The 44,043-nt window shown below is 53.2% G+C and carries 31 protein-coding genes and 3 pseudogenes; 17 read left to right on the top strand and 17 right to left on the bottom strand.

Translation table 11 applies throughout. From position 1 onward, the window contains the following. Positions 1 to 194 precede the first annotated feature (194 nt). From AFK24_RS30010 to AFK24_RS15780, 3 genes and pseudogenes are all read left to right on the top strand, one after another. Positions 195 to 416: pseudogene (locus tag AFK24_RS30010) on the top strand (transposase domain-containing protein); the annotation flags it as partial. A gap of 119 nt (positions 417 to 535) precedes the next feature. Then, on the top strand, positions 536 to 1,105 hold the full coding sequence (locus AFK24_RS15785; RefSeq protein ID WP_065834092.1) for a nucleotidyltransferase family protein: 570 nt from the start codon (positions 536 to 538) through the stop codon (positions 1,103 to 1,105). A gap of 20 nt (positions 1,106 to 1,125) precedes the next feature. Then, complete coding sequence (locus AFK24_RS15780; protein ID WP_065834082.1) at positions 1,126 to 1,596, top strand: bifunctional diaminohydroxyphosphoribosylaminopyrimidine deaminase/5-amino-6-(5-phosphoribosylamino)uracil reductase RibD; 471 nt, start codon at positions 1,126 to 1,128, stop codon at positions 1,594 to 1,596. A gap of 232 nt (positions 1,597 to 1,828) precedes the next feature. Here the strand turns inward: AFK24_RS15780 and AFK24_RS15775 are convergent, their stop codons facing one another. After that, positions 1,829 to 2,458: a hypothetical protein gene (locus AFK24_RS15775; protein WP_065834081.1), complete on the bottom strand. Its 630-nt coding sequence runs from the start codon at positions 2,456 to 2,458 to the stop codon at positions 1,829 to 1,831. Positions 2,459 to 2,837: 379 nt separating this feature from the next. On the opposite strand from AFK24_RS15775, the gene AFK24_RS15770 reads away from it, so the two are divergent. Next, on the top strand, positions 2,838 to 4,598 hold the full coding sequence (locus tag AFK24_RS15770) for a hypothetical protein (RefSeq protein WP_065834080.1): 1,761 nt from the start codon (positions 2,838 to 2,840) through the stop codon (positions 4,596 to 4,598). Next, on the top strand, positions 4,591 to 7,692 hold the full coding sequence (locus AFK24_RS15765; protein ID WP_065834079.1) for an AAA family ATPase: 3,102 nt from the start codon (positions 4,591 to 4,593) through the stop codon (positions 7,690 to 7,692). Before AFK24_RS15770 ends, AFK24_RS15765 begins: the two co-directional genes overlap by 8 nt. A gap of 62 nt (positions 7,693 to 7,754) precedes the next feature. On the opposite strand, the gene AFK24_RS15760 is transcribed toward AFK24_RS15765, so the two are convergent. From AFK24_RS15760 to AFK24_RS15745, 4 genes are all read right to left on the bottom strand, one after another. Beyond that, complete coding sequence (locus tag AFK24_RS15760) at positions 7,755 to 7,973, bottom strand: hypothetical protein (protein WP_065834078.1); 219 nt, start codon at positions 7,971 to 7,973, stop codon at positions 7,755 to 7,757. Between the two features lie 293 nt (positions 7,974 to 8,266). Then, the gene (mcrC, locus tag AFK24_RS15755) at positions 8,267 to 9,424 is read right to left on the bottom strand and encodes a 5-methylcytosine-specific restriction endonuclease system specificity protein McrC (RefSeq protein WP_065834077.1); all 1,158 of its coding nucleotides are present in this window, start codon (positions 9,422 to 9,424) and stop codon (positions 8,267 to 8,269) included. A 1-nt stretch (position 9,425) separates the two neighbouring features. Further along, positions 9,426 to 11,648, bottom strand: coding sequence for an McrB family protein (locus AFK24_RS15750; RefSeq protein WP_065834076.1), 2,223 nt, complete (start codon positions 11,646 to 11,648; stop codon positions 9,426 to 9,428). A 97-nt stretch (positions 11,649 to 11,745) separates the two neighbouring features. Continuing rightward, positions 11,746 to 12,450: a hypothetical protein gene (locus AFK24_RS15745; protein ID WP_065834075.1), complete on the bottom strand. Its 705-nt coding sequence runs from the start codon at positions 12,448 to 12,450 to the stop codon at positions 11,746 to 11,748. 1,089 nt (positions 12,451 to 13,539) lie between these two features. Here AFK24_RS15745 and AFK24_RS31200 point away from each other — a divergent pair. The 3 genes from AFK24_RS31200 (at position 13,540) to AFK24_RS15730 (ending at position 20,974) form a co-directional block, all read left to right on the top strand. Then, positions 13,540 to 13,704: a hypothetical protein gene (locus tag AFK24_RS31200; protein WP_170826342.1), complete on the top strand. Its 165-nt coding sequence runs from the start codon at positions 13,540 to 13,542 to the stop codon at positions 13,702 to 13,704. Between the two features lie 339 nt (positions 13,705 to 14,043). Further along, positions 14,044 to 20,292, top strand: coding sequence for an NACHT domain-containing protein (locus tag AFK24_RS15735; RefSeq protein WP_065834073.1), 6,249 nt, complete (start codon positions 14,044 to 14,046; stop codon positions 20,290 to 20,292). Further along, positions 20,270 to 20,974, top strand: coding sequence for a hypothetical protein (locus tag AFK24_RS15730; protein ID WP_065834072.1), 705 nt, complete (start codon positions 20,270 to 20,272; stop codon positions 20,972 to 20,974). The genes AFK24_RS15735 and AFK24_RS15730 overlap by 23 nt, the downstream gene beginning before the upstream one ends. A gap of 458 nt (positions 20,975 to 21,432) precedes the next feature. On the opposite strand, the gene AFK24_RS31195 is transcribed toward AFK24_RS15730, so the two are convergent. After that, the gene (locus tag AFK24_RS31195) at positions 21,433 to 21,915 is read right to left on the bottom strand and encodes a hypothetical protein (RefSeq protein WP_170826341.1); all 483 of its coding nucleotides are present in this window, start codon (positions 21,913 to 21,915) and stop codon (positions 21,433 to 21,435) included. A 476-nt stretch (positions 21,916 to 22,391) separates the two neighbouring features. Between AFK24_RS31195 and AFK24_RS15720 the strand changes: the two genes are divergently transcribed. Further along, positions 22,392 to 23,261, top strand: a complete 870-nt coding sequence (locus tag AFK24_RS15720; protein ID WP_065834071.1) for an HET-C-related protein — start codon at positions 22,392 to 22,394, stop codon at positions 23,259 to 23,261. A 2-nt stretch (positions 23,262 to 23,263) separates the two neighbouring features. Further along, positions 23,264 to 24,394, top strand: a complete 1,131-nt coding sequence (locus AFK24_RS15715; RefSeq protein WP_065834070.1) for a hypothetical protein — start codon at positions 23,264 to 23,266, stop codon at positions 24,392 to 24,394. Positions 24,395 to 25,269: 875 nt separating this feature from the next. Here AFK24_RS15715 and AFK24_RS15705 read toward each other — a convergent pair. The 3 genes from AFK24_RS15705 to AFK24_RS31605 form a co-directional block, all read right to left on the bottom strand. Next, a complete protein-coding gene (locus AFK24_RS15705) occupies positions 25,270 to 25,638 on the bottom strand; it encodes a hypothetical protein (RefSeq protein ID WP_065834068.1) in 369 nt (122 codons plus the stop codon). Further along, positions 25,638 to 26,606, bottom strand: a complete 969-nt coding sequence (locus tag AFK24_RS15700; RefSeq protein ID WP_065834067.1) for a hypothetical protein — start codon at positions 26,604 to 26,606, stop codon at positions 25,638 to 25,640. Before AFK24_RS15700 ends, AFK24_RS15705 begins: the two co-directional genes overlap by 1 nt. A gap of 274 nt (positions 26,607 to 26,880) precedes the next feature. Then, positions 26,881 to 28,314, bottom strand: a complete 1,434-nt coding sequence (locus AFK24_RS31605; RefSeq protein ID WP_240500396.1) for a hypothetical protein — start codon at positions 28,312 to 28,314, stop codon at positions 26,881 to 26,883. A 399-nt stretch (positions 28,315 to 28,713) separates the two neighbouring features. Here AFK24_RS31605 and AFK24_RS15690 point away from each other — a divergent pair, with 399 nt between their 5' ends. The 4 genes and pseudogenes from AFK24_RS15690 to AFK24_RS15680 all read left to right on the top strand — a co-directional run. Beyond that, positions 28,714 to 29,007, top strand: coding sequence for a hypothetical protein (locus AFK24_RS15690; RefSeq protein WP_139110514.1), 294 nt, complete (start codon positions 28,714 to 28,716; stop codon positions 29,005 to 29,007). Positions 29,008 to 29,044: 37 nt separating this feature from the next. Continuing rightward, positions 29,045 to 30,589, top strand: coding sequence for a hypothetical protein (locus AFK24_RS30780; protein ID WP_139110513.1), 1,545 nt, complete (start codon positions 29,045 to 29,047; stop codon positions 30,587 to 30,589). Between the two features lie 199 nt (positions 30,590 to 30,788). Next, complete coding sequence (locus AFK24_RS15685; RefSeq protein WP_139110512.1) at positions 30,789 to 32,054, top strand: hypothetical protein; 1,266 nt, start codon at positions 30,789 to 30,791, stop codon at positions 32,052 to 32,054. A gap of 707 nt (positions 32,055 to 32,761) precedes the next feature. Continuing rightward, a pseudogene (locus AFK24_RS15680) lies at positions 32,762 to 33,193 on the top strand (tyrosine-type recombinase/integrase); the annotation flags it as partial. A 107-nt stretch (positions 33,194 to 33,300) separates the two neighbouring features. On the opposite strand, the gene AFK24_RS15675 reads toward AFK24_RS15680, so the two are convergent. Then, positions 33,301 to 33,618 carry a hypothetical protein gene (locus AFK24_RS15675; protein WP_065834064.1) on the bottom strand — a complete coding sequence of 106 codons (318 nt, stop codon included), beginning with the start codon at positions 33,616 to 33,618 and terminating at the stop codon, positions 33,301 to 33,303. A gap of 159 nt (positions 33,619 to 33,777) precedes the next feature. Then, entirely contained in the window at positions 33,778 to 33,999 is a 222-nt protein-coding gene (locus AFK24_RS15670) for a hypothetical protein (RefSeq protein ID WP_080482171.1), read from the bottom strand. Positions 34,000 to 34,268: 269 nt separating this feature from the next. Between AFK24_RS15670 and AFK24_RS30000 the strand changes: the two genes are divergently transcribed. After that, a complete protein-coding gene (locus AFK24_RS30000) occupies positions 34,269 to 35,000 on the top strand; it encodes a polyphenol oxidase family protein (protein WP_080482170.1) in 732 nt (243 codons plus the stop codon). A gap of 47 nt (positions 35,001 to 35,047) precedes the next feature. On the opposite strand, the gene AFK24_RS15665 is transcribed toward AFK24_RS30000, so the two are convergent. From AFK24_RS15665 to AFK24_RS31815, 4 genes and pseudogenes are all read right to left on the bottom strand, one after another. Beyond that, on the bottom strand, positions 35,048 to 35,341 hold the full coding sequence (locus AFK24_RS15665; RefSeq protein WP_065834063.1) for a hypothetical protein: 294 nt from the start codon (positions 35,339 to 35,341) through the stop codon (positions 35,048 to 35,050). Beyond that, positions 35,338 to 35,961, bottom strand: a complete 624-nt coding sequence (locus tag AFK24_RS15660; protein ID WP_139110511.1) for a nucleotidyltransferase — start codon at positions 35,959 to 35,961, stop codon at positions 35,338 to 35,340. Before AFK24_RS15660 ends, AFK24_RS15665 begins: the two co-directional genes overlap by 4 nt. Then, on the bottom strand, positions 35,958 to 36,866 hold the full coding sequence (locus AFK24_RS15655) for a pentapeptide repeat-containing protein (protein ID WP_205884873.1): 909 nt from the start codon (positions 36,864 to 36,866) through the stop codon (positions 35,958 to 35,960). Before AFK24_RS15655 ends, AFK24_RS15660 begins: the two co-directional genes overlap by 4 nt. A 92-nt stretch (positions 36,867 to 36,958) precedes the next feature. Then, positions 36,959 to 37,159, bottom strand: a pseudogene (locus tag AFK24_RS31815) (transposase); the annotation flags it as partial. A gap of 93 nt (positions 37,160 to 37,252) precedes the next feature. Here AFK24_RS31815 and AFK24_RS15650 point away from each other — a divergent pair. Next, positions 37,253 to 38,188, top strand: coding sequence for a hypothetical protein (locus AFK24_RS15650; protein WP_080482168.1), 936 nt, complete (start codon positions 37,253 to 37,255; stop codon positions 38,186 to 38,188). A gap of 277 nt (positions 38,189 to 38,465) precedes the next feature. Continuing rightward, positions 38,466 to 39,835, top strand: a protein-coding gene (locus AFK24_RS29990) for an IS3 family transposase (RefSeq protein WP_139110510.1) whose coding sequence is annotated in 2 segments (ribosomal slippage) — positions 38,466 to 38,934 and positions 38,934 to 39,835 — 1,371 coding nt in all. Because the reading frame shifts where the segments join, the coding sequence is not laid out codon by codon here. Positions 39,836 to 40,168: 333 nt separating this feature from the next. On the opposite strand, the gene AFK24_RS15635 is transcribed toward AFK24_RS29990, so the two are convergent. Both AFK24_RS15635 and AFK24_RS15630 read right to left on the bottom strand, forming a co-directional pair. Continuing rightward, positions 40,169 to 40,381: a hypothetical protein gene (locus AFK24_RS15635; RefSeq protein WP_240500395.1), complete on the bottom strand. Its 213-nt coding sequence runs from the start codon at positions 40,379 to 40,381 to the stop codon at positions 40,169 to 40,171. Positions 40,382 to 40,486: 105 nt separating this feature from the next. Further along, a complete protein-coding gene (locus tag AFK24_RS15630) occupies positions 40,487 to 44,038 on the bottom strand; it encodes a DUF4157 domain-containing protein (protein ID WP_065834059.1) in 3,552 nt (1,183 codons plus the stop codon). Between the last annotated feature and the right edge of the window lie 5 nt (positions 44,039 to 44,043).

Raw genomic sequence — 44,043 nt, 5'->3', positions numbered from 1 at the left:
GACGGGGGAACGGACGCCGCAGTCAATCTTGAGATCTATCACCTGCGTTGCCCCAGAGATCAGCAGTACGCCAATGTTAAAGAGGTATAACCGGGTACTTAACAGTGCCTTTGTAGAGGCTTGAGCCGTGTGCTGGGAAACTCGCATGCACGGTTCTTAGGGGGTTGGACGCGGGTAACCGCGTCTGACTACCCGACAACCAGATCAGGCCATGGGCTCTTGGGCGCAAGAACTGGCTCTTCGCAGGATCGCTACGCAGCGGAAAACGGGCTGCGGCGATCATGAGTTTGATCCAGTCTGCACGGCTGAATGGGCATGATCCGTACGCCTATCTAAAGGATGTTCTCACGCGCCTGCCGACGCAGCGGGCAAGTGAAATCGATCAGTTGCTGCCACATAGGTGGCAACCGGATTAATTACGAAAGACAGGATGCCCGGGCGGACACCTGTGTAGAAAAGCTGTCTTTCGCGAAATCTTAAAAAGCGATGATGTATTGTCAGTCGCTAGGACTAGATCGATTCCAAAGGGATGAAAATGACATTGCCTGTCGAAAGGTTGGTCAGGATAGCAATGGCCAATCCAATAAACGCTGAAATCACCTCACGCTTACCTTCACTCGGTTTGAATCAATGCATGCTCACTGCGGGATGCCTGTTCCAAGCCGTCTGGAATCATCAGTCGCACCTGCCGTCGGCTTGGGGTGTGAAGGATTACGACGTTTTTTACTTCGATAGTGATCTGTCTTGGGAGGCTGAAAATGAGGTCATCAACTCAGCTCAGTCTCTCTTCCAAGACCTTGAAGTTAACGTTGAGATCAAGAATCAGGCCCGCGTCCACCTTTGGTACAGTCAGCGGTTTGGCAGGTCTTATCCTCAGCTTCAGTCGGCAAAAGATGGTATTGATCGTTACCTGATTGCCGGTACGTGTATTGGGCTAGACCCTGAAACGGGTGAAGTCTATGCGCCATATGGCCTGACCGACGTAGAGCAAGGCGTTCTTCGTATCAATCCGAAAAATCCTCAGCCAGACTTGTTCGACCAGAAGGCCAAAAGTTACCAAGCTCGTTGGCCTTGGCTCAGGATCATAGAACCTCACATTTCATAAACCCTGCGGATCATTACGGTATGCCTAACCCTTCTTCCAACACCGATTTCATGCGTCTTGCGCTCGCTCAGGGGCGATTAGCCTTACCTGAGTGCCTTCCGAACCCGCCGGTAGGTTGCGTGCTGGTAAAGGATAATTTGGTGATCAGCCAAGGCTACACACAGCCACCTGGGCTATATCACGCGGAAGCAATGGCGTTGAGCCAATTACCTAGTGATTGCTCTGGGGTTACCGCCTTTGTCACGCTTGAGCCATGCTCCTTTCATGGTCGAACGCCGTCATGTGCGCTGGCACTATTAAACAGCGGTGTCGAGAAAGTGTTTGTTGGGCTGCTTGATCCCGATCCGAGAAACTCGGGAGCGGGCATAAAAATGCTGCGAGATGCGGGCATTACTGTTGTTGTCGGGCTCTTGGCCGAGGAAGCCATTAAGGACTTGGGTGGTTTTTTCGTAAAAAAATCAGGTGAATCAGTGGATCGCAACGATGAGTAGATCGTCTTAGCTCATCGACATCGCAGCGCAAGGTGGGATGCCCGGACGGTTACCGCCTACGCGCACGGTAAGCATCTGGTCGACTATCAGATTGCTCATGCCATCTATCTAGCACTTCAGCCGTGATCTGTTGATGATGGGAGATGCTTAAATGCCCCTTGCCTCAGCGCGATGCAAGGGGCTAAAAAGGTGAAATCTTCTTAGCCAAATATGACTGAACCTAACGTGTGAGTTAGCGCGGAGACCAGCAGACTTCACCTTCCTGAATTACTCCTGGAGTCCGACCATAGCGATCTACCAGGATAGGAGTCAGCGACGAGTGCAGGATTTCCAATTCGGGAACCATCATTGCCACGTACTCTTCGAAGCTGGGGTGCTTTTTCCAATACCTCGAGTCGATCGCTCTGTGTAGTGATCGGTCAAACCAACCACGTGTGACTTTCAGCAGACCTTCGACCCGATCAGCCACCTCTTTACCGTGGTTCACCTCTTCGTACCCGTCTTTTTTCATTAGCTCGCGCTCTACAAAAGTACCTGGTCGATACTTCAGCTTTTCTTCCGCCTCCATGACGCGCTCGTGAAAATCTCGATGCAGCTTTTGATCTGACTTCAGGTCAGCGGCGAAACGATAATCACAGTAGAGACAGTGGCTAACACTATGAGAACCCTCGGGTGTGTCCACATGCTGATTGATGACCACATCGAACCATCGGCTCAATTCGTGAAAATTTCGAGCACCAAACAGTTCAGCAGCGGCTAAATCCAAACGTTTCGTGTGAGGCAATTCAGGGTTAGTGGCTTTGAGTTGCCTGGCGAGATGCTTGACGCGTTGTACGTCAGCGAATGTAAGAGTGCGTTTCATTGCAGCCTCCGAGGCTGGGCCTGTCATCCACTACGAGAACCCAATACAGGGTTTGTTCAGTACGGTCACGGTAGTGCCTTGGCTTTGCGTTGGTGGATGGCAGGCACCTACCGGATGCCTTCTATAAAGACTACGCTAGACAATCTTCATTGTGCAAATCCCAGTAATCACAATTGACAGCACACCGCAGGTGGTGAGCGCATCCCAATCTGATCCAAGCAGAAACCTTCACCCGATCCAGTTGGGTAAAGTGATCTAACTGCGCGCCGCATGCGAGAGGTTTACGCTGGAGTCCGGCAAATAAATCATTCGCCAGACTGACTCCCAACGCCACCATTTTGCGGCTATTGTTGAGGCTCCTCACGGAAGACAAAAAAGTATGCCGACGCGCGATGTATCGTTAGCCCTCATGGAACACGGTCTTCAAGAGCCCGACCTGGAAATGTTGCGGCCGACGGAGACCAGCTACACGTGCTTACTGCTGCAACCCTGTGGGCCGATTTTTGCCTCAGAGCAGCGCATTGGTAACTACGATGTGCCCCTCGCCAGGGCAAAGAGCTTGTCGATGCTAAGGATGGCGCGTGAAAGAGGCGCGCACCTTGCCGTCACGCCTGAATACTTCATGCCGTGGGCAGCGCTGGAGGAGGCTATAGCAACTGGCATCACGCCGGCTGAAGGGGTCCTCTGGGTTTTGGGCTGCGAAAGCATCACCCAAGAGGCGCTGGTGCAATTCCAACAGAACGTTACAGACCACTGCTTAGTTATTCATGAGCCATGGCAAGGCTTGGAAATCGATCGAAATCTCTTCGATCCTGTAGTTTTGATGTTTCAGGCCATACGACCAGATGGGGCTTCTAGACTGGTCGCACTTGTTCAATTCAAAACGTTCCCTTCTAGAGACGCCCTATTTCTGGAAGAACGATGGCTACGTCGAGGAACTCAGATCTATAGGTTTCGTGGCCGTAGTGGTCGTCTTACGGCCGCCGTCATCATCTGTTCTGATGCCTTCGCGTTAAGGGATGAATGGCTAACTGACTTCAATGATCGTTCTACGCTGATTCATATTCAGCTCAATCCCAGTCCGCGTAACGCGGCATACCGAAACTATCGAACCACAACATTCAACACAGACCCGCGCTCGAGTAACTGCCACATCGTCTGCCTAAATTGGGCGCAGTCCATCGTCCAATACGGCACCCCGGGAACCGCTCCCGAAGCTTGGCGGAACGTCGCTGCATCGACGTGGTACTGCTCCGCGGACGATTGCTCATCCAATGATGAGGTTGTCATACCGAATCACAATCTGGGCCTCTACTACGCCTACATGACCGAGCGACGCCACGCTCTTGTTTTCCACTATGACGAAGCGGTGTTCGAGCTACGAGTACCGAAAGTGTTAACCATTGGCCATGCAATCATGGCCAATCGAAACGGCCCAACTGCATTGCAGCGATACGTATGGGCAACTGCAAATCAAGAATGGGTAGCAGGTGAGACACCTGATGCGGGGTTCGCCGCGCTTGCTGCTGGTAACCCGCCGGCACAATCAGCGCTGCAGCATGTAATTGCCACCCAAAACCCCTTGTCCATTGAGCGCGCATTGGCGTTAAGCGCCGGACAAATCACTGGTCGCCCAAATTGGTGCGCACTGAAGGATATCGACTCTTGCAAAATCGGCCCTGACGAAGTCGTACGCAGATTGACCGTCGCGCAGGACCGTGAAAGCCGAGATTTTCGTCATCAACGACTTAGTACAGCGGCTCAAATTCACCATGAAATACTGAACCGCGTTGAATGGCCTCCGCAGGTGGATGGAGTCGATGCAACGTCTATTTTGCGATGGGACGCAGCAGATCCTAATTTCAATGTGATGACATCAGATAACAAACCCACGCTCATCGCTTACCTAGGTGACTTGCCCCCACCTCACGAATTAGAAACGATCGCAGACAAACTTTATGAGCTGCTACGCCAGGCCGGTGGCCCCCACCAAAAGCGGTTGTGCATTGCATACCGGGAGTTTGGTGAACTCAAGTTTGCGGGAATTGATGCTCTAACCCGCTTCGATGACCCAGCAGACGACAAGACCGAATTTCTCGCTGTTACTCCGCTCGATTACACGGAACCCTCATATGGTTGATTCAGCCTCGTTACGTCGCACGATCACGGAAAAACTCTCCCGGGTTCAAGACTTGGGCGACGGCATTTTTCGTGGGGAACGCATCTACCAAGGAAAAACCTTCGCCACGGCTTACATCGACCTATCAGACAGTGTCATCCAGCGAGCAGCGAATCTTGCGAAATTTCAAGAAGGCTTGCTTGGGAGTGAATTCTTCACGGCTGATGGCGACCAGCGCTGGAACAGCTATCTGTACTTTTGGGCAGGCCCTCAATCGCAGATCAACGATCGCTATTTAGAAGCAAAAGCACGCATCGAGGGGGATCGACATTTTGCGAGAAAGTTTGTGCTTACCGAGGAGGATCTCCTCGGTCGTTTTGATGCCCTCTCGACTCAAGAACACAGCGCATTGGTATCCACAGATGCTAGCGTTCAATGGGAGGAAATTTTACGGGCGGCAGCTCTCAGCAGCTTGTTGGAGAAACGCGCGCGAACCCAACAAATCGAACTGATCGGTTCAGGGGAAGCCTTTAGTGCCGATGCAATACCGGTAACGCGGCCGCTTCCTCCGCCACTCTCTGATCCTCTGAGCACTGGGTTGATTCGTCGGTTTCAGGTAGGCGAATTTAGATCGGCCATCAGCGGAAAACAGTTTCAGTTTGGCGATGTGAACTTGATATTCGGACAGAACGGTGCGGGCAAAACATCGCTGCTTGAGTCCATCGAGGCCTTGTATTGCGGGCGTATCCGTCGCGATCCTGAAGCCACATTCAAAAATATCGAAGCGGATGTCGTCACTGCATCCGGTGAATTACTCACGGTTAAAAGCACCACTTTGCCGGCCACCCTTAAGGCGCGCAATCTCGCCTGGTATGGACGCTCAAATCCAAATACTGGCGCACTCGCCCAGTCATTCACTCGATTCAATTTTTTGGACACCGATGCTGCATTCCGCCTCTCCGGTGAATCGACCCCAGATAAACTAAAACAAGACCTGAGTTTATTGCTGGTCGGTGGTGAAACATCGGCACTTTGGACCGATCTCTACAAGCTGCATGATGACGCCGTCTCGAAGCGCACGAGTTTTAGCGAACGCATTCCTTCCCTGCTTAAGCAGACCGAACTGCTCGGTAATGAGGTCAAGCGATTACAGGACTCCCCTACTGAATCCGCAACCTTTGCAAAATCATTTCGAGCGAATTTGCGTGAGCTAGGGTGTACCTGGATTCAAGACGGTGACAATGAGCCTTTGTCTCCCTCGGATCGAAATCGCCTTGAATCGCTTTCGCGAGGGCTAAACCAAGCTATTAATCAGGCACAAACCTCGCCTGCCACAATTACTCAACTACGGCAGAGCGTGCAGTCTTTGTTTACCGCGCTCGAAAAAATTCAGGAACTGGAAGAGTCAGAATTAAACAAGCGCCGGGAGCTGCGCGAGCACGAAGCCCGGATTGAGAGTTACAGGGCGGAACTCGGTGATCTAGAAATATGGTCGATCTACTGCGAAGCCGGTGCACCAGCGCTTGCCAGATCATTTGAGCAGACCAAGCGTGTGGTTTCTGATGCAAGAATCGCCCTCGCGGGAACGTCCTTGGACGACGTCCATGAGCTACCTGTTGAATATGCTGTTCGTGGACTCTCCGAAGCTCTTCAGATCGCCACTGACAGCCTCGCTCTCGCTGAGCAGCAGGAGAAGTCAGCCTCTGAAAGCCTGTTGCAGCAGGAGCGCCTGGGCCAGTCGTTAGTTTCCCTTCGTGCCGATCTTAGGGGAATTGTCCAATCCATCATTGATCACACAGGCGATGCACTACATTGCCCTGTCTGCTCTACCCCCCATTTAGATGGGGAGCTGCTTCATAAAATCGAATTGCTAACCTCTTCTGACAACTCAAGCTTCACCGATGGTCTTCATCAGGCAGCACAGGTTGCTAGGGATCGCGTCCAACGAGAACGTGAAGTGATAGCTGCTCTCCAAGTATTGCAGCGCTTTCACGATGTAAATGGCAAACAGGATTCGACTACCGTACGCGATTTACATCAAAGCCTGCTTGTGAAACATCAGGAATTCATCGAAGCGAGTATCGAGCTGGAAAACCTGGAATCAGCCATGCGTTCGCTCGACCAGTATGGGGCCGATCAAGCAGGTTTCTCTGGCGCAGAGGCAGCCGCAATCCAATGGTTGGGGACTAAACAGGATTATTCGAGTCTGGCAGTCATAAATACACGCATCGCAGAGATTCAGGCGAGCACAGAGGAAACGAACGAATCTGCCGCTGATGTGCGCGAAGCTTTGAAGCTTACGAATGCACAAGTGAGCGCAATTGCAGTATCAACAGGACTTTCTGCGGAAAACGCCAAGGAACTGATTCTTTTGGTCCAACGGCAGTTGGAAAGACACCACGCTTCAACGCTTTTCTTCGAGGATGCCGCACAATTAATTACTATTGCGGATGATCAACCACTAGAACCGATTTTGCACGCTGTCGAGGATGCAATTAATGCGTTCGACCGTGCCCTGCATGCGGAAAATATGGAAACAGAAGCGCGCACTGAGCTAAGCGCCAAAACGGTCGAGCTTCAACAGAGCGCCAGCCTTCTCAAGGCTGCCACAAAGCGCAAGGACAATCTTACAATAGCCATTAACGCACTAGCCGACATCGTTGAAAACCACTCCCTTGAGAAAGCAACGCAGGAAGCTCTTGAGTCGATACGTGGACACGTCAGCGAAATATTCGCCAGGATTCATTCTCCAGCAGAGTACACGCTGGGCGACTTCAATGGAGAGCATCTCCTCATCACACGAGATGGCCATCGTACGCATACAGCTACGCAGGTGAGTACGGGCCAGCGTGCCGCTTTAGCACTTTCGATATTTCTAGCGTTGAACCGCAGCGCAGAAACTGCCCCTCCGGTGCTGTTGATCGATGACCCCATTGCGCACATTGATGATCTAAACGCGCTGTCATTCCTGGACTACCTGCGTGATCTTGCCGTCAGTATGCGCAAGCAGGTTTTCTTCGCGACAGCAGACGCTCGGCTCGCCGCCTTGTTTCAGCGAAAATTTGAGTTTTTGGGCAACGAGCGATTCAAAAAAATTGTTCTATCTCACTCATGAACCTGCAGCCTATTTTAATCAGACTGAACACCTTTCAGGAGGGCAGTACAGCAATGAGTAATCTATGACTGGCGTATCCTCATAATGGAATCTGTAATGGCCTGAGCATTTGCGTCCAAGGCTTCCATGGCCGACATTGCATTAATAGCGACAGTTTTCACCCCATTTTCTGAGAGCCACTTGGTTATTTCTTCTATCGCTGCACCTAGGGCGTGCTGGTTGTGCAGGAGCAATGTTATGGCGCCCGCCGTAGCGATCTTGCAGTCTGAATTATCTGGCATGGTGGTCGTCCTTGAGGCTGATGCAGGAAGCCTAGTTCATCTCACCGTAGCATCGAGACACGCTTGCGACCACGAAGAAAAAGCTTCGAGGGCTCCTGAAGTCCAGATTCAACATTGTCGAGCTTCTCTTCCTAACAGGCGCGCATCCCTATCGCTAGGTAACGTCTGTCCCTTCACTTAAGCTGACTCGGACTAGCATTACGCTATCGACTCGGCGCAAAAACTAGACGCCATGATGATTTTGCCAATGCCCACTTTTTCATAACCGGGAGGAGTTCTCTGTCGAGGAGGCCTTATTGCACCTGGTTACTGGTGTGCGAATTATGCTCCGACCCGAAACGCAAATTCGGGGTTATCACGCTGATCAACTGATCCCGAATCTCTCTGCTGCTCGCTGCCAAATCAACCGTAGCAAACCGAATGTAGTGCCCCTGTATCACCACACTTTCATCCACCCTTTCGCCAACCGCGGGATGCAACAACAAACCGCAGGCGGTCTGTGTGAGAGGGTCCGCCTCCGTCACCTGAGAGCGAAGATATGCGTATATTTGATAAAGGTAGGCACTATGCAACGTCTGCGAGCGATAAACGCTGCTCTTGTAGATTGCCGTGAACTTAGTATCAATCACCATCCGCTGCGCAAGCGCCGCATTCTCAAGCATGATATCAACCGTCATCTGTGGGAAGACCGCATCCAAGCCCGGGGTATGGTCGCTGCTATTCCATTTCAGTTTTACTCCCCCGCGCACAGTCCAATCGTCCTTAAGTGCCACGCGGTAAAACCCAGTTACGGCCTTCTCGAACAACCGGCGAACCCAAACTTCGTCGCGATCTGGTTGGTGCATGTATTGCCTGCCTGCAGACTCACTAGGGATGGCCATGTCATAGGCGAGTTTGGCAGCGGAAACCATCAGACGATCTGCCGTATCGTGCCGCCCGAGTCGTTCCAAGTCGATCTGCGAACGAACCACACCCAGATTGGAGACCCCCAGATTTGTGAGGCGTTGCGCAAGTTGTCGGCAGCGTTTGCCGACTGGGTGCCGACGCAGTAACCCCGCCACCCTTTCCAAAGCAATTCGTACAAAGCGATTACGAACCGTGTCCAGTGTCAGCTCGTCGAATCGACAAGCTATTTGCCCACGCATTAAAAGCTGTTTGCGCTCAGTGGTGAGGACATCAATCCTGCCGCGCACACGATTGACGATCTGTTCCCGATACTGATAGCCCAGCCCCAAATGGCGGCGCAACCGTGCTTCGACGGCATCGGTCAGGATTTCTCCCACCATGCGCGGCAGATCGTCGGGCATGGCTTCGCTAGCGGTCCTGGCATTCCCCAAAGCCCGATAGAGATCCGAAGCATAGAGCATCAGCAGCCAAAGATTTCTGACCGGAATACGACCCACCAATCGGTCGGGGCTATGAATGAGTACCCCTTCTGCAAGGTTTGGCATATCACCAGCCTGCTAGTAGGTTGGCGGTTGCCTCTTGCGCACTGTTGGGGGTGTCCACCCAATATTCGTCCAGCAAAGGCAGGATCTCGCTTTCTACCACGCGTATGAACCAGTCCCGGGTAGTGCCCTCTTCTAGCATCTCACTTGGCGTCACGTAGCTATGACCAACCTGGAACTGCTTACCCAGTCTCTCATCGTCAGCAAGCACGGTATTGAGTTCTGCAATCCGTCTTTCGATGTGGTGCGCCAAGTCTGCGTCTACACCACATTGCTTGATAACCCATTCGCGCCAACGGCCTCCAAACCTTGGGGCCAGGCTGATAAACGCGAATCTGCGTCGCAGCGCCAAGTCAACCAAGGCCAGCGACCGGTCGGCCAAGTTCATGGTCCCGACCACATAGAGATTCTCTGGGATATGGACAGCTGTGCGATTGCCGTCTACGTCTGGATAGCTCAATTCCAACGCTTCGCTTGGCGTGCGCTTGCCTGCTTCCAGCAAGGTCAGCATCTCGCCAAAGATCTGTGCGGGATTGCCGCGATTGATCTCTTCGATAACAACGACAAACTTTGAATCTGGATTATTGAGCGCTGCTCTTACCACCTCCATGAAAACACCTTCGGCCAGGGCGAGACCTCCTCGACCGTCTGGGCGCCAACCTCTGACAAAATCCTCATAAGACAGGTTGGGATGGAATTGAACAGATCGAACTTTTTTGACGTCTTTAGTGCCGATCAACGCGAACGCAAGGCGCTTGGCGAGCCAAGTCTTACCGGTACCCGGAGGCCCCTGGAGAATCAAATTTTTCTTCTCGCGCAAACGAACGAGCACGCTTTCCAACTCGGCACGCTCCAGAAAACAACCCTCTGCGAGGATGTCTTCTAACGTGTAGGAGGGCAAGGCAGGATGGCTAGCGATGCTTGGCTCGACTTCTGTCGCCTCCAGTCCCTCGTCCATATCGTCTGGGGACAGTTCGTCGCTATCGAGCGGAGAATCAGGCTCTAAACCCCAAGCTAACAGCGACAGCTCAGGGAATGAATGCGCGGGGTAGCTACTTTCCTGAAACCGTGGCTCAAGTACTTCCACCACTTGCAAGTAGTCTGCTGCGGCGCATCGCCTGTTTGGGCCGTTACGGTTGATCGTGATCGTTAGAGTGTCCTTGATGAAGGTTCTGGACAACTCATCAAGGCTGAGCAATGCCCAAGGCCGGGCCCAATATAGCCCCATGGTCAGGTTCCATGCGACGCCCATTCGACCATTACTATCATCGAACGCCTTGGCAAATGCTGTTTTGGTCACTTCATCCTGGCCCTCTTCGCTATCGGCATACGCGATGGCTGTCGCGAAGGTTTCCCACAACGAGTCAATGTGATCACGGTCACGGTTCTTTTCACGTGGGAAATACCAAGACTTCAAGTTGTGTAGCACGGGCACACCTTCAAACGACTCTGGCACCGGCTCATCAACGCCGAGAAAAATTGCGATCTCGGTGGCAATTGCTTTCCGGTTAACTTCTTTGGTTTGGCGGTTGAAGGTGCCCATGACAGTGAACGGGCAAATGTCCCGAACAAAGCCTGGCTTGCCGTTTGGATAAATGTCCGCTTCCAGATAACCCAGCGCCGGTACCCGAGTGGATATCTCCTTCAGACCTGCCACCAAGGTTTTCCGATCACGCCGATGCTTGAGCAGCTTGTCGGCGATCGCCATGTAAAAGCGCGTCCAGCCAAACCGCTCCGAAGCCGCAGCCTGGCTACCGAAACGTGCTTTCCAAAAAGGAGCATCGCAAAAGCGCTGAATATCCTGGGCGTTGCCTTCAAACGCAAAATCGATCAGTCCATCAGTTCTCCAATCACCCGGCATCACGCGCCAGATCGTCCCGCGGTGAGTGTAGAAATACCATTTATGTCCAGCCTTGACGGGTTGCCAGTCGACCTTGACTTGTCGGCCGTCATTACAATTATCAGTGATAATTCCGGTCGCCTTTATGGTCATGACTGAGACTCGATTCCCCCGGTTATCGAACGGCAGATCATGTAATTGGGTGTAAGCCGACTTGATCGCAATGCGCTCGCCTACTTTCATGCTACGCACGACATCAAGGTGTTTGTCGTCGTAGCCATTTTCCCAGATGCCCTCGCGAAGAAAGCGCGCAGTCTGATCATCTTTCCAAGCGGCGCCGACAAACCACACAGGCTGGGTGGATATTCCTTTCGATGCGGTAGTCATGTCATTCCCTTAAATAGCAGTGTGTGGAGGGGGGAAAATCAGTGGCAATTGATTGCGTGAAGCACTCGTCGGCAATCGAATGTAGCGCTACCGTTGCTCAAGGCTGTTCACGCCAGAATTGAGCGCTGTAGTTGTTGAGTCCTCGAGTATAGGGATCGGTTGTAGCTTGGAATGTCAGCGGGATCGTGTTCCCGTCACCACCTTCCCTGAAATACTCTTTGACCGAATGAAGCGCCAGCTCCATCAGGTGCATCCATGTGCGAGACAGCGTGTCCTGTCGATCTTGCTGCAGTTTGGCAGCGCTGGGTTTTCGTTTGGTCGCAGGTATGGTGTAGTCGGGGCGTGAGTCGACCTCGTGAAAAAAGGTAATACTGCCCTCCAACCAATCATCCTCAATTATTCGACGCCAGCGATAGCCCACTCGCACAGTCAGTCGCTCACTGAAACTGTAGGGTTGGATGAGTTGGTCATCAACGTAGAAGAGCTGCCCTTCCTTCTCTTCCGTTTCCATGCGCTGCTTCATTTGTTGGACCGCATGCGCCAGATCGCTGCCAGCGCTTCGGACGTCATCCTCCGTCTGATTTCGTTTCTGTGCTGACTTGGCGTTGCCGTGCTCCTTCAGCGCCTGTTCGAATGCTCGAAGCCTGGACGCAACATACGGCCCGCAATTAGCAAGTCGAAGGTGTTGAAGAGCGCTCGGTGTCTCTTCATACGCAGCCTGCTCAATGAGTTTGTCCAGCACATCAGCGTCGACCTCTCTCAGAGCATCCTGCTCGTGGCGCGGAATATTGATCTCCCCCATACATTCTTCCTACATTTTGGCACGCAAAAACTCATCATACCGGAGGACGAAGCAGGCCCTCGGTCATCCTCGAAAGGAATTTCTCATGTCATGTTTATTGTGAAAGCTCGCATCAATGATCGATGGCAGGTCGTCGATCAAGACAATGCTGAATGCCTCCCTTTTCCTTTGCTCCTTGCTCACGTCATCAGCCCCATCGTCAATAATGATCGAGCACCTGGGGCTGTACTGATCCCCGGCAAAAAGAGAAATACTTCGTAGTGTGTAAATCATTTTTATGCGCTGTTAACCACTGTGGATAACAGTGCAAAAAATAGGTTTACAAGGTGGGAAAATTACCGCGAGTTTGCAGAGAGAGGATCGCCCTTTCTGATGGAAAGTCATCGATGTCAGCCTTCGGCTTCGGAACCTTCACTACCTTCCGAAATCGATGAAACTTGACGCTCTGACCAATCGATACACTGCTATACCCTCCTGCCACGAATGCGTAATTGCACTCCACTTGACCACCCGTTTGCATTCGACCTGACCAGTCATTCGCATGCGTTCTGACCATCGATTGCATTGAATTTAACCAGCATGCTCTCCAACCATGATCGGCAGAGAACGGCCGATTGTGTTGAAAAAGTTGGTTCGTCCAGACTGCCCAATACTGACCGCTGAAAACGTCTTTATTGCGCGTCGCTACGCGAAATTTGAGCCCCAAATCCTCTGCTAAAAGTAAAAATTTCAATCTCAAGCGCATACTTTTCTACCGTGGAAACCAGGGGCGACTTTTTCAACAGAATCGGCCAATAGCAGACGGTGGGTAACGTACGGTTTTGGCCACAAAAACAGGCAAAGGGCTTATTTGCATGCCATAAGTCACGAAAATTCCCACAAAATAGGCCGCAAATGAGGTTTGGCCAGGCTCCCGCGCCATCACGCAAGGACGATAACCATGTCAGACAATTCAGAGACCCATATGATTAAATCGGACGTAATGACAGAGCTCCTGCACAACCGCCACGCCTTCAGCTTGCCGCTGACGAGCGGGTTTGGTATACACAAATGAGATTTTCGGTTTCAGGTAACGAAGGGGTTACTACTATGAAAACGACATTTTTTTCAGAATTCATGAGCGCGGCGAAAGAAGCCCCGCGGCTCTATTTTGCACCGTTGCTGGGGGTGGGTAGAGCAATCAAGGCTGAGTTTCGCCGGGTTGAAAAGGGGGATGCCGGTAAAGCGCGGCAGGCTCCCACCGAGAAGCACTAAAAAATCTCCCCCTACCAAGCCCCCTTTCGACATTTTTTTATTACCGCCTTCAGCACACATGATTTTTCACGGTCTGGAAGCTCTGCGAAATTTCACTTTGCCTGCCCAACCGGCTGCATCCGGCTCAACCAGTGAACTGCATTTGAGTTGATGACCGGCTGTATCGAACTTGACCAGTTCTCCTCGTAACCATGACCGGCCAACAACGACCCATGGTCGCTCGTGAACGTCAGACCAACTCATTGAGCATGTGATCATGAGTACGCTGAAATCTGTAGCACCCTAATGGATTCCCCGTTGCGGTAAGCTTCGCGCTATACAAGGGTGGTGAGAAGTAAAATGGCAGACAAGGATTTGGTTCGACCAAGCCGCGATGGAGATCAATTCCACTATCACTGGGCAGCAAGGCAGTGCCTGGCCTTGTTACCGGGCTCGAGCGATCTAAAAGCGGTCACTGTCGAAGGTCCGTCTTCTGATGAAGGCGAAGAGGAGATTGAGCAAGGCATCGACCTCATCGACGTTGGGCTCTATTACGGCTCGGAAGCGCTAATGGAAGCCCGATGTGTTCGCTACATCCAGCTCAAGCACTCAACGCGGCAAATTGTGGAACCATGGCAGGCTGGTGGTTTGAGCAAGACTCTGCGTGGATTTACCAAGCGGTATAAAAAACTTCTTGAGCAATTTTCCGATGCTGAAATGAAACAAAAATTTCGCTTCGAGTTCACCACCAACCGGCCCATCGACCCTAGACTGAAAGAAGCACTCCAAGACTTGGCCAAAGGCGCCAGGGCTCGCCATTCCTCCATTGAAAAGACGCTGTTGGGGTATTCAGAACTTTCCGGCACGCAGAACAGCGACTTCTTCAGTTTATTTTCATTTGATGGGGAAGAACCAAGCCTGTGGACGCAGCGAAATCTTTTATCCCAAGATATCGCCAGGTATCTTGCGGACGCCGATTACGATGCTCCAGTTCTGTTGAAGGAGCTCGTCACGCGCAAGGCTGGCAGTGAATTTACAAAAGACCCTGCAATCCGGCGACATGATGTGCTTCGGGCGCTAAAAGTGAGCGAGCTGGTACTCCTACCGGCACCCTGCCAAATTATTCGCCCGGAGAATGTCTTCGCGCGCGAGCAGGAAAAAAAGATTCTCGAGATCATCCTGCATTCCGCACACCCGGTGATCGTTCATGCAGATGGCGGCGTGGGAAAGTCGATCTTGGCTCAGCGGTTAGCTACTTCAATGCCTAATGGCTCGGAGTCAGTGTTGTACGACTGCTTCGGCGATGGGCTATACCGCAATGCGCTGCACTATAGACATCGTCATCGTGACGCCTTGGTGCAGATTTCAAACGAGCTTGCGTCGCGAGGACTTTGCCATCCGCTTATTCCCTCCCCCCTTGCTGACTCCAAGCAGTACATGCAGGCATTTTGTAGCCGACTGGCCCAGGCGATCGGTATATTGCGAGCTGAAAAAGCAGGCGCAAGTCTCTGCCTGATCATAGACGCTGCCGACAACGCGGATATGGCTGCCGAGGAGCTCAACGATCAGGCCTTTGTCAAAGATCTGATACGAACGTCAATGCCCGATGGAGTACGTCTGGTTTTCACCTGCAGGACTCATCGACGACATCGCCTGAACGCTCCGCTGGACAGCACAGAGGTCGAGCTCAAGCCTTTCAATGAGGCTGAGACCGCGCAGCTTTTACGAACTCGCTATCCTAAGGCGACCCATGCCGAAGTTGCCGAATTCGCATTTTTGAGCAGTTCAAATCCGCGAGTTCAATCTCTGGCACTTGAGCGACGGTTACCCATTCTGGAGATGCTCAAGCAGTTGGGACCGGAGCCTACATCCGTGGAGCGTGCAATCGGGGATTTGCTGCAATGTGCAGTCGATAAGCTGAAAGATCAGGCCGGAGTCGAATCCGATCAGATCGACTTCATTTGCCAGGGTTTGGCAATCCTGCGCCCTCTCGTGCCGGTAGGAGTACTCGCAAAGATTTCCGGCACTTCGGAAAGCGCCGTGCGATCGTTCGCGCTTGACCTTGGCAGACCACTTTTCGTGAAAGGCGAAAGCCTCCATTTTCTCGACGAGCCTGCAGAAACCTGGTTTCACGAAACGTTCAAACCAGATGCAGACGGTTTGAACCAGTTCCTCAATCGCTTGCGTCCGCTTGCCAGTGAAAGCTCCTACGTCGCATCGACTCTTCCCCAGATCCTCCTGGCCGCAGGACGGATGGATGAGCTAATCGATCTTGCGCTTTCCGGAGAAGGATTGCCCGAAGCTAAACCCCTCGAACGCCGTGATGTCGAGCTACAGCGGTTGACGTTCGCTCTCAAGGCCTGCCTTGAACAGGGACACCACCTGCCTGCAGCGAAACTCGCGCTGAAGGCTGCGGGAGAAAACGCAGGAGAGGCACGGCAGACGAAGCTGATTCAAGAAAACACAGATATCGCTGCCCGCTTAATGCCACCAGATCGAGTCAACGAGCTCGTTTCGAGACGAATCTTCGAGTCCACTTGGATGGGGTCGCATCATGCCTATGATGCGTGCCTGTTGTCTGGAATCAAGGAGTTCACCGCCGAGGCCTCGAGCCGGCTGCGGATGGCGATGGACTGGTTATATGCGTGGGCAAGAAGCGCCCCTGATGACGGTCCACGCGAACGCGTCACAAACGCCGATAGAGCCGAAATTGCATTAGCGACGCTTCGACTCCAGGGCCCCGAAGCCGCCGCGCAATTTTTGAGACGCTGGAAGTTCCGGCACCTCGCGATGATGAGCGGCAAGTCCATTGCTCAGAAACTGATAGATCTGTGCGAGTACTCGGATCTTGACGCCTTGGCGTATGCCGCAGGAAATGATGTCTGGCTTCTTCTCGGCCTCGCCAGTGAAGTCGCACATGCCGGCGTAAGCTTTCCTGCCCCGCCGTTGGCACGACTCATCCGCCTCTTGGCCGATCGACGTGTGAAATTGCCAGAGTCCTCGGGCTGGGACGAGCGATGGGAGGTGCTATATGCGGTGCAATCGGCGCTTTCACTTGCAATGCGAACCCTTCCGATTGATCGTGAAACTTGGATAGCGATTATTCAGCGCTATCTCCCTCCATCGCCTCCTACTCTATTATCCGATTCATACGGATCTGAACGTGCTCCGATGATCCGTGCTTACGCGCTCGAAGCTGAGCTGCGCGGGTGTGAGCTAACGCTGCTCGAGTTAGCTCCTACCGAGGTGCGCCAACAGCTCGCTAAAACTAAGTCCTACGGACAAAGCCGTGAAACAGAGGTATTCAAGCGTGACGTTGGCGGACTGCTTCCATGGATAACACTTTCAGTGAAAATCAGCTGTGGTCGATGCCCTTCTGATCTGGGAGCACACATTGCAGCAGCGATTCAAGCCACCAAAAATGCTGAATCACGCGACTATCAACGCCACTCGACGATTCGTCAGGCCGCGGCGATTGAATGGATTCGAATCCTGCGCGACTCACCGACCGTGAGTTCGCAACACCACTCGGCGTTACAGGACTGGATCAATAACCGAGAATTGCCGCTGTGGCCGGACACCCTGACAACCTTATGCCGTCTCGCTGCTCGAACCCAAGAGCTGACTCAACTCTCATTCGATTTTGCCTTCGCCGCCTACGAAGCTCTGGAGCAACTGCGTGATGACGCGGAAACACGAACAAATGCTTACGTGCGCCTGGCTCGTGCCATTCTGCCGTTAAGCCCATCGGAGGCGAATGCCTACTTCAGTCGAGCCGTCGAAATCGCAAGCCGAATCGGTGATGAGAATTTATCTCGCTGGACGGCAATGCTCGATCTGGCCCAGGCAGCTTCATCCACGGAGTCAAGGCCCGAGACAGCCTATCGCTTATCCAGAGTAGCCGAGTTGACTTACGAGTTTGTCGCTCGCGATAAGTACTTTGACTGGAACAGGACCGTAGAGGCGCTCGCCGACCTCTGCCCCTCATCAGCACTTGCAATTTTGAGCCGTTGGCGGGATCGGCGATTTGGCGATGAGGCTCGATTGCTACCGGTAGCCATCAATCACCTGGTGAGCCGAGGCCATCTTCCGACCATCACTCCGGTGGCGCTCGCAGGGATCGATGCTCACTGGAGTAGACTGAAAGACCTACAGACTACACTTGATGACCCGAAGTCGCCATTCGATGTCCGTACGGTTACGCAAATTGCCTATCGGTACCTTCGCACACAGTCTCATATGCCAGACGCTTGGCAGGCATTAATTCAGATTGGTCGCGACATTGATCTCGAATTACCGGATGCTCAGCGCTTGTGGGTGGACAGCCAGTCCGCACCGGCAGCTGATCATACAGAGATAGCTGCGGCTGAGAGCCCGCTACACCAGCCCATCGTCAGAAGCACACCAGATTGGCAGCACTTTTTCGACGGGACTGACATGGCAGATTCTTCAGCATTGAGGACTGCGTACGCCGATCTCAAGACATACGATACGCCGTACCAGTTCGACGAATTTTTCCGCGAGGGAATTCGTCATGTCGGGCTCGCCGGGATGCCCGGATTCATCCAGGCGGTCACGGCATGGGTCGAATTTGGCGTATTTGAATTACGCTATTTGCTCGATGCGATTCCAGATACAGCGTTACGAATGGTGTCTTCAAAAACAGCTTTGCGCGAAGCGGTGCGCTGTGTGTGTAAGCGTGAGCCTGAGCGCACGGGTCGCCACGGATGGGCAAGCTTACTGCCGTTTGAGCGGATCGTCGCGTCAGGGATAATCACCAATCGGGACATCGCACAAGCCACCGTAGAAGGCTTTGCGATGCATGCTGACAAGTTAAACGCTAGCGGGCTATTTCAGCTGATTGAGCCGGTGGCTTCATTTCTGAACGCCATTGAGGCGGATGAAGCTTTGAATTACGGGCTCGATCTGCTTGAGGACGCCTTGTGCCCAGAAGATGGCGATGGGCCTTGGTCTGAAAAGCTACGTGCGCCCGCAAACTGTATCGACGCGCTTGCAAGTTATATCTGGGCAGGGCTGGGATCGCCAGTTGCAGCTATGCGGTGGGAGTTCACCCATGTCGTGCGGGCATGTTCCGAACTGTCGTGGCTCGAGCTGTTGGATGCACTTGAGCGCTGCGCACTAGCGAGGACCGCTCCATCCTTCGTTGATCAGGGGCTGGAGTTCTACGAATGGCATGCTCAGCAGTGGATGCTGATCGGCCTGGTCCGGGGCGGGCGTGAGAATCCCCAAAGCCTCATCCCATTCCTCCCCTTCCTCCATATCTGCTTGAAAGAAGAGCATGTGCTGTTGCGTACTTTTTCTGCGCAGGCACTGCGTTTGGCACAGGATGCGGGCTTGGTCGCAAAGGTGGTCGACCCCGATCTCGACTCTGTTAATACGCCCCACCTTCCGCCAAAGATTTACAGCGGCTGGGTTGAGCTTGATGCGGATGACGACAACCTGACTGACACTGCTGTTGGAAATGACGAGCGCTACTATTTCGGTGTCGACATAGGCCCATACTGGCTCGCTCCTCTCGGCAAAGTATTTGGGGTCAGTGAGAACGCGATGGAAATCCGTGCCCGCAAGGTCATCCACGACCGGTTCGGAGCCCCTACAGGATGGTCAAGAGATGATGCGCGCTACACCCGAAAGATTTTTGTAGAGCGTGAAACCATGCACTCTCACGGCTGCATGCCTCAGACGGACGACCTTTGCGCCTATCATGCGTATCACGCAATGATGATCATCGCATCCACTCTTTTGGAACAGCGAGCCATTCGGCACGAAAGCGACAAAACAAAAAATGAATTTGACCAGTGGCTGAGTGAGCATTTGCTCACCCGCTCGGATGGTGGCTGGCTTGCTGATCGTAGAGATCCGGCGCTTGTACCGCGACCGCCACCGAAGGAGAGTTATTCCGATAGCACTTGGTGCTGGCGAGTAACCCTTGATTATCTTGACCAGCACCTGCTCACCGACGACGGGCTGCGTGTATTTTGGGGGTCTTGGAGCACTGGGGACCAGGACAATAGAGAGATGGTATCCATCCGAAGCGCGCTAGTATCTCGAACGGGCGCCCATGCATTGATTGCAGCGCTTCAAACCGCACCGCAACTCGATACCTTTTCCCTGCCCTCTACCAATCACAATGAGCTGCAAACGATCGGCGATTTTTCCCTGAAAGGTTGGATCGCACACGACGGAAACTCACTCGGCCTGGACGAATACGATCCGTGGGCTGCGGAGATTGGTTATCCTGCAATTTCGCCCAGTGCCGCAGCGGTTGAAGATCTTGGGCTTCATGTGTCAGAGGATGGGCGGTGGTGGAGTTCCGAATCCGGCGGGCAACTGCGTGGTGAGTCCTGGACTCAGGCTGTAGGATATGGGCGCGAGGCAGAGCGTGTGAAAGGCGCGCGCCTGAGTGGTAATCTTGCGTTCGTCCAGTCGTTGCTCGAAAGGTATCCATTGGATTGCTTGGTGTTCAGCGTTTCGGTTAGACGAGTCCCCCCTCGTAACCGCCAAAAAGGCGAAGAGTTTGAACCCTATCCAGCCCCCTATGTGCGTTACTACCTAATGGACCGCGATGCAATCAAGCACCCACTCTAAAGCAGTACTGGAACTAGGTAAGCGCTTGGTCGCGAAGCTTGGGCTTGCCGACGACCTCCTTGGCCAATGGATGGCGCATGACATCTCGGCCCGTATCGACGCGATCGAGAGTAATCCCGTGCAAGCTACCTCAGCGATGCGCGATGAATGTGCAAAAGCCATCCTTACTCTCTGGGGGCACCGGAATACGTTACCCGCCCACCTGAGGCCGTTCCAGGAAATTGAGCCAATCACCAGAACACTGGCGGCGCTGGATGTCGAACGCGGGGATGACTATCGCTATTTTCGGCCTAATTTGAGAGAGGCAGCGCTGGATGCCGTTGATGAGCCTACCCGTCACTGGCTGGAACTCGCTTTCAGCCTCGATTACTCCGCGCGAGTGCTCATCCAACATGCCCTGCGGACCGCAGGTGCAGCGGCAGCGTCTCAAGCGCAGTCATGGGTGGAGGCTGCACTGAAGGCGGGTGTAGAAACAGAACCTGATCGACAGACCATCGATTTTTTGCTAGAGCGCTTGTACTCCGACGATGCAGACCGCGAAGAAAAAACGGAAATAGCCAGAAAGAAAAGCCTAAGCGACAAAATCGCCAAACTCGAAAAGTTTTCCATGCTGGCCAGCACCGTAGCTACCGAACTTCGTGAGCAGCTTGGCACCGGTCTCGATCCTCAAGACGAGCTATGAACCACTATAGTCGCTGGCGCTGCATGAAAATTCGCGTTCACATTTTCCGATGTGGGTCGTTCTCTGCCTGTCATGTCCGCGAAGTGTGCTAGTCAAACCCGATGCAAATGACTGGTCAGGCCGAATGCAAATGGGTGGGCAAGTCTATTCAATTTCCCAACGAGGCTCATCTCTTGGTGAAAGCCTCCAATATTCCAAGATAGGTCGCTTAAGACGACTAGTTTTGCACTCGTGAATTTCGATGCGTCAGTGATGGTTAGTCGGTTAAAACGACTGATCAAAAATCAACGGCCTTCAGTCAGACACTGTAGAGCTCGCTGTGGAGGAATCGAGAGGGGATGTTTGCGGTAAACCTGCGGACCAATGCTCAACACAGACCATTCAAATCGCCACGCAAGAGAGTTGCCCTAGACCTTGGGCAGTTGGCAATACCTGAAAAATCAAGTGTGAAAAATGACCTATGGACTCTCATACAAAAGATGTCCGTCTGCGCCTTTTTGGCGAGCCTCCTCGAAGGCATCAAGTAACGCTTTGGCTTCCTCCGATTGTTGGATTAAGTAATTACTCCGAAGCACCCTCCACCCCAGATTGGGGTGAGTCAAATTTTGATCAAAGAAAACGGAAGGCTTTCCCGTCTCCATGGCACCAAACTCATCAAGCGTTCTATAAGCCTGCATGTTCCAGCTGAGCTTCGCCAGCTCTATGGCTACCCAGTTCGCTTCAAGCGATGTGGTTGAGGCTGGTGCCGACTGTCCCCATTGGCGAAGGAGCCCTGCTGCGAACTCGTCGGCTTTCTCTTCATTTGCTTTCGCAAGACTTGGGTCGATGTTCAGTTGCGACAAGGCGCCGTTGGTAAATTCCGCTCCTGAAGTTTGCTTGCTTAGGTGACCAAGTTCATGGAGTAGCATAAACGTCAGCAGGTATTGAGCTTCCAACGACATGCGTCCTTGCCCGGTAGAGTGAGCTCGCATCCATAACTCGAAGGCCATCCGATTGACAAAGATGCACCAACAGTTCCGCGGCACTACAGCAGGTGTCGAGAGGGCGCCAGAGGGCGACTCCACTTCATAGACAGGCACAGATCGCCCATTGTCGCCGTCCCAGCTCCAGGATGGAGAGAGAACTGGTCCACTCGGCGCAGAGATTAGATTTGCAGACTTAATGGCCGACTCGAAAGCTGGCCATTTAGAGTCCGAGTGCTTCAAACCGCGAATGACTACTGGATCCTCCGCCGCGATCCCTTGCGACCCAAGAACACAAAACACACCAAGTCCTGCGACAAACGCAAGAGCGTGAGATACGCTTCTGTAGGCATAGGAGCAGTATTCGCTGGCCATTCAGGCTCTTGAGTCAGAATGTCTCTGAGGAGCATGGTGCGGTCCTTACGGCCGCAGCACAAGAGGCAAGGAGAATAAGCATGCTGAGCCGAGCCATTGTGACTTTGGGGACCATAGCACTTTCCTGGCAATTGGCCTGTGCCGAAGATGCCTCGACAAAACCCCCGCCTCCGCCTGACATCCTGCCGTCCCTTGAACAGAGCAATCCGCCTGTCTTATGTATCGGATGCGATGAGCCATTCGACATGAGCACCCACAAAGAGGTGCTCGAAAGCTTAGCAGCGAACTCCTACCTCGCCGAACTGCGCAAGGCCCTCTACCAGCAAGACATCGCTCATCAATTCGAGTCCAAAGCGCATTTTGACAATTGCGATTTTGATTCCGCAATCACCTACGTTACGAGCCTGTTGGATGAAGCTGACGTAGAAGTGGGAACTGCGCAGAAGGCCAAGGACGTCGGAGACCTAAAAGCTATGGAAGCAGCCGCGGGTAGCGCTTTTTTTTCCATCGGACAGGCCTTGCATGCTGTGCAGGACTTTTACGCGCACAGCAACTATGTAGAGCTGCAAGCGCCCAAAGCCAAGAAGGTAACCGAGATTGAAGTTGTAGCGCCGTGGCGACCCAAAGGCCGTGATCGCATCAATGAACTTCGTCAGCAAGGCCTCTACTCTGGCTACGTCTTCTGGGGGTTTCCACAGAAGTGTCCAGCGAACACGACGTCGCATGGTGATCTTGCAAAGGATACCGCTACCACTAAGAGCGGAGCAAAAAAGCTTCCTCATATGCAGAACATCAGCCAATACAAGGTGGCGGTGTTCCTAGCCAGAGAGGCCTCGTTGCAACTGATGGAGGATGCATTCAAGCGATGGCCTCTGCTCAAAGACCTGAATGGACAGCATGTAGCTTTTGAAACACTGGTAGATCGACGCGGCATCGACGGAAAGGAATGATCATGCGGAGCGCACTGCAAGCGGTATTGGCTGGCTGTTTATGTTTCTCTCTCTCAGCAAATGCACAGGTAGTTCCAGCCTGCCGACTGGATAGCACTGCCGCTCCATTGGTTGCAGAGACTATCAAGCGGGCAGCACAGGCATACCGCGAGCTCGGAAAAACGCTGCCCTTTAACACTGTCGCCGTAAATCCGCGATCGGCCACAGGTACGCCTAGCACTCTGACCGTCTACATCGTGTCCGACGCGAATTTAAGTAAAACTGACGCTAAAGGCTGCATTAAGCAATCAATGAGCAAGGAAGAGCCACTTGATGAACTGAGCGTTCGCGGCGGCTGCCTCATCGTTGCTGCCGATAAGATGGAACTCCGGTGTTCTTCGAGGGCAGTATCGTTATTCGCATATGTTGGAGACAAACCAGATCGAGCCAATCCGGCGCTGTTATACGTGCTCGCCCACGAACTCGGTCATATCTATCAACGGCACACTGGTGAGTACGAGGGGCGGGTTGTCCGAATTGACCTGGCTCAGCCTCGTGAGATCAAGCTTCAGGCAATACAAACCTCATGTGATCCAGCCTCTACAGCCAGAGAGGAAGAAGCAGATGCCTTAGCGGTGGATGTGATGAAAAAGCTTCTTCCAAAGCCGCCATACCGAGAGCCCCTTTTTTCTGAGCGCGGCTCTCTGCTCTGGAATGTGGACCAACTCGTGTTAGCAGCTAATGGTTGGCAACGACTCTCACTAGAACAGGAGTTCATTAGCCGTCCAGCGGTCCATAAAGCTTTCATGCCGACCGAATTTCCGACGCCAAAGGCAACCGTCGAGGCGAACGCCCGAAAATTTGTTTGCGACACACTGAATGGTCGTAAAGGAAAGATCTATCACCCTCTGCAATCCACCACACACCCTTCCCTCGATCAGCGTATGGGACGTATAGCTGAGGCAATGAGGCCAATCTCGGCCGATCTACCGGATGACACAAGCAAAACCCAGTTTGAATCAGTTGCGCAGCTTCAGTCCGAGTTGAGCCCTATTTTCAGCCATATTTACCGGGAAATGGCAGTGTACATGGATGCAGTCCAGGCAGACATTTGCACGATGGTGAATGCGTCTATGCCCCCCTCGTGCAAATAAGAGGCGACGCGATCCGCTCATATACACAACGCAAGGCGCTGACAGCGGAGCAACTGGAAGAGCGCGCCCGGTATGTGGCGGAAATGCAGAACTTAAGGGAATCGAACGCAATCAAGAATGCACAAAGGGAATGGGTCGCGGCATTTGAAAATACTGGTGCGCGACCGAATCGTGAGGACCGTGAGCGATCAGCCAGCCCAATACCATCAGTACTTTCAACGAAATTCTGAGTACGCGCAATGTGCGTGAACCTGAACGTGATCGTTTAGCAAGCATTCTGCACCCTACATCCTAACCACCGAGTGCAGTCTATTCCTCAACGCTTAAGTGCAGAGCCGTGTGGGCAAGCCCACTACTTACCGGACTCCACAGCTCCTTTAATTTCTCCGACGAGTTTGTCTAACACTTTCGATACCTCTCGCTCTAAAGCAGCCTGGTTGACCTTGATAGCAGGACAAGAAACCTCGTTCTTCTCGAATCGGACATCCCCAGAGACGTCTTTGAGTTGGGTTACTGTCCCGTCCGGCTTACGCAAGGAAGCAGAAAACTCAGGCTCTCCAATTAGCTCTAATCCAGGAGAGCATGGAGGTAGCTCAAACAAGGGTTTCTTCTGAACGAACCCTGTAACCACATATGCTCCGCTGGGTTCAGCACCTGCGGCAGGTGTATCCAGTGCTTGGGCCTGGACGCCCCTCTTTGTCAGAAGCGAGACAAGTATTTTGGTGATTTTCCTATCGGGCTCGACCTTTCCACTATTACTAAGCAATCGCATCGGTTCAACATACACAACCTGGGAGTATGCTAAGGATGGTAACCCCAGTGACAGGTATAATGACAAACAGGAGCAAAGACATTTGTTCATACATCCTCCAGTCTCAGGCAAATGCAAGCGCTAAGGTGGCAGCCAATTGCAGAAGATCAGAGAACAGCAGTATAGTATCAGTGGCATCTTTAGTTTTACTGACCTGAAGTCCTAGCTTCGCGGCCTGATCAGACAATTCCTTGGCAAGGTCTTCAAATGGTTTGGAGTTGTACTGAAGAGATTTATCTAGCGCTCGAAGATGGGCTAAAACTATGGCATCTCGATGCCTCATTACCACTTTTCGCTCATCATCAGTATTGCACTTCTGGAAAGCATCTGGCAGCGAATTAGTAGCGGACTCTGCGGCAGCCCGTAATGCGTCAAGAGCCTCATCCTTTGTCAGGGTCCCATCTGAATCAATTAGCATTTTAATCTCTCCCATTAACTGTCGCCAGCCTTAGCCTTAGAGATAATTGAGACAATTTCTTTTAGCCTTGCAGTCATCTCCCTGATTCGAGCCAAATTAAGCTCCTCCCCCTTTTCAAGCTTTTCATGACCACCAATCAGCTTCCCCAGAATCGAGAGTGTGGACTCATATGACTCCGCAATAAGCGTTAACTTCTGCTCTTGGCGCTTAGCAAGAAACTCTCTAAAGGCTCTCTGCAACTGCGGGCTAGAGTTTATTGTTTTTAATGCATCTTTCTGTGCTGTCATACCAGAGACAGATCCAAAGTCATTTAACAACTGAGTAGGGTCATAAAGCCCGCTATCCCAGAGCTGCCTGACAGCAGCCCCGTAACTTGATCCAACATGACTTTTATAGCTATGCATCTGAGATGCAACGAGCGGATCGGATAGTAGACTTTTGAATGCAATCAGCCGTAACCTTATTTCTACACTTACCTCTTTAACCCTCCGCTTTTGAACTTCACCAGCAGTTAACCCTCCGACCTTAGAAATCACCCCTGCGACACTAGCCTTCACAGGCTGCTCCTTCCCTCTTGCGGTCGCATACTCATTGATTGATGCGCCCAACATATCGATCGCGGACTCCGTGTCTCCAGCAGCGTTAATAGCTGCAAGACTGCCAAATGCACTATATACTTCGCCAAGTTTATCAAGGACGGCAGCGCGTTTTGACAGCTCTCCATTTAGTTTCTCGGAGAGGGAAAGTATTTCTTTATATTGATCATCCGTAGTTGTATCAGAATACCCATGCATCAGTGCCTCGCTATCTCTCGCGAGCTGATATTCAGACTCCGAAACAAATACTGCAGCCTTAGCCTGAACAGTGAAGCTTTCACCAGCAGAGCTTAGAGACTTTGCAGACTCAAGGCTTATTGAAGAACACCCTCCAATACCAAACAACACAAGCAGAGTGAACCACCTAAAACCCCAAAAATCGGCCATGGCGTACCCTCATATTCCGTTATCCAATTTATCGGAAGATCTAATGGCGTCTCAAAAGAGGCCCTTTCGGATGGTAGCCCATAAAACCAGGGCTTTCCTCATTAAGACGAATGATGCGGTTTGGTTGAACGCAAGCTCCTGTTTTTCAGTTGCGCTACGCGGGCGATCCTTTGTTCGTGGGCGCGAGCCAAGATATCCATTGTTGGATCTCTTGGCTGCGGAACAGTTGGATGTGCTCTTATCCTGTCAAAGGCTGCCAGCCAAGCTGGTACCGCTACTCTAGGATCATCAGGCCGGTGAGATTTCGCACCGTTTTAACGGATTCCCGATAGAACGAGGCAAGGTCCTGGTCGACGACATAGAAATCACCAGCCTTGCGGCAAGTGGACTCCACCGGCCAATGTGGATGGCGATATTTTTTATGTTCCGGATTTGCCGGCGCAATGAACAGCGGCCGGTCGCTAAGGTTGGCGATCAGTTCCCGCAAGCGGTCCATGTTTGAGTCATAGCTCATCCGCGACCCGTGGTGCGGCAACACGAAGACTGATGTCAGCGCTATTTCGGCGTGGTAATGCCACAGGAAATCGTGCAGTTTCACCAGCGTTGAAAAGTCCGCATCGCCGGTGGAGATCCAGCCTACGTCGCGGTTGGAAATACCGTCCAACTTCTGCGAGCGCAGTGCCCAGTGCCCAGAATGGACTGAACGGGAGAACAGCTCGCGCCTTGCGCCGATGCCGCGCTGAGCCGGTCCGGAGTAGACGCACATCGATGCGTCGTTGTAATCCTTGAGTGATTCGCTGAGCAAGTACAGCTGGCTCAGAACATTCTTGCAACTGAGCCCACCTGACTTAACCTGGATTTCCCTTGCCAGCTTTTGCAAAGGTTTCAAGCGAGGGTCAGCCTTATTTGGCCTCGGGCCCAAGAGCGATTTCACTTGGGCCCCGTCGGAAGGTGGAACTTTGGACGACAGCTCAATTTCCAGATCGGTGGCAAACAAGGCCCATCCCCTCGGAGACATTGGATGCGTCGCGCGGTTCACCATCGCCTTCAGCTTGGCAAGAAACGGGAGTTCCCAAATGGCTCGCACCTCCTCGGGATACGCCCATTCACGTGAGTAAAAGCGAAAAAGCCAGTCGATGTTCCTGAAGGTAAGCGACTGCGAACATGAAAAAATCTGTCCATGTGCCCCTCGGGCCTTTATGACGGACTCGTAGGCATCATCAGTCAACATCCTTTTCAGGTTGTCCCCAGACTGGTCGGATCTCATATCGCCAGGTGGTGTCGGACCCGGCGGGCCAACGCGCACAACCGGCCCGAAGTCACCGCCGTACAAGCGCCCCCCTATTTGTACAATGCGGGCCAGCTCGTCGCCGCTGAGCTCACCAGCACTTAGCCTCAAGGTCATCCACAGCAGGTAGTGCTCGGTTTCAACATGCGGCAGGAAAACCGTGTTGAACTTAATGCCTGCCGCGTGGAGCGCTTCCACTCCGTTAATGTGGTCTTCATCGAAATGACTGATTGCCAAAATGTCGTGCTGACGCCCTCTTTGGGAAAATGCCTCGATCAGCCGATCACGATGCAGCGCGTTGGAGCCTCCGCAGTCGATCACCATGCTTAGGCGACCGTTGTGGGGGGTATCAACAACAGTTGAATGGAAGCCTCCTTGGCCAATCGGAAATTGCGTTCTGTCTACTTGGAAGAAGGCCATCGTCTCTCCTTGATTTATTGTGTAGCGACCTGAATGTAGAACCAGAATATATCAATATGCCATCACATGAAAAAGGTAGCGGCGTCTTGAATGTTCAAACTGCTCCAGAGTGAGATAGTGCAGGTAATCAACTTTCGGGGTTCATCCACGTATCGAGCGAAGGATGGACGAAAGCTCACTATGCACAAATACAGCGCTAGGCTCCTGAACGTACCGTCCTGAAAGCAAATATCGACAATAGACTACTCCCTGAAAGAAAGTAGAAAGCCTTTAGATGTCAAAGTGACATTAATATAATGGGCTAGGTATTCAAAGGCCAAGGTTCCAAGTGCCCCCATCCCAGTCCCCGTGGATTCTGCTGCTATATTTAAGATTCGCGTCATAGCTGAGGGCATCGCAATGACCAAATACCAAGTGTCTGGCGATCTTGCCGACATCGAGAATTTACTGAGGAGCACCCTCACCAGGGAGGAAATGGCGATTCTCCGTATAGAGCTCAAACCCAAAAGCATTTCCTTATCGGTTCCACCTCGTAGAGCAGAACCCGTTAGCACTGTGCTGATCTGGGTTGGCGAAGCAGTTGCAGCAGGCATGACCTACGATGTTTTAAAAGCAATCTCCATGAAAGTTTGGCACGTACTTGAGACTCGCTATGGCAAGGACAAGGTGAAGAAGGATGAGTCGGACAAATAGCTGGCTGTTCCCGCGACCTCACGCATCTGAGGAGGGAGTGGCTGCTTATTGGCCTGACACTTGTTTTACAGTTATTCCAGATGCACCTTGGTCCGAAAAGACCTTGGCAGACATGGGAGACGGCGGAACCCCTATCCCCCCCGATTTCCTGGAATATGCTGCGTTAGCAGAACACGAGCAATCTCATTGGATTCAGGCTAATGCATTTTCTTACGGTCGTTTTCTATCTCGGATTGACCACTCTCGATCCGAAATTGCCGAATCCTTCTTAGGCATGTTTACGCCGGAACAGGTTGAAGCCCTTACCTTTCGCCGGTCGCAAGGAGATGCCACTCTACAACTGGATGCTCGCCAGCGAACGTTGCGTCGCCCCGAGTTCGGCCCAATTGGCATGGTGCTCCAACAACACTGGTGGAGCTTGAACCTGCTACGCCATGAACTAGAAACGTCCGATCGGACGCTTGCCTCACTGGAATCATCTGCCTATAGATACGGACTTGCAGTACTCTATGACAAGGCCGGTCCATTCATCAGTAAAGTCGCAATGCTTCCGCAGCGCTCACTTCGAGAGATCGCCCTCGATCACGCCCCGCTCGGAAATTACTCTCGCTATTTGGCACGATGTGCCTATCCAACTCTTTCGAGCACAAACATCGCAGAATGCCATGCAGTGTTAAATCAGCATTGGTCTTATGCGCATTCTGCCGAATCATTTCGCCGTCGAGGAGACTTAGCGAGCGCTACATATATCCAACAGACACACGTTCGCTCATGGGAGTCCAAAGAGCGCAACGACTACGGCAATGCCTTTCACGCATTTGCTCTCGCCTGTCCCGCATTAGATTTAAACACCCAACGGCCGCTTCTAACTCTTGGCATCATTTGCTGTATTGCTCTAGACGGGAATTACGCCCCAGAGGTTTCGACAACCCGTCCCAGTTGGCTAGACATAGCGCCACCCTTGCGGTTTCTGAGGCTAGCCAAGGCCGTGCGACAGGTAGGCGTTGTTCCTTGCGATCTACTTTGCGAGCTAAGCCCGGAGAGAACACGCTCGTACTGCGATGATCTTATTTCTGCAGCAGGTCTTCCAGAAACAAGTCTCCGCAATACGCCACACCCAGCTAAGCGCTATGGGCATTCGGCCACCAACTCGTTACGTATATTACTGCACGACGCATACATCGAGTCCGTCAAATTACGACAAGTTCTACCGGCCGCCTTGATTGCACCTTCCGAGACTGCAATTTTCCGTGCGGAGGAGCTAACAAATGGATCACTCAAAGCCCACAATCTAGCCCGACTACCGCCCTTGCTTAGTATTGGAGGCCATTCTGTCCCTATAGGGATCAGCGACGCAACGTTCTCGAAATGCGCCATTGCAGGGGCTAACCATAGATTGCTCGGACATTTGATTGGAAATGTAGGTCCTATGAGCTTTGATGGGCTTCCTTACGACAGCGTTGGCATTGCAGCGGCAGAAATAGCTGTCACTCTTTTGCAAGAACGCATTGAAAGACCTGTTTCAGTGGAATTCGATCCACCTCCCCTTCCTATTCTCAAAGCAGAACCTATCGACCTGTGAGTATCGTCCAGATCGCAACAGTCAAATCTGATATGGTGGCCATTCCGGTGAGCCAGAAGGTGGATGTCTGTCGATTTTCAAGGGACATTGGCAGTTAATGCTGTGACGCCCTAGTGTTTTCGGAGTCGGGTCAATGTGGGTCAAAGCCAAAAAATTTAGTGCTTATGGCCATTTAACTTAATATTTTTTTGGTTGGTGTATGACTGCTATTGCACTTCTAAATTCTGACTCTGAACCTCATTTGGTCGCAGATACACTGCTTAGTGCTGAGGGGCCGGACCCTAATGCCCATAAAAAAATATGGATGCCCGCACTAGGTAGCGTCCAGACTGAATGGGGAGTTGATGACGCTGTATGGCATATATCTCGATTGGCGCGAAAATCATTTTTTCTGCCGAATCAATCAGGAGTATTAGCATTCGCGGGTTCGTGTTCTGCAGCCGCAGAGTTTTTGGATGAACTTTCGAGTGCATTTCGCAATACCCATCAGTTTAACGAGACGGCCCGAGTCGACCGCAAGCTGATTGATCGGGTGTTGCGCGACGCTGGGCGTGCTATGGAGTTCTGGTTACTTGGTGTGCTGATCGACGAAAAAGGAAATCGTGAAGCATATACACATAATGCTGTGAAAAGGATTGATACTGACTTTTTTGGCACCTGTTATGTCGCTGGCTCCGGAGCCGATCTTATCGAAAAAATGATCAAGCAAGCCGATCATCGGCTATTAAAAGCCGGCGGTTGGCGAGATGGAGCTCATATCAGTGCCACTGAAGATTTAGCTGAAAACATATCTTGTGAAATGCTGTATAGAGAAAGCGATTACCGTAACGGGATGGATGTAAATACACCTATAGCCGTTGGGTGCGGTGGTTTCTATGAGTGGTACGCCGTTTTGCCGCAAGGCATTGAACCGATGCGGTCCCGAGTCGATATTCACGTACGCATCCGGGATAAAAAACTACTTATTACTAGAATCCATTTCTGTGAGCAAATGGAGAACAAAGAGGTAAAGCTCATAGATATGTCATTACCCTCACAAGATTATTATTTATCGATTTACAATATTGGGCTCAAGACGCACGAGATACCTTTGCAATTGGAGCTGGGTGATTGGACAACGATAATTCCTGAAGAAACGGCTGCAGTATTAATCCAGGCTTTTTTTAACATTGAGGATTCGGTGGAAAGTCTCAACAAGAAGTCACGTCTTTCAGCCAGTGTATCCGCAGAAATGGCTAAAAGACTATTTCATAATCCGGTCGATGTACCTAGAGTAAGAATTATTGTTAGTACTGGTAAAACAGCAATAACCCGAGGTCTTATATCTCTACCTGATGAGCAGTCCAGTGCACAAATAAAGGAAATCAACGGGCGTGTCGCCCTATGTTTAAGTCAGAAGGTGATGTTTGCGCTGGTTGAGTTGGTGGCACACCTAATATTGCCCAAGGAAACATCTGGGTCATAATCTTCACAAAAGAAAGCTTCGAGGTTGCGATGTTTGCGCCACCTTTTTCCACGCAGAGCCGAAATTAAGCGTGGGTAGCTCGTACAGATACTGGACTCAGCAGTAATTAGCCAGATCACCGTAAACCTCTTGGCAAAGCGCGAGCCATCAATCGCGGCCATGTTGATCTTCATCGCAGCATGTCGAATGGATCTTCAGGAGCGCCTTGAGCTTGCGCGCGGAATATCGGCGAACGATAAGCAGCGAGCTCTCCTCCTCTTAATGCTTTGCCCGCAGTGGGGACTAATGAGTCTTGAAGGTCAGCTATCGAGCAGCTTCTTCCTGACAATCACTCATCGCCCGCATCGGTGAACGGACCGAGCGTGAAAGCCGGCGATCCAGCCATATGCGTGGAGTCCCTTGATTGGCTAACCCCAAAGATAAGAAGCCATGAGCAACCTGCTTCGGGCCGGGAGTGGCCTGGACAGTGGCACTTCGGCTTTTAAAAGATGATCACAAACATGCACCCGGCGGATTTCTTCTTGCCACCGGGGGAATGAAAAAAACCAGCCGAAGCTGGTTCATTTATTTCGAAAACTTCAAGGGCTTTTATCAACAAAACTGAAAAGCCCATGAAGTGGTTATGTCAAAAAAGATGCACAACCTATTGATTTTACGTGTCTATAAAATCATCTTTTTTGAATGCCCTCACGGTGCCTCAGCCGCTCGTACGTGTTCGTGACGTCGCGCACGGAAATCACGTTGTAGCCAGGGCAATGGTGATGCAGCAGAAGACAAAACGGCCCGTCCAATTCGAGATCACTGCGCAGACGCGACTCGCTGTGGAGGAATGGGTACAACAGGCAGGACTCAGAAATGGGGACTTTCTGTTTCCAAGTCGGCTAAAAACTTCCGAGCATCTATCCACGCGTCAATACTCGCGCATAGTGAAGGCCTCGGTAACCTCCATCGGCCTCGACCCCGTGCCATATGGTACGCATACGATGCGTCGGGCAAAGGCCTCACTAATCTATCGGAGAACGAAAAACATCAGAGCAGTGCAGTTACTGCTCGGTCATACCAAGCTAGAAAGCACTGTCAGATATCTTGGCATCGAAGTGGACGATGCGCTTGAGATGGCTGAGCAGACTGAAGTGTGAGCAGGCACCGGCGATGGGGACTCATCCAGTCGCCTTCTGCCAGCAGTGGATAATCTTAAATTTCGAATCACCATCTACGGCTGGCTGAAATGGTCAGCAACGGAGGCCTACCCACCGTTTCCTGAATCACCAAAATAGTCATCTCTGACGACTAAGCCAAAATCATTAGCGGAAGCCGTTTGGTCGGTTTCATCGAACAGATCCTGTATTCGCCGTTCTTGCTTGAAGTAAGCAATCGTGCCGAAAAAGCATCCCTCGCATAAGTGAAATTCGTAGCGCTCACCGTCATGCTTGGTGCCAAAACCCCATTTTGCTTTTAGAGTGGCGAACTGAAGCCCGCCGACGTCTACACGGGTCGAGCGTCTACAAATGTCACACTTTACGTCGGTCACGACCTCGGTCTCGACTCGCCCAGTGATTTTCATCGGTTTGCCCCACTTTTAATATTACTCGATGGCCAGCATACACGCGCCAGGCACATCTGCGCCGTGCGGCGTCGTCTTCGCGGTGCTCATATCTCCCATAGGTCCACAACGGTCGTTCGTAAGGCAGCTTGGGCAACCACTCTGCTGACCTACCGCCCTTCAAAAGGGTCTGGATTCGGGCTCCAACACACGATCTATGCACGTAGCTAGCTGATACACCGCACCGGCGGCATAGGGTTTAGTTCTACTTGGAGCTTGCTCATCCAGCAACTCTTCGGCGGCCAAATGCCCCAGAAGGTCGAGGTCAATACCCATGGATGCCGCCGTGCTCAGCACAGCAAGTAGCGCTTCCCTCATCTCGTCTATACGAACGTCATTCATGACACGCTTCCTCCTTTTTTTATAAACCATAGCGGTGTCTTATCGAGGCTGAATGACCGATTTGAAATTGGTGGAGCGGGGGTAATTTCGAAATGGAATTTGACCGACGCAGCCCTTCAAATGGCTGCATTCGGCCAGGAGCGGACGGTCATATCAAGCAGCTTTAGGCTGTGAGCGTAAACGTCCAGCAGGGCTCTCTGCGAGCTTGACCCATCCCTATTACGGATGATATGCCAGTACCCGGGATTGCCATCGATAGGACCTGCTCTATGACCTACCTGTCTTCGTTGCTGCTCGATATCCCCGGCGTGGAGCATGGTTTCGAGACTTCTGGAAATTTAACGCTGCCGGAAGGAACACGTTACTGTGCTCAGGCTCACGGTACGCACATCATCGATGCTGACGTGGAAGGGCGAGATGAACGTCCTGTCGCCGATGCACTGTTCTCGAGAGGAGTCCGGGGTGCGGTAGCGGTCATCACTGCCGATTGCTTGCCGGTTCTGGTTGCGTCGGTTGATCAACCATTTGTCGCGGCAATCCATGCCGGATGGCAGGGTTTGAAAGCAGGCATCCTCGGTAATTCGATAGGCCGGTTAGAGAAAGAAGGTGCTTCTCTTGCTGGATTGCGAATAGTGATAGGCCCATCCATCGGCCCCTGTTGTTATGAGGTGAACAGGAAGTTTGTCGAGGGTATTGAATATGCCGACAGCCATCTTTGGCAAAACGATTCTCCGCCGTGGACGCCCCACAGAGTGCCACCCGCAAGTGCGCCTTGGGTCGAACCTGAGGTCACACATAATGAAGCCTGGTTCGATCTACGAAAATATGCGCTGCACCACTTGGTGGCGAGTGGCGTGAGTATTGAACAGATTCAGGTGCTTGAACATTGTACTTATTGCCACAGCGCTGATCTGGGCAGCTATCGGCGGCGGAGCCATCAAGCCGAGCCTAAATCCTTCCAGTATTCATGGATAAGACGTTATCGGGATCCGGTTTGCTGAATGGCGATTTCAGCCAGTCGCGACAGGCAGAAATCGGCCAAGAGCAGTCATACGATATCTACGATCCTAGCGATTCGCTGAGTCAACTCGAGAACTTCTACCGATAGAAGGCGATACTCATCCGTAACTTGTTCCTGACTCTTGTTGGCTAGGAAAAAAAGTTTATCGGCCGACTCGCAGATTGCACGGGGCAAATCTGCGGCGGGATCAATTCCATTGACACGAACCCAACGGTCGATTGCGCCACTAGAGAGACCATAAAGCTCCTCCTTCCAGATCCCGCGATTAACAAGATTAAGAATTACGCGCTGAGCGTCAATTCGATTGTTGAATTCAATCATGGCGAATGCTGGCTCCGTAACGCTTCCATCCAGCGTGGAACGATGGCGACTGCTTTGATAGCTGCGACGACTTCTTCATGCGTGATGTTTTCTCCATAACCTCGTGTCGATAGTAATCGCGCGCGTGTCAGGATGGAGAATGCTTGGGGATCGATATCGAGGCTTGGCAGCACCATCAGAGGAGACTTCCTCGAGAAGATGGGTTGTCCGAGCGAAAGCGAATGACAGGTTGCGAAATTTCGGATGGCCAAGAATATGCAGGATAGGTGAAAGGTCGCACTGTTCGAAGACTGCCTCAATTCTTGGTAAGAGCGGTCGAAAAGTCTTTGGAATTTGATGCAGTCTCGGGCATCCGCGATGTAAGGCGCTGGCTTCCCTAGGTCGTCCAGAAAGTCCGTGCCATCCGGGGAGAAAAGTAACCTCGACTCTAGATGCAGGTGCCAGGCGAACGGATTGCCTTCTGTCCACAAAGCCTGAATTCGCTCATATCGATACACGGAGTATTTTTCGTGATCAATCTGCTGTGCTGGGCCGCTGACGCAGGCCAGTAGATCGACATCTGATCCTAGGTCAATCTCCCCCCGGCAGATGGAGCCGAAGGCGTAAATGTGCATATTCATCGCCGACCAAACCGTTTTACAAGAATAGCCGTGAGAAAGGCGAATCCAACCAGACGCGTAGCAGCAATAATCGATGAGAACCAAATTGGGTAGGGGTGCGGGGTGGCTATGCCGAAGAACACTCCAGGAGAGGCCGCGAGGCTAGTGAGATAGGCAGTCAGATCCCAGGGATTGCCGAAGTGATAAGTATCATAGAAAGCTATTAGGAGATGAACTACTACGATCGCCCGCAGCAGCTTAAGCGTATTCTCGCCATTGCCCCAGATCGCATCTAGCACTTTGAACTCAAGCCATTTGATGAACTGTGGCACCTTCTTCCAACCCGGATACTTATCCCGGTAATATGTCTCTCTTGATGACCAAGATTTTTTCAGATAGCTCGATGTAGCCTCCAACTCGTGTGAAATCGCTCTGTTGACAGCTTTGGCATCGCCGATTTGCTGGAAATTCATTCGAAGCGATCTGGCAAACCGCATTTTCAGATTTTCCTCACGCGGTGCCTCCCGCTCAAGGATGTCGTCGTCGATTTGGCAACGCTCGAAGACCGCATACTCAAACTTGCATCCGGAAAATGCGGACTGATGGAAATTACAGCCAACGAACCGGCAGCCGGTGAAGTCGCAGGAATCGAAATTACAGTTATTGAAGTAGCAAGCGTCGAAAACGCTATGCTGGAAGGATACCTTCCGAAGCGTCTGTTTCTTGGCGTTTAGCCTGACATACACCTTGAACGCATAGTCTTTAGGCTCGTTCTCGACATTCCTGCTAACGTAAAGATCAGTGATGACCTCCCGGTTACCTGGCAGCAGTGCCTCACGAGGCTTTCTCTGCACGACACTGGCAACCCCGTCTGTCGTTAGAGCCTCGACGCCTGCGTTCACTGAGGGTGGGTTCTCGTCCATCATGTTCAGCTTATGCTGCCTTATCGCTCCATTGTTGGAATGCATAGTGACCTAAATAGCCGGTGCTTCAAAGCTCCATGGCAGTCCTGCAATTATCAACATTCGCGGGCAGCAAAATTCCGGATGACGCGACTTTCAGGAGCAACAGCCCTGTTGCATGCTCGTGACTTTCGATAGGTTGCTTTGGGTCGACTGTGGTCCGCCGCGTAATCCAAGCTGTTGTGAATCAAGTGCACGACGCAGGTTTGCGGTGTCGTAGCAGGAAACACCGCTCCCAAGGCCTCCGGTACTCCTTTGGCAAATGTATTTATCCCCAAGTAGCCTTCTCCACAACCGCCATAGTCCGTACTTTTCGACCAAACCCCGCAACAACCTTAGCGAGAGCATCCATGACCTTAGTCATTGCCGGATACAACCACTCAAAATCCTTGGACTATTCTAGTTTCGCCTCTGACACGACTGAGGTTTACGAACCTGTCATGGAGGTAAATGGTCTATTCGTGATGGCAGACAGCGCGATTACTAGCCATGCTGGTGGACGCACATGGCTTAACGGCTTCAGAAAAATTCATACGCTGGAAGCTAAGCTGTGGAAGCCATATTTCCAACCTGATGGGTCATTCAAGGACTACCAGGAGGTCTATGAAACGAACGAGCTATTCGTCGCTTTTGCAGGCAGCACCCTCACGGCTCAACACATCATCAATAGTATCCACGGACACCTAGGGCAGCTCAGAATCAGCTACGAGAGAGCAAGCCTGTCGTCGCCAGTGGAATACAAGGTAATCAGGCATTGCCAGAAAAATCTTCTGGTCTCGGATTATGGGTCTTACTGGGATGACGACACCTTCACTAACCGTGATTTCGAAGGACTGCTAACGGCGGACGTGATTGCAAACGTTATTGAGTATTCCGTGAACGATGCGTTGCGTTCCGCGAGCAGCTACAAGCTAAGCATGGAAGAGTTTCGGGATATGCACACTGAAATCGTGGCGGGAATTTGGTGTCCAGTAAGCAAGAAACATGATCTATACGTCTACCGAATGCAAAGCCGACCGGGTGATGACGGCGTACTCACCGCGTTTACTAGTAAGGAACTCATACCGTCTGGCTCGGTAGCTGTCCTCGGAATGCGGCGAACTTTTGAATCCAGGGCACAGGAAGCGTTTGAAACGGCGATAGGAAAATTCATAGCCCCTGATCGGACCCTTTGGGCTTTCTTAAACGATGCCATCGACGAAGTGCAGGCCAGCGAGTCCAAAGAGATTGATCGCCCGGCCACGCTGCGGACACTGGAACGCGGACGCGTGCGAAGAGTTTACTGAGCATCCATTGATCACTTTTATCCAAACCTTGCCCATAAATGGATTCCGGACGTCGATAGAAAGCGCCTTCAAAAGCCATCGAAATCGCCTGAAAGCAGTGCGGTTTGCGAAGCAGACCCTAGTTGTAGAGCAAATCAGCGAACTCATGAGTACCTGCAGGGAAGGACGTCCATGAGTAAGCGTCTAGCCAACACACCTTTCGCCCCCGACGCTTAGGGCGATGGTGTCACCAAGTGATCTGACCCCGAAATGTTGGACATCAACATTGAGGGGTGCCATGAAAAAGTACACAGAGCAGGCGAAATTGTCGGTTGTTGAAGATTACTGCTCGGGGAGCGCAGGTCACAGAGAGGTCGCGCATCGTCACGGGGTCAATGCTTCATCGCTTCGAAAGTGGATCACGGCATATCAGGCGCTTGGTGCCGCAGGCCTCAAAAGCAAGAGAAAGAAGAACTACAGCGCTGAGTTCAAGCTGAAAGTGTTGCAGCGCATGCGAGAGGAAGAGCTGTCCTATCGCCAAGTCGCTGCCCTGTTTGATATCCGGAAATCCGACATCATTGGCGAATGGGAGCGCAGGTATGATGAAGGCGGATTGGAGGCCTTGTCCCGGCAACCAGGAAGCGGATTTCACAGGAAGATGACAAAACCCACCCCGCCCATTCAGCTTGAATCCTCGGACGACGAAGCTCGTACGCGTGATGATTTACTGGCCGAATTGAGCCAGTTGCGGATGGAAATTGCTTATTTAAAAAAGCTCGATGCCTTGGTTCAAGCGAAGGAACGAGCAGCGCAGCGGAAAAAGCGCAAATCGTGATTGAACTGAGGCAAGAGCACCCTCTTGAAGGCCTTCTGAAACTGGCGGGACTGGCCCGCAGTACGTTTTACTATCAACAAAAGGTGCAGCAAGCCGTTGATAAATACGCGGTGCTGAAGAACAGAATTTGCTCAGTTTTCGACGAGCACAAGGGCCGATATGGCTACCGCCGTATCACTGCTGCCGTTCGGCGAGCTGGCCACCTCGTAAACCACAAGACTGTTCAGCGCCTCATGGGTGAGCTTCAGTTGAAAAGCCGTGTGCGCCTCAAGAAATACCGCGCTTATAGAGGCGAAGAGGGTCAGGTGGCGCCGAACTTGTTGAAGCGTAAATTCGATGCCAAACGACCGAATCAGAAATGGGTAACCGATGTGACGGAGTTTCGAATCGGCGGACAGAAGCTTTACCTCTCACCGATACTTGACCTCTACAACGGCGAAATCATCGCCTTCAAGACTGCTAGGCGCCCGCTGTTCGACATGGTCGGTGCGATGCTAAAGCAAGCTTTTGAGCGGCTGCGGCCACGCGATAAACCAATCTTGCATTCCGACCAGGGATGGCAATACCGGATGCCGATTTACCGCCGCGTGCTGAAGGAGCATGCAGTAAAACCAAGCATGTCCCGCAAAGGAAACTGTTATGACAATGCAGCAATGGAAAGTTTTTTTGGCACGTTGAAATCCGAGTTCTTTTACCTCAACAAATTCAACAATCTCGATGAGCTTGAAGCGGGGCTGGGGGAATACATACACTACTACAATCATTCGCGAATCAGGCTGAAGCTAGGTGGTCTGAGTCCAGTGGAATACAGGACTCAAGCACGGCGGGCATAGAAAGCGTCCAACTTTTGGGGGGCAGATCAAGTTAGGTGGACACCATCGTCTTTAGCTGTGGGATCAGGAAGACGTGTTCGCCGTACGAATACCTATCGCCGCTGGTTTCTAAGAAACCTCTGATGACCGCTTCTGGGCCGATAGCTGCCTGTTTCCATCGGCGGATCGCATTCAGTAGCCAGGAAGCCTCTAGCCCGGAGCTGCCGGCTGAGATGGCTCAATTTAGCAGAGCGCTCAGCTCTTTCCGGCTCGCCGCATCAAGGTTGAGCAGCAAAGTGGTCGGAATAGGCCAGCCCCTACTCCCAGGCGACTAGCTGAATGCGCGCTGTTATCTCAAAGCTTTCTCGGCCCGCGGAGATCCAACGAAATTATATTTGACGCAGGCAACTGCCGCTCAAGCTCAGCGATACGGTCATACAGCTCAATGATTTTCGCATCCGCTTCGCTCAATAAACTTGCGAGTTGGTCGCGCTGCCGGGCAACTTGCTCAATCCGATCACGCAGGGCGCGGGTTTTCTGGCGTGCGAGAAGATTTACCTTGTTCAACGAAGGAGGTCGCTCCTCCGCATGTTGTTCCACGTAGGTTTTTATCTCTGCGATGAGACTCGGGAAACGAGATTTCTTAAGCGCCGACGGTTCACTGAGCCGCCCTTAGGGGTGTTTCTTCTGCATGTATTCGGTCAACGCTATGACGAAGTCTTCGCGTGCGCTCAGCACCGCCTGAGGATCGACGCGCGAGCTTCCTGGCGGGGGGGCGGCACGGGCGTCGATCCAAGCCTTCATATACGCTCGGAAGCTAGAGCGCACGGGCTCCAGGGCGGCGCCGGCCTTGCTGCCACCGAGCAGGACCGATTCGTCGACGCGATTCAGCGTCTTGAACAGATCGGCCTCGGCGGCAAACCGCCTTTCGCGGTTCTGGGCCTCTGCCGTTTTGGAGATGCCGGCCTTATTGCGTACGCCGGCGTCGTACTGCGCGAGCGCGCCCGTCTTCTCGCCCGCCATCGCGTTAAGGTCGCCGGTCCCCCTCGTGCGCTCGGGAAAGCTGTCGCCGGCAGGGGCAGGCCCTTGCTTCTTGCCGACGAGCGGACGAACCGGCTGTCCCTCTGGCATGCGCATCAGCGGCATCGCATCGAAATCCTGGGCCCCGAGCTCGGTCATTCCCTGTTCGAGGGTCAACGAGGCCATTCCGCCGCGCAGGCGCGCGGCTTCCACGACGCGTACTTCTGCAGACGCCGCGCCGGCGCCCAGACGGTCCGGCGCGTTCCTGGTCGAGCGCAGATAGGTTGCCAATCCCATGGCTTGGCCACGGATGTTGCGACGGTTCAGGTCTTTCTGCATGGTGGGATAGCTGCCGCCCTTCTTCACCAGGGCTGGGCGGATCTGCCAGCGTTTCTGCGGATTGTCGCCGTATGCGGTGACAACGTTCACATCCCTCACGGGAGATTTTTCGGTTCCGACCCCGACGCTCACGGATGTGGTGATGGTGGTGGACCTCCTGGTCATGCCGCTCTGATCCTCGGCGATCCGGCGATGCAGGTCCACACGGTCCGGCAATGGCAAGTCCGCAGTCGCCGCTCCAGTGTTGCGAGCGGTCTCCAGCACCGTGGCCACCTTGGCGGCGGCCTTCGGATTGTTTCTGTAGCGCATGGCGAAGTAGCGCCGCTCGGCTTCGACCTGGGCGAACTCGATCATGTTGCCGATTTCCTGGACGGGCAACTGTTCGATCTGCTTGGTCAGAGGGTCTGCGGGACCACCCGGCTTATTGGAACGTGGTGGTGCGGCCGGTGGCTCCTCCGCGGGTGTCTTGGCCGGCGCAGCCGCCTTCGCCGGCGGCTCGCGCTCGGCATCCGGCGCGTTGCCTTCGGACGCTGGCTTGAGAGCGGCCGGCGCCTTGGACGGCGGCGCGACTACGGCGGGTATCACGGGCTTGGATCCGGTCGCGTGCACTACCGGTAGACTTCTCGGCGCGACCGGCTCGGCCGTTGCGGGTGGCGCCTTGGGCTTTGGCTCCGCCGGGCGGGCTGGGAGCGAGGCTCCGGCCTGAACTTTCGGCGGGCTCGCCGGTTGTACCAATGCCGACGGGTTTGCGGCGGGACCGGTCGCATCCAACGATGTCTGCAGGGGCTTTGCGGTCCCGATCATCAGGGCGGCCGTCGTACTGATGGCTGCGCTCTTGACCTGCTTGCCGACAGCCTGCCCTTTGGCCTGGTATCCGGCGAGCTCCGCCGTGCGACCGGACGTGGCGGCGTTGACGCTGAGGCTGACAGCCAACGCCGTGGTCGCCGCGCGCGCCGCTTGTTCGGGGGTTTCGCCGCGATTTAGCGACGTAGCAAAGGCGGCTGCCGAGGACGCCAGCGGCGCGGCGATCTGGCTGACGATCTTGTTGTTGGCAGCGCCCAGCGCCCCCCCGGGAAGGCTGGTCGCCGCTGAGAACAAGCCGGCCTGAACGGCGTCCTGCACAGACGCGCCGCTGGCCATTGCGTCCAGGGTCGTCGAGCCGCCATTGACCACCATCTCGGTCGCCACGCGCTCGAGCACCTTGTTGCCGACTCCGGCGCTTCTGAGCGCGGGGCCGAGCGCGCGGGCGGCCGCGCCGCCGGCGCCGGCGAAGAATCCCTCCTTCGCGCCGGCCCAGCCGGCGTCCTTGAAAGCCCTCCACGCATCGTCCGCCGATCCGCCGCCGACCGCTGTGACGAGAGCGGCGGTGCCGCCCTTGTACAGCGCATTGCCCGTGCCGACCACTGTACCGGTGCCGGCGATCGTCAGGACAGTACCCCCAGCGCCGGTGATCCCGGCCCCCGCCACCGCTCCGGCCACGAACGGCGCCGCCACCACAGCGGCAATGCTCACGGCGACCGCGGCAGAGACGGCAGCGGTGATCTCCAGCACGGTGAGGACCCGCTCCGCGCCTTTGATCATCCCAAAATAGTAGGCATCGGCCAAGGCGCGGACGAGTTTGCAGTTGGCGTTGACCCGCGGCAAGATGGTGGCGGCCCCAACCATATCGCCGGTTTTCAGCAGGGCGTCGAGTTGGATCAGGCTGTTCTGGGCCATCAGCCGCGCCATGACGATTTGCATGCCAGGATCGTCCACCCCGCCGAGCAGGCTGGCGAAGTACGATATGACCCAGTGTTTGCTGTCGAGCTTGACCTGGCCCTCGTAGCGTTCCCACGTCATTTCGGTGTTGCCCTTGGTCAGCATGTAGGCGTGTCGCAGCTCGCTGGCGAGTGTCGTGCGGACATAATCGCGTTGACCGCGGCTGATCGGGACCCGATTACCTTTGCTGTAGATGTAGATGTAGAACTGTTCTGGATTTTGGGGATCGGCGTTGATCTCCATGATGGTCCGGGCCAGTCCAGCGAGCGCGTCGGCTGCCTTCGGGTCGATCTCCAGCGCCTTTGCGATCTGCTGATTCTTGCGTTGAGAAGCCTCCTGCTGACGCAGAGCCTCGGTCTTTGGGGTCAGGTTGAGACGCGCCACCTCCAGTAGCCTGCGCTCCTCTTGCGAGATGTCCGAGCGTCGCAGCCGTTCAGAGATCAGGTTGTACTCGTCTCGGATTTCGACAGGATCGGTGAGGACGCGGCTGCCGCGTTCGGTGAGGATGCGGGGCAACGGAGCCGCACCGATCCGTTTGTCGGGTTCGGTCAGTCCCTTTTTTTTGGCCCTTCGCTTGCCTGCCTGGAGCTCCAGTTGTTGCCGGCGGGCGAGCTCCAGCTTGATGCTGTGAGCGACGACGCGGATATGGTCGTCCTCCACACTGCCCCGGATCTGCTGATTGAGCCAATCCTCCAGTTCGTCGAGCTCGATCTGCAGATTCTGGTCCGACATGTTCGGTATGTCCTCCAGAAGGCGGCTCCCGCCGTTCAGCCAGTCGGCTGGCTTTCGGGCGATGACGGCCCGGCCATCCCGGCGCTGTTGCGCCACGTGCGCCAGTTCATGTGCAATCAGGCGCCGGCCTGCCATGGAATGGGGCTGATAGGCGTCGCGCGCGAACATCAGATGGTCGCCCATGGTCAGGGCGCTGGCGCGCAGCAGCCTGGCAGTCCGGGCGGCGTCGTATCCATGATGCAGCCTTACGTCACTGAAATCCGTGTGAAACCGGTCTTCGAACCAATCCCGCAGGTACGCTGGCAGTGGCCGTCCACCCTGGATCGCCGGGCTGTTCGGGGCTTTGGGTGGAGCGGTAACGGGGAAGTGACTCATCGGGT

The sequence above is a fragment of the Pseudomonas syringae genome, assembly GCF_001698815.1.
Taxonomy (GTDB): domain Bacteria; phylum Pseudomonadota; class Gammaproteobacteria; order Pseudomonadales; family Pseudomonadaceae; genus Aquipseudomonas; species Aquipseudomonas syringae_A.
This window is presented reverse-complemented; position numbering and strand designations above follow the sequence as displayed.

Coding starts and splice junctions, on each gene's coding strand:
- AFK24_RS15780 (WP_065834082.1), top strand. CDS start 1,126: ATGCCTAACCCTTCTTCCAACACCGATTTCATGCGTCTTGCGCTCGCT.
- AFK24_RS31200 (WP_170826342.1), top strand. CDS start 13,540: ATGAAAACGACATTTTTTTCAGAATTCATGAGCGCGGCGAAAGAAGCC.
- AFK24_RS15770 (WP_065834080.1), top strand. CDS start 2,838: ATGCCGACGCGCGATGTATCGTTAGCCCTCATGGAACACGGTCTTCAA.
- mcrC (WP_065834077.1), bottom strand. CDS start 9,424: ATGCCAAACCTTGCAGAAGGGGTACTCATTCATAGCCCCGACCGATTG.
- AFK24_RS15760 (WP_065834078.1), bottom strand. CDS start 7,973: ATGCCAGATAATTCAGACTGCAAGATCGCTACGGCGGGCGCCATAACA.
- AFK24_RS15745 (WP_065834075.1), bottom strand. CDS start 12,450: ATGGGGGAGATCAATATTCCGCGCCACGAGCAGGATGCTCTGAGAGAG.
- AFK24_RS31605 (WP_240500396.1), bottom strand. CDS start 28,314: ATGGCCTTCTTCCAAGTAGACAGAACGCAATTTCCGATTGGCCAAGGA.
- AFK24_RS15715 (WP_065834070.1), top strand. CDS start 23,264: ATGCGGAGCGCACTGCAAGCGGTATTGGCTGGCTGTTTATGTTTCTCT.
- AFK24_RS15720 (WP_065834071.1), top strand. CDS start 22,392: ATGCTGAGCCGAGCCATTGTGACTTTGGGGACCATAGCACTTTCCTGG.
- AFK24_RS15775 (WP_065834081.1), bottom strand. CDS start 2,458: ATGAAACGCACTCTTACATTCGCTGACGTACAACGCGTCAAGCATCTC.
- AFK24_RS15730 (WP_065834072.1), top strand. CDS start 20,270: ATGCAATCAAGCACCCACTCTAAAGCAGTACTGGAACTAGGTAAGCGC.
- AFK24_RS15690 (WP_139110514.1), top strand. CDS start 28,714: ATGACCAAATACCAAGTGTCTGGCGATCTTGCCGACATCGAGAATTTA.
- AFK24_RS15665 (WP_065834063.1), bottom strand. CDS start 35,341: ATGATTGAATTCAACAATCGAATTGACGCTCAGCGCGTAATTCTTAAT.
- AFK24_RS15650 (WP_080482168.1), top strand. CDS start 37,253: ATGACCTTAGTCATTGCCGGATACAACCACTCAAAATCCTTGGACTAT.
- AFK24_RS15670 (WP_080482171.1), bottom strand. CDS start 33,999: ATGAATGACGTTCGTATAGACGAGATGAGGGAAGCGCTACTTGCTGTG.
- AFK24_RS15785 (WP_065834092.1), top strand. CDS start 536: ATGACATTGCCTGTCGAAAGGTTGGTCAGGATAGCAATGGCCAATCCA.
- AFK24_RS15655 (WP_205884873.1), bottom strand. CDS start 36,866: ATGATGGACGAGAACCCACCCTCAGTGAACGCAGGCGTCGAGGCTCTA.
- AFK24_RS15675 (WP_065834064.1), bottom strand. CDS start 33,618: ATGAAAATCACTGGGCGAGTCGAGACCGAGGTCGTGACCGACGTAAAG.
- AFK24_RS15765 (WP_065834079.1), top strand. CDS start 4,591: ATGGTTGATTCAGCCTCGTTACGTCGCACGATCACGGAAAAACTCTCC.
- AFK24_RS15750 (WP_065834076.1), bottom strand. CDS start 11,648: ATGACTACCGCATCGAAAGGAATATCCACCCAGCCTGTGTGGTTTGTC.
- AFK24_RS15705 (WP_065834068.1), bottom strand. CDS start 25,638: ATGGGAGAGATTAAAATGCTAATTGATTCAGATGGGACCCTGACAAAG.
- AFK24_RS15630 (WP_065834059.1), bottom strand. CDS start 44,038: ATGAGTCACTTCCCCGTTACCGCTCCACCCAAAGCCCCGAACAGCCCG.
- AFK24_RS15700 (WP_065834067.1), bottom strand. CDS start 26,606: ATGGCCGATTTTTGGGGTTTTAGGTGGTTCACTCTGCTTGTGTTGTTT.
- AFK24_RS15660 (WP_139110511.1), bottom strand. CDS start 35,961: ATGAATATGCACATTTACGCCTTCGGCTCCATCTGCCGGGGGGAGATT.
- AFK24_RS30000 (WP_080482170.1), top strand. CDS start 34,269: ATGACCTACCTGTCTTCGTTGCTGCTCGATATCCCCGGCGTGGAGCAT.
- AFK24_RS15685 (WP_139110512.1), top strand. CDS start 30,789: ATGACTGCTATTGCACTTCTAAATTCTGACTCTGAACCTCATTTGGTC.
- AFK24_RS15735 (WP_065834073.1), top strand. CDS start 14,044: ATGGCAGACAAGGATTTGGTTCGACCAAGCCGCGATGGAGATCAATTC.
- AFK24_RS31195 (WP_170826341.1), bottom strand. CDS start 21,915: ATGTCGTTGGAAGCTCAATACCTGCTGACGTTTATGCTACTCCATGAA.